Genomic DNA, 57,363 nt, shown 5'->3' with positions numbered 1-57,363 from the left:
CCCGGCCGGCGAACACCGTGATGGCGAACAGGCCGAAGGCGCAGATGATCAGCAGCGCCGAGAGGAGGATGAAGTCCTGAGGCCAGAAGGTCGCGCCGAAGATGTGGAACTTGCTTTCGGCCAGGTCCCAGAGCACCGCCTGGCGGCCGCCCCAGTTCAACCAGACCGTGCCGAAGAACAGCAGGAACAGGAAACCTGCGCCGGTCATGCGCAGGGTACGGAACAAACCGGTGAAGCTGCGGGTGTAAACGTGTTTGTCGGTGGTCTTCGACTTCATCTGTTTAGGGGGTGAAGGTTCGAAGGTCTCTACTAATCGGACGGGGATTCTTTCGCTCATGGTCGTTCGCTCATCAGCCTCCATCAGGCCGCGCAACTATGACCACGGATCTGTTTGCATAACAGACTCAGGTATTTGATAAAAAACCGTATCAGATGAGCCTTTACGGTGCCCCTGCGACAACAACTTGCTGCACCCCCTCAAGAGCCACCAGGGAAGGCCGCAGGGGCCTCTGGCACAGGCCTTCGCGGCGAGCCCTGATCCAGATCAGTCAAATCACCGAATCACCGTCGGTGGCCTTCAGATGGCGCCGACCGTCGGTGGCGCCTGCTACGGTCAAAGCATCGGCTTCTGCTTCGGTGATGTAGAGGCGTTCTCCCGCCAGCTCCACCGCCGACATGGATTTGGCAGCGTCGGTGATGACGGTCAGGGCGCTGGCGGGAAGGCGTTGGTGGAGGGTGTCGGTGTCGATGTAGCAGGTCTGGTTTTCGATGCGCAGGCTCATGATGCGTACCTCTTGGCAATGGGCGTACAGATTGGGCTGCAGGGCCTGGCCAGGGTTCGGTCGCGGCGATCAACGGTGGTCGTTGCAGGTCGGCGGGTGCAGGAGCCAGCTGCCGGCGAACAGGCCCGTCAAGAGGGCGGGCGTTTTGGCCGGCAAGCTGGCTGCTCTGGTGTCAGCGGGTCGACGCTCCATGCGTGACCACCACCGGCGGCATGGTATTGGGAGGATCGCCCTTGGGCGGTGGGGTGGTCTCTGGTGGTTCCTGCTCGGGAACCGGTTGCGGCTCGCTGGGGGGCAGGGTCGGTTGGTCGATGTTCGGATCGGGAGTTTCTGCCGGGATCGGGATATTCATCGCTGTGGCCTCCTTTGTGCTTGTCGATGCACGGGCTCTCTGGGTGGACCCTGGGAGCAGGGAATTGATTCCCGTCGATTTGGCCAGCGATCGCGGTGAACTTTCGCCGATGCCGGTGGCTCGGAAACAAGGTGCATTGATTCATCGGGGCGCTGGGCGCCCTGCGACCAGAGCGTCCATGGCGCGTTAAAGGGGTGATGCTCAATGACTGCAGAAAAACCGACTGAACAGCAATACCAGGCGCAGTTGCCCTTGTCTCAGGCCTTGTTGCTGCCGCGCATTGCCATCGAGAACACCCGCCCGGTCCTCGACGGCGGGCAGTTCGCGGTCAAGGCGGTGGCCGGCCAACAGGTCGAGGTGACGTGCAAGGTGTTCGCCGACGGCCACGACAAACTGGCCGTGCGGGTGCGCTGGCGCGAGGAGCAGCAGGACGCCTGGAGCAGCCAGGCCCTTGAGGACCAGGGCAACGATGGCTGGCTGGGGCGCTTTCCCGTGCCCACCGTGGGCCGCTATCGCTTTTGTATCGAAGCCTGGATCGATCAGTTCGCCAGCTTCTGTTACGAACTGGAGAAAAAACACCGGGCCGGGGTGCCGGTGAGCCTGGAGTTGCAAGAGGGGCGGGCTTCGGTGCAGCAAGCCGCCGAGCGTAGCGAAGGGCCGCTGCGCGAGCGGTTGCTGGCGCTGCTACAAGAGCTTGCCGGCTTGCTGGAGACCGAGCAGGTCGCCCTGTTTCTCAAGGATTCCAGTGCCCGGCTGATGGCCGAGGCCGACCACCGGCCCTACCTGAGCCTGAGCCCCGAATACCCCCTGGATGTGGAGCGGGTACAGGCGCAGTTCGCCAGTTGGTACGAGCTGTTTCCCCGCTCGATCACCGAGCATCCGTCTCGCCATGGCACGTTCAACGACGTCCACTCGCGACTGTCGATGATCCATGACATGGGCTTCGACGTGCTGTATTTCCCACCCATCCATCCCATTGGCTGCAGCCACCGCAAGGGGCGCAACAACGCGTTGACGGCGGCCCCGGACGACCCCGGCAGTCCCTACGCGATTGGCAGCGAGGAGGGCGGCCACGAGGCGATCCATCCGCAGTTGGGCAGCCTGGATGACTTCCGTCGTCTGGTCGCCGCCGCTGCCGACCACGGCCTGGAGATCGCCCTGGATTTCGCCATCCAGTGTTCCCAGGACCATCCCTGGCTCAAGCAGCACCCGGGCTGGTTCAACTGGCGCCCGGACGGCACCATCAAGTACGCCGAGAACCCACCGAAGAAGTATCAGGACATCGTCAACCTCGACTTCTATGCCGCTGATGCCATACCCAGCCTGTGGCTGGAGCTGCGGGACCTCGTCATCGGCTGGGTCGAGGAGGGGGTCAAGACCTTTCGCGTGGACAACCCCCACACTAAGCCGCTGCCGTTCTGGCAATGGCTGATCGGCGACGTGCGCCGCCAGTACCCGGAGGTGATCTTCCTCGCCGAGGCCTTTACCACCCCGGCGATGATGGCGCGCCTGGGCAAGGTCGGTTACACCCAGAGCTACACCTACTTCACCTGGCGCAACACCAAGAGCGAGCTGGCCAGCTATTTCAGCGAGCTCAATCAGTCGCCGTGGCGCGAGTGCTTCCGGCCGAACTTCTTCGTCAACACCCCGGACATCAATCCGGCGTTTCTGCATGACTCGGGGCGCCCGGGGTTTCTGATCCGCGCGGTGCTGGCCAGCATGGGCTCGGGACTGTGGGGCATGTACTCCGGGTTTGAGCTGTGTGAATCGGCACCGGTGCCGGGCAAGGAGGAGTACCTGGATTCGGAGAAGTACGAGATCCGGCCCCGGGATTTCAACGCCGCCGGCAACATCATTGCCGAGATCGCCCAGCTCAACCGCATCCGCCGGCAGAACCCGGCGCTGCACAGTCACCTGGGGCTCAAGCTGTACAACGCCTGGAACGATCAGATCCTGTACTTCGGCAAGCGCAACGCCGAGGGCGACAACTTCGTCCTAGTGGCGGTCAGCCTCGATCCCTTCAATGCCCAGGAGGCCCATTTCGAACTGCCGCTGTGGGAGCTGGGGCTGGCCGACGATGCCGCCACCCAGGGGGAGGACCTGATGAACGGCCATCGCTGGACCTGGTACGGCAAGACCCAATTCATGCGCCTGGAACCGGCGCAGCCCTTCGGCATCTGGCGCATCACCCCCACGTAGACGGCGGCTTGCCGCGTTTTTCCTCATAGGCGCCGGCTTGCCGGCGAATCGGCCCGTGAGCCTTGTGCAGGCCGGGCGACGCCTTCGCTGGCCAGCCAACCCCAACCAAGGGCGTGCTGTGTGGCGGCTGCGAGTTCATTTTTTCAGGAGACCGACATGGCCAAGAAACCCCGCTCAGCGACCTTTATCAAGGACCCGCTCTGGTACAAGGACGCGGTGATCTACCAGGTGCATGTGAAGTCCTATTTCGATTCCAATAACGACGGGACCGGCGACTTTCCCGGGTTGATCGCCAAGCTCGACTACATCAAGGAACTGGGGGTCAACACCCTCTGGCTGTTGCCGTTCTACCCCTCGCCACGCCGTGATGACGGCTACGACATCGCCGAGTACCGCGGGGTCAGCCCCGACTACGGCACCCTGGCCGACGTCCGGCGCTTTATCGCCGAGGCCCACAAGCGCGAGCTGCGGGTGATCACCGAGCTGGTGATCAATCACACCTCGGACCAGCACCCCTGGTTCCAGCGGGCGCGCAAGGCCAAACCGGGCTCGGCGGCGCGCAATTTCTATGTGTGGTCCGACGACGAGCAGAAATACGCCGGCACGCGGATCATCTTCCTGGATACCGAAACGTCCAACTGGACCTGGGACCCGGTGGCCGGGCAGTACTTCTGGCACCGTTTCTATTCCCACCAGCCGGACCTCAATTTCGACAATCCCCAGGTGATGAAGGCGGTGCTCTCGGTGATGCGCTACTGGCTGGACATGGGCATCGACGGCCTGCGCCTGGACGCCATTCCCTACCTGATCGAGCGCGATGGCACCCACAACGAGAACCTGCCCGAGACCCACGAGGTGCTCAAGCAGATCCGCGCCGAGATCGACGCCCACTACCCGGACCGCATGCTCCTGGCCGAGGCCAACCAGTGGCCGGAGGACACCCAGCTGTACTTTGGCCAATCAACCAATGGCGACGACGGCGACGAATGCCACATGGCGTTCCACTTTCCACTCATGCCGCGCATGTACATGGCCCTGGCCCAGGAAGACCGCTTCCCCATTACCGATATCCTGCGCCAGACCCCGGAGATTCCGGCCCACTGCCAGTGGGCGATCTTTCTGCGCAACCACGATGAGCTGACCCTGGAAATGGTCACCGACAAGGAGCGCGACTACCTGTGGAACTACTACGCCGCCGACCGCCGGGCGCGGATCAACCTGGGGATTCGCCGGCGCCTGGCACCGCTGATGGAGCGCGACCGGCGGCGCATCGAACTGCTCAACAGCCTGCTGCTGTCGATGCCCGGCACCCCGACCCTGTATTACGGCGACGAGATCGGCATGGGCGACAACATCTACCTGGGGGACCGCGACGGCGTGCGCACGCCGATGCAGTGGTCCATCGACCGCAATGGCGGCTTTTCCCGCGCCGACCCGGCGAGCCTGGTGCTGCCGCCGATCATGGACCCGCTGTATGGCTATCAGTCGGTCAACGTCGAGACCCAGTCCGGCGATCCCCACTCGTTGCTCAACTGGACCCGACGCATGCTGGCGGTGCGCAAGCAGTCCAAGGCCTTTGGCCGGGGCACGCTGAAGATGCTGTCGCCGAGCAACCGGCGGATTCTGGCCTATACCCGGGAATACACGGGGCCTGACGGCAAGCAGGAAATCATCCTCTGCGTGGCCAACGTCTCGCGCAGTGCCCAGGCGGCGGAACTGGACCTGTCGGCCTTCGCCGGCATGGTGCCGGTGGAGATGCTCGGCGGAAATGCCTTTCCCCCTATCGGCCAGATGCATTTCCTCCTGACCCTGGCGCCTTACGGTTTCTACTGGTTCGTTCTGGCGGCAGAAAACCAGATGCCCAGCTGGCATGTGGAACCGGCCCAGAGCCTGCCGGACTTCACCACCCTGGTGCTGAAAAAACGCCTCGAAGAATTGCTCGAAGCGCCATCGCGCACCACGCTGGAGCACAGCGTCTTGCCCCACTGGCTGCCCAAGCGCCGCTGGTTCGCTGGCAAGGACAGCGCCATCGAGCAGGCACAGATCGCCTACGGTGTAGGTTTTGGCGATCCCCAGCATCCCGTGCTGCTCAGCGAGATCGAGGTCACCAGCGATGGGCAGCGCCAGCGCTATCAACTGCCCTTCGGCCTGCTCGGGGAAGAGCCGCTCGGCAGTGCCTTGCCTCAGCAACTGGCCATGGCCCGGGTGCGGCGCGGACGCCAGGTCGGGCTGATCACCGACGCCTTCGCCCTGGACAGTTTCGTGCGCAACGTGCTGCTGGCCCTGCAGGCGCAGACCCGGCTGGACAGCGCTGCCGGGCAGATCCGCTTCGACGGCACCGGGTTACTGGCCGAGTCGGGGCTCAGCGCTGACTCCGAGGTGCGCTACCTCTCGGCGCAACAGTCCAACAGCTCGGTGGTGGTGGGGGGCAGTCTGGTGCTCAAGCTGATTCGCAGGGTGGAAGCAGGCATTCACCCGGAACTGGAAATGGGCGCCTTCCTCACTGCCGCCGGATTCCGCCATATCTCGCCCTTGCTGGGCTCGGTGGTGCGCCGCGATGAGCAGGGCGAGGATCATCTGCTGATGATCGCCCAGGGCTACCTGAGCAATCAGGGGGATGCCTGGGAATGGACCCAGAACAACCTGGAGCGGGCCATCCGCGATGAGTGGGCGCAGGCCATGTCCGAGCAGGAACAACACTACAACGCCCTGGGGGAGCTTGAGGATTTCGCCGGCCTGCTGGGGCAGCGCCTGGGAGAAATGCACCTGTTGCTGGCGGCCCCCGACAGCCCCCCGGACTTTGCACCGCAAGTGAGCACCCTCAAGGACACCCAGGCCTGGAATCGTCAGGTGGCGGCACAAGTGGAACGGGGGTTGCAGTTGCTCCAGCAGCGTCAGGGCGAGCTGAGTCCCGGCGACCAGAAACGGGTGAGCCGATTGTTGCAGCACAAGACGAAAATCCTCGGTCACATCCAGCAACTGGCCAGGCAGTTGGTGGGTGGGCTGCGGATCCGGGTGCATGGTGACCTGCATCTGGGGCAGGTGCTGGTGGTCAAGGGCGATGCCTACCTGATCGACTTCGAGGGTGAGCCGGCGCGGCCTCTGGCAGAGCGTCGGGGCAAGCACAGCCCATACAAGGATGTCAGCGGGGTGTTGCGCTCCTTCGACTACGCTGCCGCCATGGCCCTGGAGACGCCAGCAGTGGAGGGCGCGCAGATGGCCGAGCAGGCCCGGCAACGGGTGGTCCGTCGTTATCTGCAGGAGGCGCGGCAAGCCTTTGTCCAGGCGTATCGGCTGGCGACGGCTAGTCTTGCCCATGAGTGGCAGGACCCGGCGGCTGCGGATGCCGCACTGGCCCTGTTCAGTCTGGAGAAGGCCGCCTATGAGCTGGCCTATGAAGCGGAAAACCGGCCCACCTGGCTGCCTGTGCCCTTGCACGGCCTGGTGGGGCTGTTGCGTGAACTGGAACCCTTTTCCGATCTTGAGCGTGATGGAGAGCAGTCATGAGTGTCTCGAACAAGGAACAGGGAAAGAACCAACCGGCATTGCTCCCGTCAGCCGAGGTCATCGATGCCCTGGTGCGGGCCGAGCATCCTGATCCGTTCGCTGTGCTCGGGCCTCACGGAGACGGTGCCGGCGGGCAATTCATCCGGGCCTATCTGCCCGGCGCCCTGAGCGTGCAGGTGCTGGACCGGGAGCAGCAGCAAGTGCTCGGCAGCCTCCACGCCGCCGAAGTGCCCGGGCTGTTTGCCGGGCATTTCAGCCAGAGCCGGCCCTATCTGCTGCGGGTGCAGTGGGCCGGTGGCGAGCAGGTCAGTGAAGACCCCTACAGCTTCGGCCCGTTGCTGGGGGAGATGGATCTGTATCTGTTCGCCGAAGGCAATCATCGTGACCTCGGCTCCTGCCTGGGGGCGCAACCGACCACCGTGGACGGCGTCCAGGGCGTGCGCTTTGCGGTCTGGGCGCCCAACGCCCGGCGGGTCTCGGTGGTGGGGGACTTCAATATCTGGGACGGGCGGCGCCACCCCATGCGCCTGCGGCATCCCTCCGGGGTCTGGGAACTGTTCGTTCCGCGCCTGCAACCTGGAGAGGCCTACAAGTACGAGATTCTCGGGCCCCAGGGCATCCTGCCGCTCAAGGCCGACCCCATGGCCCTGGCCACCCAGTTGCCGCCGGACACCGCGTCCAGGGTCGCCGAGCCCTTGCAATTCCACTGGCAGGACCAGGCATGGATGCAGGCCAGGGGCGAACATCAGCGAACCGATGCGCCCTTGTCCATCTACGAGTTGCACGCCGGCTCCTGGCAGTGCGAAGTGGATGACCTGGGGGAGGTGGCCCGCCAGTACCGCTGGGCCGAGCTGGCCGAACGCCTGATCCCCTACGTCAAGGACCTGGGCTTCACCCATATCGAGCTGATGCCGATCATGGAACACCCCTTCGGCGGCTCCTGGGGGTATCAACCGCTGTCACAGTTCGCCCCCAGTGCCCGCTATGGCTCGCCCCAGGATTTCGCCGCTTTTGTCGACGCCTGCCACCAGGCGGATATCGGCGTGATCCTCGACTGGGTGCCGGCGCACTTTCCCACCGATACCCATGGCTTGGCCCAGTTCGACGGCACCGCGCTCTATGAGTACGGCAACCCCCTGGAAGGCTTTCACCAGGACTGGGACACCCTGATCTACAACCTCGGGCGCACGGAAGTGCACGGTTTCATGCTGGCCTCGGCGCTGCACTGGCTCAAGCATTTCCATGTTGACGGTCTGCGGGTGGATGCGGTGGCCTCAATGCTCTATCGCGACTATTCGCGCAAGGCTGGTGAATGGGTGCCGAACCGCCACGGCGGCCGCGAGAACCTGGAAGCCATCGACTTTCTGCGCCACCTCAACGATGTGGTGGCCCTGGAAGCGCCGGGCGCCCTGGTGATCGCCGAGGAATCCACCGCCTGGCCCGGGGTCAGCCAGCGCACCGACCAGGGCGGCCTGGGCTTTGCCTACAAATGGAACATGGGCTGGATGCACGACTCCCTGCATTACATCCAGCAGGACCCGGTATACCGCGCCCATCACCACAACGAACTGAGCTTCGGCCTGGTGTACGCCTGGTCCGAGCGTTTCATCCTGCCGATCTCCCATGATGAGGTGGTGCACGGCAAGCATTCGCTGATCGACAAGATGCCGGGCGATCGTTGGCAGAAGTTCGCCAACCTGCGGGCGTACCTGAGCTTCATGTGGGCTCATCCGGGCAAGAAACTGCTGTTCATGGGCTGCGAGTTCGGCCAGTGGCGTGAGTGGAACCACGACCAGCAACTGGACTGGTACCTGCTGCAGTACCCGGAGCACCGGGGCGTGCAGCAATTGGTGGGCGACCTCAACCGGCTGTATCGCCAGTACCCGGCGTTGCATGACCAGGACGACGTGCCCCAGGGTTTCCAGTGGCTGATCGGCGACGATGCGATCAACAGCGTCTATGCCTGGTTGCGCTGGAGCAAAACCGGCGAGCCCTTGCTGGTGGTGGCCAACTTCACCCCGGTACCGCGCCAGGCCTACCGCGTCGGCGTGCCGCTGGCGGGACGCTGGAGCGAGCTGCTCAACAGCGATTCGCAACTCTATGCCGGTTCCAACTATGGCAATGGCGGCGAAGCCTTCAGTGAAGAACAGGGCAGCCATGGCCAGGCCCTGTCCCTGGTGCTCAACCTGCCGCCCCTGGCGGTGTTGATCCTGCGCCCCGACAGCCTTTAGCCGCGGGTGGCCGGTAATGGTCAACATCAGGCCATTACCGGCACCTTCCTGGGCGCATCACCAACGCATGCGCACGCCCAGGCTGCCGATCAGGCCGTTGAGGTCGTTGTCATCCACATCGCTGCTGTAGTCGGCACTGACGTACAGGCTCACGGCGGGGGTGACCCTGGCCACCAGACCCAGGCCAACCTCTACGGTGGAGGATTTGCGGCTGCTGCTGATCTTGTCCACCTGGTCCAGGCTCAGGGTCTCGCCGCTGTAGACCGTATGCCAGAGGTTGGTGCGCACATAGGGTTCCAGGGGCAGGCCATGGACGTCATAGCGCCCTTGCAGGCGCGCGCCGACCCGGCCGCTCCAGGCGTTGAGGTCGTTACTGCTATTGCCACCGTCCAGGCGAATGCGTTGGTTGATCACCTGGGCCTGGGGTTCGATCACCCAGTTGTCACTCAGGCCTATGGCCACGCCGCCCTGCACGGAAAAGGTCATGGCGTTGCCGTCGGTGGTCATGCCCCGGCCCTGCTCATTGCGACTGAAACCGCTGACCCGGCCGCCGCTGGCGGACATGTCCAGGTGCCAGCCCTCGGCACCCTGCAGGCGCCAGAAGGCGCCCAGGCCTTGTCCCTGGACGCTGAGCCCGGCATTGCGTGGGTCGTTGACGGTGCTCGGGGCGCCGCCTTGGGTGAGGGTGTAGGTGTTGGGGGTACTCAGCAGGCCGATCTGTTGGGTGGTGTCGTTGCTCTGGATGCTGTAGAGCAGGGGGCCTTTGCGCGGTTCGCCGCCAGCGCCGGGCAGCGCTAGGTAGCCGACTTCAAGGTGCGTCGGCAGTCCGGGCCGGTCCAGAACCGCGAAGTCGCTCGGGCGCGGGCTGCCCAGGGGTGAGGCGCTGATCGGCAGGCTGCTCAGGGTTGGGGGGTATCCGGTGTTGTCGGTGTCCTCCCCCGGGGACGCCGCGACCTCCATGGAGCACAACAGCAAGGATGTGTACAGGCTGCACAAGGCGAACGGCAGAGGGCTTGAGGTGAGTGAGGTATTCATGGAGGTCTACCTTGCAAATGCATGCTTTATCTCGTTGGGGCGCCTCTCCCACCCCCGTTCGAGAGGCAGCCGGATTCAATCGGGTAAAGTCCGCCGACCCGCTCTGCAGCAGGTGTTTTCGGCCTTTTCCCGGTTACTTTTTCCAGGGGTGGTCATTGGTAGCTAAGGAGAGAGCAGGGGGCTCGTCAAGAAAATGACTGACAAACGGAAGGGTTATTTTTGGGCGGACAAATCACTGAAAAATGGCACTTTGTCCGAATGCCAGGGATGTGCGGCGGGCGGGGGGATCAGGGGCGACTCCAGCGCGTGGATCTGCTCGTCGCCAGGGTTCAGCAGGTCGACCAGACCTGCTGCCACTGGGCGGCACCGCCCCGCAATCCGTGAGCCGGGACGATCGCGGTTTTAGCGTTCATCGCTCGATGCTCGCGGTGCGGCTACGGGCGGCAGTTGCACCTCCACCGCCAGGGGCAGGTGATCGGAGAGATGGGTCCAGGGCTTGTTGCCGAGGATCTGTGGCCGGTGGCTGCTGGCATTGCGCAGGTAGACCCGGTCCAGGCGCAGCAAGGGCCAGCGCGCGGGGTAGGTCTTGGCCGGGCGGCCGTGATGGCGTTCGAAGGCTTCGTGCAGGTCGTCGCGCCGGCCCAGGGCGACATTGCCGTGCATCTGCCAGTCGTTGAAGTCGCCGGCAATGATCACCGGTGCCTCCTCGGGCAGGGATTCGAGCAGTTGGCAGAGCAGTGCCAGCTGCAGTTGCCGGTGGCTTTCCAACAGGCTGAGGTGCACGCAGATGGCGTGGACCTCGGCATATCCGGGTACATCCAGGACGCAGTGCAGCAAGCCGCGGCGCTCAGGGCCGGTGATGGAGACATCCAGGTTGCGGTACTGGCGGATCGGGTACTTGGACAACAGGGCGTTGCCGTGATGACCGTCGGGGTACACCGCATTGCGTCCGTAGGCGTAATCGCTCCACATGCTGTCGGCGAGAAACTCGTACTGCGATTGCTGCGGCCAGTTGTCCAGGCGCGACGCATGGCGTTCATGCTCGCCCAGCACTTCCTGGAGAAACACCAGGTCGGCCTGGGTGCTGCGTACCGCTTCGCGCAGCTCCGGGAGAATGAAGCGTCGGTTGAGGGCGGTGAAACCCTTGTGGGTGTTGACGGTCAGGATCTGCAGACGCTGGATGCTTCCCGGCTGGGGCTGGCGGGTGGACTCGCTGCTCACGCTCACTCCTGTGAATCAGTGACGGTTTCTCATGGGACTGATGGCCGGCACTCGCGTTCAGGTTATTTTCCGCCCGGGCCCGGCCTACATCAGGATGATTTCGTAGGGCAGGCGCAGGCGCTCCAGCAGAATCGGCGACAGGGACGGTTCCAGGCCGATTTCCGGTTCACCCTGCAGCTGGCTGGCGTAGGCGTGGGCCGCGTGGCGCTTGCGGGCCACGGTCCAGGTGTCCAGGCGCAGCTTGCGTGCCCGCTGCCAGGGAATCTGGTGCTCCTCGCGCGAGGACCAGTGCCAGGCCCAGATCGGAATCTCGTAGAAGCGTGCGCCCACCTGGCCGGCCGCCTTGGCCGCGGCCCGGCCCACGGCTTCGTGATCGAGGTTGCCGTCGCCGCGCCAGGTGCTGAACACCACATCGCTGTCACGCAGGTAACGGCTGATGAATGGCGCCAATTGCTGTTCGCGCTCGCTCAGGGCACTGTCGGCAAAGCCACCACGAATCCACTTCAGGCTGTGCAGGGGCAGCCCCAGGCGGCGCAGGGCCTCGGCGCTTTCCTGGGGCCGGAACACGCTGAGGCGGCGCTTGGGCCACAGCTCGGAGCCTGGGTGACTGGCGCTGCCGTCGCTGATGGAGATCAGTTGCAGGGGGTGGCCATGGTGGGCCAGCACTTGCAGCAGGCCGCCGCTGGCTACCACTTCATCGCCGGGGTGAGGGGCGATGATCACGGCCCGAGAGCCGGGTGGAACCAGATTGCCGAGGTTGATGGGGGGAACGTCGGCCAGGTGGCGGGCGCCGTTCCAGATCTGGCTGGGCCAGCTGTTGTCTATTGCGGTTATGGCTTTCATGAGGTGTCACATCCCTGTTTTCCGGGTCACGGCAATGAGGCCTGAACATCCGTTCAGTGGCGACCCTGGGTTTGCACGTACGCTGATTCTGGCATCCGCCTCAGCGTGAAGTACCGGCGCTCCATCCCTTTGGGGCGCCGCGATGCGGGGCTCATCATACACAGCCTGGAACCGTCCACGTAGGGGCGGCCCAAGCTTTGTTCGAGCATTACGAACCCTGTCACAGGGTAGACGGCAATTGCTCCCCGGGGGAGGCCACAAGACGAAAGTCGTGCGCAACTTCCTCGCCCTTCAAGGTTCGACCAGGCTTTGCAGGTAATCGCCAAAGCCGCCCCGGGCCCGGCTGTCCAGGCGCCCGCTGGTAATCACCTGCGGGTGCCGGCTCCAGGCGATGCTGGCGCCGCTGCGCTGCAGCTGTCGCACCAGTTGCACGTCCTCGTGACACGCCAGGGCTTCGAAACCGCCGGCGCGAACATAGGCCGCGGCGCTGATGCCCAGGTTGGCGCCATGAACATGCCGATGCTCATCGGCGCTCTGGTAGGCATCGTGGTAGCGGGCCTGGGCCTGGGGCGCGAAGCCTTCGCTCCAGCAGTCGACGGTGACCGTGCCGCAGACGGCGTCGGTGCCCTGGGCCAGCTGGGCCACCAGCCAGTCCGCGGGCACCCGGCTGTCGGCGTCGGTGCACGACAGCCAGCGAGCCCCGGCCTGCAGCAGCCATTGCGCGCCGGCGGCGCGCGCCCGTCCGACATTGCGCACCTGCAATTGCAGGTGCTGCACGGCGTACTGGCGGGCGATGCTCAGGGAGCGGTCGGAACAGCTGTCGAGCACCACCAGGATCAGCACGTCCTCCTTCAGGTCGGGGTGGCTGGCGGCTGTCAGGGCGCATTGCAGGCAGTCGGCCAGCAGTTGCTCTTCGTTATGGGCGGGAATCACCACACCGATCATCGCAGGCCCTCCAGGGTCGCGACCGAATCCGCGTCGCGACCCCAGAGGTCGAGGAGAAAATCCGCGTCCTGATGTTCCAGCAGGCGTGGCAGCTGCAACTGCCGGTGGAGCATTGCATGCACTTGCCCGCCCTCCAGGGGACAGCCGGCGATGGGCGGACGCCAATGACAGGCCAGCAACTGACCGTCGGCGGCCAGGGAGCCCAGGGCCCGAGTCACCAGGCGCGCCAGATCGCCGGGGTCCAGGTAGTAGCCAAGCTCGCTGATGACAATCAGCTCGAAGGGGCCGTCGGGCCAGTCCTCGGGCAGGCGCGCGCATTCCACCCGGGCCTGGGGCATCGAGCGCAGGCGTTGCCGGGCCAGGCCGACCGCAGTCTGTGCGGTGTCGCAGCACAGCAGGCTGTCGCAGCGAGTCGCCAGTTCGGCGCTGAGTTCGCCGTTGGCGCATCCGGGTTCGAAAATGCTCCGGTAATGGCGCCGCGGCAGGCTGGCCAGGGTGATGGCGCGCTTGCGCTGTTCGTACCAGCGTCGGCGAAAGGCCCAGGGGTCCTGGTCCCGGGCGAACAGCCCTTCGAAATAGTGACTGTCGACGCTCATAGGAATACCACCTCGAAGGGTTGCAGCAGGCGCTCGATGATGTGTGGCGCCAGCACCGGTGCCAGGCCAATGTCCGGGTCGCCCTCCAGCTGGCTGGTGAAGGCGTGGATGGCGTGACGCTTGCGTGCCACCTGGGCGGGGCTGAGCAGCACCTTGCGGGCGCGCTCCCAGGGCAACTGGCGGCCCTCGGGGTCGGCCCAGTGCCAGCCCCAGATGGGCAACTCCCTGAGGCGCGCACCCGTGGTCCGGGCGGCCAGGGCGCTGGCCCGACCCACGGCCTCGTGGTCGCAGTGGCCGTCCTCGCACCAGGTGCTGAACAGCACATCGTCCGGCCGCAGGCACGCCTGGATGTAGCGCGCCAGGGCCGCTTCGTCCCGGGCCACGCGGCTGTCCTGGAAGCCGCCGCGCAGCCATGTGATCCGCGCCAGTGGCAGGTCCAGGCGGCGCAGGCCTTCGGCGGACTCCTGGGGTCGCACCAGGCTCAGGCGCTCGATGGGCCAGCGCGGTGAGCCGGGATGGCTGGCGCTGCCATCGGTGACTGAAATCAGCAACAGTTCCCGTCCCGCGGCCGCCAGCAATTGCAGGAGGCCGCCGCAGCCGAGGATTTCGTCGTCCGGGTGCGGGGCCACGATCACCGCCCGCGAACCGGGCGCAACCAGGGTCTGGATATCCACGCAGGCCATCGCCCGCAGGTGCGAGGAGGCCTGCCAGGCCTTCAGTGAAGTGCCGCGGCCGACAATCGGATTGGCTTTCACAGGCACCATCCTCCCCGGTCCGCCGCAGCGGCTTCGCCGGCCAGCTGTTGGCCGAGCTGGGCCAGGTCGCGTTCGGCATGGCTCTGGCGGATAAATACCGGCAGGTCGGCCAGCAGCCGGGCGAAGTGCCGGTCCAGGCAGTAGGGGCCCGCGCCCAGGGCCCGACCGACATGCCGCAGCAGGCTGTCGACGCTGGCTTCGGTCACGGCCCGGGTGCGCCGGGCCAGCAGTTGGCAATCGGCGTCGGGGGCCTGGTCCAGCTGCCGGGCACTGTGGCGCAGGACGCAGGCGGCCTGATGCAGGGCGCTGTCCACCGCCCCCAGATGCGCTTGGGCGTGGGGCTCGTCGTGCTTGGCGCAGTGTTCGCGCAGCGGCAGGGCGATGGCCTGGGCCGCGCCCAGCCAGCAGGCGGCGATGCCCATGGCGCCCTGCCAGAAACCCGGACGCTGCAGGTAGTCGTCCGGCCCGCCGACCCAATGGCCCCGTGCCTGGTCGAACCGCACCTGCCGGCTATCGGTATTGGCCATGCCCACCGCCTGCCAGCCGCCGCGCTCGACCTGCACCCCGGGCTGGTCCAGGGCCACCGCCACCAGGCGCTGGCGCCCCGCGCTGTCCCAGGCGGTGAGCAGGGCATGGCTGAGCACCGCGGCTCCCGAGCACCAGGCCTTGGTCCCGCTTAAGCGGCAGTGTGGGCCGTCGGCGTCGGCCTGAACCCGGGCCCGGGGCGGTTCGGCGGCCCAGGTGCCCCAGGTGGTGCCGGGGGCGACGACGCAGTCCAGCTCCTGCATGATCGCCAGGGCATCGGTGTGTCCCTCGTAGAGCTTGCACAGGCCCAGGTCATGTCCGGCGACCCGGGCCAGGGCCTGCCAACGCTGCAGGGTGGCACCGCCCGCCGGCCGCGGCAGGCGATCCAGGCCGGCGGCCACCAGAGCCTCCAGGCACAGGCCCAGCGCCGGGGCATCGGCGTGCCCCAGGTCGGGGTAATGGCGCAGGAAGGCTTGCAGGTCCATTTCAGTCTTCTTCCTCATGCTGCAACTCGAACAGCAGCAGTGAACGCCCGGTCACCGAGTAGCTGTGGCCGAAGGCGAAGCGCTCCTGGCCGCGCACCGCCGGCTGGTTGGTGTCGAGCATGCAGCTCCAGAACTCGCCGGCCGGAACCTCGGGCAGGCGGAAATTGACGATGTCGTGATGGGCATTGACCACCAGCAGCACCGTGGCGTCGGCCCCGGGGCGGCGGATGCCGGTTTCCTGGGCACGGCCGTCCAGCAGCATGCCCAGGCAACGGCCGTGGGGGTCTTGCCATTGTTCGGTGCTCATCTCGTTGCCGTCCGGGGCCAGCCAGGTGACGTCCTTGACCCCGAGGTCTTCGTTGTAGCTGCCCACCAGGAAGCGCCCGCGGCGCAGGATCGGGTAGCTCAGGCGCAGCTTGATCAGGCGCTTGACGAACTTGAGCAGCGCCTTGCCGTCGGCGTCCAGCTCCCAGTTGATCCAGCCGATCTCGCTGTCCTGGCAGTAGGCGTTGTTGTTGCCGTGCTGGGTGCGGGCGAATTCGTCGCCGGCCACCAGCATCGGCGTGCCCTGGGCCAGCAGCAGGGTGGCGAAGAAGTTGCGCATCTGGCGCAGGCGCAGGGCGTTGATCTCGGGGTCGTCGGTGGGGCCTTCGACGCCATGGTTCCAGGACAGGTTGTTGTCGCTGCCGTCCTGGTTGTTCTCGTCGTTGGCCTGGTTGTGCTTGTCGTTGTAGGACACCAGGTCGCGCAGGGTGAAGCCGTCGTGGGCGGTGACGAAATTGACCGACGCGTAGGGCCGCCGGCCGCGCTGGTTGAACATCTCGCCGGAGGCGGTCATGCGCCCGGCGAAGTCCGCCAACTGGCCGTCGTCGCCTTTCCAGAAGGCCCGCACGGTGTCGCGGAAACGGTCGTTCCATTCCACCCAGCCCGGCGGAAAGCGCCCCACCTGGTAGCCGCCGGGGCCGCAGTCCCAGGGTTCGGCGATCAGCTTCACCTGGCGCAGCACCGGGTCCTGGCGGCAGGCCACGAGGAAGCTGTGGCGCTCGTCGAAACCATCGTGGTAGCGGCCGAGGATGGTCGCCAGGTCGAAGCGGAAACCGTCCACGTGCATTTCCGTGGCCCAGTAGCGCAGGGAGTCGGTGACCATCTGCAGCACGCAGGGATGGCTCAGGTCCAGGGTGTTGCCGGTGCCGGAATCGTTGATGTAGAAGCGCTTGTCGTCGGGCATCAGGCGGTAGTAGGAGGCGTTGTCGATGCCGCGCATGGACAGGGTCGGGCCTTGTTCGTTGCCTTCGGCGGTGTGGTTGTAGACCACGTCCAGCAGCACCTCCAGTCCGGCCTCGTGCAGGTGCGCGACCATTTCCTTGAATTCGGCGATCTTGCCGCTGGCCAGGTAGCGCGGGTCGGGGGCGAAGAAGGCGATGCTGTTGTAGCCCCAGTAGTTGGTCATGCCCTTGTGCAGCAGGTGCTGGTCGTTGACGAAGGCATGGATCGGCAGCAGCTCCACCGACGAGACGCCAAGCTTGCGGATGTGCTCCAGCACGTCGTCCACCATCAGCCCGGCAAAGGTCCCCCGCAGGTGTTCCGGCACTGCGGGATGGGTCATGGTGAAGCCGCGCACGTGGGTCTCGTAGAGGATGGTCTTGTCCCAGGGCACGCTGACCCGATGGTCGTGGCCCCAGGTGTGGGCCGGGTCGATGACTTTGCACTTGGGCACGAAGGGCGCGCTGTCCCGTTCATCAAAGCTGAGGTCGGCGTCAGGATGGCCGATGGTGTAGCCGAACAGCGCCTCGGACCATTTCAATTGGCCCACCAGCTGCTTGGCATAGGGGTCGATCAACAGTTTGTTGGGGTTGAAACGGTGGCCGTTGGCCGGCTCATAGGGGCCGTGCACTCGGTAGCCGTAGATCAGCCCGGGGTGAGCGTCGGGCAGGTAGCCGTGGAAGATTTCGTCGGTGTACTCGGGCAGTTCGATACGTTCGAGCTCCACGTCGCCGGCGGCGTCGAACAGGCACAGTTCGACCTTGGTGGCATTGGCCGAGAACAGCGCGAAGTTGACGCCCAGGCCATCCCAGGTGGCGCCCAGAGGGAAGGGCAGGCCTTCACGGATGCGCGAGGGTTCGTTCTCGGGAGTCGGCGGAGTCTGCTTGGATCTGCTCATGGTTGCTCCTGCAAAAAGGATCAGGGGGCCGGCCGTAGGTTTTTCAGGGCGAAGCCATCCAGGGTGGCGTGCGGGCGCGCCACCGGTTCAGGGCGATAGAGAGGCGGGAGTGTCGTCAGTGGGCTGGCGGCTTGCGCGGTGCCCGGGGTTTCTTCGGCGCCGCAGGCTTCTCTCCTGGCGGCACTACCACCGCGGCGGCCGACTTGGCCTTGGGTTTGCTGGCGCTCTTGCTGGGCGCACTGGCGGCGGCAGATTTGCTCTTGGCGCCCTTGGGCGGCTGGCTCGGGGCCAGGGCCTCGGCCTCGGCGAGCTTGCGGGCCATTTCCCAGTGTCGGGCTTCGTGACCCTCCGGTTTCCCTTCCGACTCCCAGATCTGATAGGCGAATTCACGTATGCGTTTGTCGTCGGTACTCATCGCAATGCTCCTGGACTGAACTCAATGTTGAATCAAAAGGTTGAGTGGAAAGTCTTGCAATACGGCGCTGATCAGCAATTCCTTGTGGGGTGTGACTGCTCCGGTTGAAAAAAGTCCATTCAGGTTGCGGCCCGAAGCGGTGAACGGTAGTTGCACCCGTGTATCGCCCCATCGCTGCGCATCCACCTTGGGGATTGCACTGTCATCCAGCAGGCCGGCGACCTGGATCGGCACTATCACCACGGCTCGTTGTTCCTGGTATTCACGCATGAACGCCAGCACCCGGCCGGCTTCCTGCCCCAGCACCGTCAGCGGCTGGTAGCTGCCGCGCTGGAACAGCTCCGGGTATTGACCGCGCAGGCCCAGGACGCGGGCGATCAGGCCCTGCTTGATGCGTCCGTCACGCCACTGGGCCAGCCACTGCCGAGGATCGCGCGGGCTGTCCAGGGCCCGTTGCCGGGCCGGGTAGTCCGGCAGTCGGCGGTTGTCCGGGTCCACCAGGCTGAAGTCCCAGAAGTCGTTGCCCTGATACAGGTCCGGCACCCCTGGTACGGTCATGCGCAGCAAAGTTTGCGCCAGGCTGTTGAGGGCGCCGCCAGGGGCGATGCTGTTGGCTGCCGCCGCAAGCGACTGGCGCAGGGCCAGGCCTTGCGGCGAGACCAGCACGGCGCTGACAAACGCCTGAACGCCCTCTTCGTAATCAGGATTGGGGGCTGCCCAACTGCTGTGCAGCTTGGCTTCACGCAGGGCCTTGAGTTGCCATTGCCAGATGCGCCGGGCATAGCGCTCCAGGCCCGGCTGATCCTCGGCCCGCAAATCCAGGGGCCAACTGCCCAGCAGGGTTTGATAGAGGATCAGTTCATCGCCTGCCGAAGGGACGTCGGGGTGCTGGTGCAAGGGGGCAGCCAACAGCCGCCAGCTGGCCACTTGGCGGGCATACCAGGGGGCCCGCTCACTGAGCAGGGCCAGGCGCGCGCGGCTGTCTTCGCCACGCTTGTGGTCATGGGTGGCGCTGGTCAGCAGGTTGTCGGGGAAGCTGTCCAGGCGCTGCTGGCAAGCGCTGTGGAAGGCCGAGATCGGCGCGCTGAACTGTTCGCTGTTGAAGCCCACGTCATTGCGCGCCAGGAGCACCGCCGAGCGGTAGAAGGCGGTGTCCTCCACGGCCTTGGCCGCGGCCGGCGAGGTCAGTTGCTGGAAGCGCACGCAGGCGTGGCGCAGCAGCTTGCGCGCCCGGCCCGGTGGTTGCCGGCGCCAGCCCTGGCCGCCGAGCCAGCGCTCCAGGCAATCGAGTACCGGCCAGTCGGTCTCGCTCAGGCGGCCTCGGGCGCCGTCCATGGCCTGTTGGAAAAACCGCTGGTCCTGGGGGCCGCGGCCCTGGGCACCGATGTAGGTGCGGTACACCGGAAAGTGCACGATCAGCTCCTGCAGCGCCCGGCGGATGGCCCCCAGGGTCAGGTCGCGGCTCATCAAGTCCAGCCGCGCCACTTGCAGCAGCGCCTGGGCCACGTTTTCAAAGTCACCGGCCAGGGAACCGTTGAGGATCTGCTGGCGTGCCTGCAGGGCTTCCTCGCCGAACTGCGGCGACCGCTGGCTGTGCCGGCTCCACAGCTCTGCCAGCAGCGCCTGGCCGGCGGGGGCCTGTTGCAACAGCGACAGCTGGTTCATGAATTCGTAGCCGGTGCTGCCGTCCACGCCCCAGTCGCGATGCAGGGTCTCGCCCGCGCCGAGGATCTTCTCGACGTAGATCGGCAGGTGCTGGCCCGGACGCAGGCGGTCGACCCGGCGCCGCAGCTTGCGGCAGTAACCCCGGGGATCGGCCAGGCCATCGATGTGGTCGATGCGCAGGCCATCCACCAGGTTTTCTTCGATCAGCTGGAAGACCTTGGCGTGGGTGGCTTCGAACACGGCCGGGCGTTCGACCCGCAGGGCCCCCAGTTCATTGACGTCGAAGAAACGCCGCCAATTGATGTCATCGGCCGCGGTGCGCCAGCTGGCCAGACGGTAGCTCTGTTGTTCCAGCAACTGATGCAAACGCGTGAAGCCGTCGGCCTGGCGCGAGTCGTAGCCTTGCAAGTGGGCGTCGATGGCCTGGCGCACTGACGGCTGGCGCAGTTGCTGTGCCAGTGCTTGTTGCAGGGGCCGGGCCTGGGCATGGGCGGCGCCGTTGAAGCGCAACGCCGCAAAACCGTCGGCCAGGGATTTCAGGGCGCCGCTGGACTCGGCGTCCAGCGGCTCCGCAAGTCGCAGCAGTGGTGCGTAGTCCCAGGGGCAGATGGGAAAGCAATGGTCGTGGTGCTGTACGTGAAAGCCACCCAGGTCGTCGTCCAGGCGCAGCTTCAAGCGGCCTTCCTGCAGCGCCACGCCATAGTCGCTGTCGAGGAACGGCAGGAGCAACTGACCTTCCATCAGCGGGTCCGCGGAGTGCCACTGGATATCGAAGAATTCGCCATAGGGGCTCAGCCGCCCCCATTGCAGCAGGTCCAGCCACCAGGGGTTGTCGCTGCCGCCCACGGCCATGTGGTTGGACACGATGTCGAGGATCAGTCCCATCCCTTGTTGACGCAGGGCCGCCACCAGGCGCCGCAGGGCCGCTTCGCCCCCCAGCTCCGGGTTGATCTGGGTCGGGTCCACCACGTCATAGCCGTGCTGGGAGCCGGCCCGGGCCCGGAGCAGGGGTGAGGCATAGAGATGGCTGATGCCCAGGCGGGCGAAGTAGGGCACCAGGGGGACGGCGTCGTCGAGGGTGAAGCCTTGATGAAACTGCAGGCGCAGGCTGGCCCGCAGCAAGGGCAGGGACGGCAGGTTCATCGGTCACGCTCTAGGGCTTGTTGCCGGGCACAGGCCAGCAGTTCCAGGCGCCGCGCGGCATCGCTATCGTCCAGCAGGCGCCGGCTGGCACTGGCCAGGCGCCGGCGCCAGTTGGGGTGGCTGTCGAGGGTGCCGGGCAGGTTGGCCTGTTCATCGATGCCCAGGGCATCTTCCAGGGGGAGCAGCACCAGGGGTGCACGGGTATGACCAAGAAAGCGCACGCTGGCGTCCAGCACTTGGTCGGCTTCGTGGGCCTCTTGGTGAACGTTCTGTGGGTCCTGGGCCAGGGCCTGGCGCAGGCCGTCACGCTCGCGCTGGCGGTGTTCGCGCCATTGCCGCGCGCCCTGTTCATCCACCATGCCCAGGCGCAGGTTCCAGTCGATGTCGCGGCCCTGCCACCAGCCGTTGAGGGTGGGCAGATCGTGGGTGCTGGTGGTGGCCAGGGCGTTGTCCGGCCAGTCCAGGATCGGCTTGAAGTGGCAGTTGTGGTCCTGTTCGAACAAAAGCACGCGCATGCCGAGCATGGCCCGGGCGGCGAGCTTTTCCCGCAGGCCGTCGGGCACCGTCCCCAGGTCCTCGCCGAGGACAATGGCCTGGTGCCGATGGGATTCGAGGGTCAGCAGGCGCAGCAGATCGTCCACCGGGTAGTACAGGTAGGCACCGTCGCAGGGCGGCGCTCCCGACGGGATCACCCAGAGCCGTTGCAAGCCCATCACATGGTCAATGCGCAAGCCGCCGGCATGGGCGAAGTTGGCCCGGAGCATTTCGATGAAGGCGCGATAACCATGGCGCTGCAAACCTTCGGGAGAGAAGGCGCAGATGCCCCAGCCCTGGCCCTGGCGATTGAGGATGTCCGGTGGCGCACCCACGGTCAGGGACGCCAGCAACTGTTCCTGGCGGCTCCAGGCCTGGCTGCCACCGCCGTCGGCGCCCACCGCCAGGTCGGCGATCAGGCCGATGCCCATGCCGCTGCTGTGGGCCGCGCTCTGGGCCCGTTCCAGGCTGCGGGCGATCAGCCACTGGCAGAAGGCATGGAAGCCGATTTCATGGGCCTGCTCCTCGGCGAACCGGGCCAGGGCCGGGCTCGCCGGGTTACGCCAGTGTTGCGGCCAGTGACGCCAGTCCAGGTCTTCGCCGCGGGCGGCGCGCTCGGCCTGGATGGCCTCGAACCGGCAGTGGTTTTCCAGGGCTTCGCCGGCGCTGCGGCGATAGCTGGCGAAGTCCTCGTGCAGGGGGTGCTGGCCGTGGCAGAAGCCTTCGTACAGGGCGCGCAGTGCTTGTTGCTTGGCCTGGGCCGCCTGGGGCCAGTCGATCAGTGGTTGCTGTTCCAGGGCTTGCAAGGCCTGGCCAAGGCCACAGGATTCGATGGCGCTGCGCCAGGCCCGGTCGCCGAGAGTGGCCCCGGGAGCGGCGTACAGGCTGTTGAGAAACAACCGGCTGGAGGGCGAGTAAGGGCTGTAGCGCTCAGGATCGCTGTTGAACATGGCGTGCAGCGGGCTGATGGCCAGGGCATCGGCGCCGCGCTCGGCGGCTTGCCGGGCCAGCTCTTCCAGTGCCTGGGTATCGCCGAATCCACCGTCACCGGGGCGGCGCAGGGCATACAGCTGTACGCTCAGGCCCCAGGCTCGTGGGGTCGGCTGGCCCACGGCGTCGGCCACGCTGTAGCAGCGTGCGGGGGCCACCGCGAGGGTGAAGTGTTCCTCCTCGATGCGCACCGAGTGGTAACCCACCGGGATCTGTCCTGGCAGCACGCTCCTTTCATCGAGCTGCAACGACAGCGGTGCGCCGTTTTCCAGCTCGATGGCACAGCGGGTCCCGGGCGCGAAGTACCGGGCCAGGTCCAGGCCCTGGCCGACGTCGGCGGTCAGCAGCGGTGGCAGGTGCCGGCTTTGCTGCAGATGATGCAACTGCTGCAGGCTGTCGGCGATTTCCTGGTCGCTGTCGGCAGGGTGGCCCAGGCCCGCCAGCACGGCCCGTAACACCCGGGCCTCAACCTTTTGCGGTCGGCCGTTGGCGTCGATCCAGTCCACTGCCAGGCCGGCGCGGCTGGCGAGTATTTCCAGTTGCGCATCGCTCATCGGCGTTCTCCAAGGGGGGCGGTGGGGCAAGGCCCGCTGTGCAGTTGCACCACTGCGCTGAAGGCGGGTAACCAGCCCTGCTGCCAGTGTTCAAGGGCCCGCGGTGGGTGTTCAAACCACAGTTGTGCTGTTGCTTCGGGCTCCAGTTCGACCCGGTGTGGGCTGAGGTTGAGGTCGATGCGCAGCAGGCTGCCGTCACCCAGGTGCCAGCGTGCGCTCAGGGCGCCTTCGGCCAGTACCCGGGTATCCAGGGCCTGGGCGCCGGGCAGGCGCGGGATCAGTTCGCGGTGGCGGATACGCAGCAGGCTGCGGTACAGCTGGCGGGTCGTCTCGGCCTGTTGCGACTGGGGGCGGGGCCGTGATGCCTGGAAGGTCGAGGGGGCGTTGGGATCGGGGATGCGCTGGCGCTGGGCGGCGTCGGCAAAGGCGCTGAAGGCAGCGAACTCGTTGCGCCGGCCCTGGCGCACGGCTTCGGCCAGTTCCCCCTGATGGCTGGTGAAGAACAGGAACGGCTCCTGGGCCGCCACTTCATCGCCCATGAACAGCAGCGGGATCATCGGTGACAACAGCAGCAACACCGTGGCCGCCTGCAGCGCCTGGGTCGGCGCCAGCTGGTTGAGGCGCTCGCCAAAGGCCCGGTTGCCGATCTGGTCGTGGTTTTGCAGGAACAGCACAAAGGCGCTGGGGGGCAGGTGGCCGCTGGGTTCGCCCCGGGGTTGGCCGTGGCGGTTGGCATGGCCCTGGAAGGCGAAGCCCTGGCTCAGGCAGCGGGCCAGTTGCGCGGTGGGGTCGTCGGCGAAGTCGGCGTAGTAAGCGTCGGTCTCCCCGGTGAGCAGCACGTGCAGGGCGTTGTGCCCGTCGTCGTTCCACTGGGCGTCGAAACCCTGCTGCAGCAGGCTGGCCTGGTTGAACTCGTTTTCCAGGTTGAGCCACACCTGGCGCGACGCCGGCACCGCCTGGCGTACCCGCTGGGCCAGTTCATGGAGAAAGTCCGGGTCGTCGATGGCGTGCACGGCGTCCAGGCGCAGGCCGTCGAAACGGTACTCCAGCAGCCACATCAGGGCGTTGTCGATGAAGAAGTCGCGTACTTGCCGCCGGCGGAAGTCGATGGCCGCGCCCCAGGGGGTGTGCAGATCCTCGCGGAAGAAGCCCTTGGCGTAGCGCTGCAGGTGGTTGCCGTCGGGGCCGAAGTGGTTGTAGACCACGTCGAGGATCACCGCCAGGCCCAGGCCGTGGGCGGCGTCAATCAGGGCCTTGAGGTCGTCGGGAGCACCGTAGGAGGCTTCCGGGGCGTAGGGCAGGACGCCGTCGTAGCCCCAGTTGCGCTCGCCGGGGAACTCCGCCAGGGGCATCAGCTCGATGGCGGTCACCCCCAGGTCCACCAGGGCCGGCAGGGCCTGCTGCACCGCCAGGTAGCCGCCCATGACCCCGACATGCAGTTCGTAGATCACCGCCTCGTGCCAGGGCCGGCCACGCCACTGGGGCTGCTGCCAGGCGTAGGCGTTGTGGTCGACCACCAGGCTGGGGCCATGCACATCACCGTCCTGGGCTCGGGAGGCCGGGTCCGGCACCTGGATCTGTCGATCGATGGTGTAGCGGTAGCGGCTGCCCGCCGGGCAGCGGGCCTGAATCACGAACCAGCCGTCGGCCTCGGGCCGCATCGGCAATGACCGGCCGTCCGCCAGTGCAACGCTGACCTCACGGGCATCCGGTGCCCACAGGGCGAACCGGGTGTGCTCGTTATCCAGCATCACTGCGCCGTGGCTCCAGCTGTGCAGGGTGCTTGATGGCATGGGTCCAGGCCCCTTTATTGTCGGGTGGCCTGCCCCAGGGCCTTGGCCACCAGTTGTTCGTAGAGTTCGGCGTAGGGTTCCACCGCCTTGCACCAGTTGAACGGGGCGGCCATGGCCCGGCAGCGCATGGCGTTGAGCAGCGCTGGATAGGCGAAGACCTTGAACGCCCGGGTCAGCGCCTCCTGGTAGCTGGCCACCGTGGATTCGTCGAACAGAAAGCCGGTGACGCCATTCTCGATGGTGTCCGCCAGGCCGCCGGTGTTGCGTGCCACCGGCAGCGAACCGAAGCGCTGGGCGTACATCTGGCTCAGCCCGCAGGGCTCGTAGCGTGACGGCATGAGCAGAAAGTCGCTGCCGGCGAACATGCGCCGGGCATCGGTTTCATTGAAGCCGATGTTGACCCCGATGCGCCCGGGAAAACGCCGGGCCAGGGCGCGCATGGATTGTTCCTCTTCCGGTTCGCCGCGGCCGATGATGGCGATCTGGCCGCCGTTGGCGACGATGAATTCGGCCACGCCTTCGGTGAGGTCCAGGCCCTTCTGGTAGACCAGCCGCGAGACCACGGCGAACAGCGGGCCGTTGCTGGGATCGAGATCGAACATCTGCCGCACATGGGCGGCGTTGGCCGCCTTGCCGTCCCAATCACCCATGCTGAAGGGGCAGAACAGGTGCGCATCGGTGGCGGCGTCCCAGCTTTCGTCGATGCCGTTGGGGATGCCACTGAGCAAGCCTTGCTGGGTCTTGCTGGCGAGAAAACCGTCGAGGCCGCACCCGAAGGCCGGGGTAGTGATTTCCTGGGCGTAGGTGGCGCTCACCGTGGTGATGTGGCTGGCGTAGGCCATGCCGGCCTTGAGGAACGACAGCTTGCCGTAGAACTCCATGCCTTCCTGTTGCAGGGCGTGTTCGGGGATGCCCAGCTCCGGGCACGAGGCCAGGCTGACCACGCCCTGATAGGCCAGGTTATGGATGGTGAACAGGGTCGGGGTGCGCTGCCCGCGCCAGTGCATGTAGGCCGGGGCCAGCCCGGCGGGCCAGTCGTGGGCGTGCACCAGGTCGGGGCACCAGTGGATCTGAGCCAGGTTGGCGGCGATGTCGGCGGCGGCCAGCCCCAGGCGGGCAAAGCGAATGTGGTTGTCGGGCCAGTCGCGGCCATTGTTGGCGCCGTAGGGCGTGCCTTCGCGCTCGTACAGCTCTGGGCAGATCAGCACATAGATCACCAGGCCGTCGGGCATGTCCATGCGCCCGATCTTGCAGGCCGGCAGCGCCGCGTGGCCCCCCAGCTCGCCGATGATATGGATGGGGTTCTCGCTGTGCAGCACCTGGGGATAGCCGGGAATCAGTACCCGCACATCGTGCAGGTGGGCCATGGCCCGGGGCAGGGCGGCGGAGACGTCGCCCAGGCCGCCGGTTTTCACCAGATCGGCGATTTCCGAAGTGACGAACAGCACCCGCTTGCGGTTGGGATTCTGACGAGCCAGCGGCAGTAGGGTCTTGCCTCCAGGGATGGAAATCGCCTGGGGGGCACGTTCACCGGCCTGCTGTTGAGGATGCTCTCCCTGAGTGTCCAATGCGGCGCTGATCATAGGTCTCTCCCGTTTTATTGATCTGTTCTGCTGTCTCAAACGCTACTGTCGGGCCATTCCTGTGGCCGGGCGCAATTGCGCCACACATCGATCAGCCTGAGCTGCTCGAGCGCTGCAGCAGAAAGGGTGGAGGAGCCGTTGCAAGGAATGCACCAGTGGCAGCGACCCTACCTTTAACCTGACCTTGGGCCGACGCGAAAAGTTTCGACTTTTTCAATGCCAAAGTGACCGCTCGGTCACAATGCGAAAATCAGTCTAGGACAGAACCTAGAGCGGCGTCGGGCAGGGCGGGGCGTTGATTTGGCGTGGGCGCAGGGCGACGGATCCATCCCGACGAAAGGTCGGCCGTGCACCGCAGCAGAGCGCGGCTGAAATGGCCTCGGCGCGAAAACGGTGAGGGCGCGCCAGGGGTTGGTGCAGATCGCTGGTGGCCTTGCCCAAAAATGGGCAGGGCCCCGGGGATCTGTTGGCGACCCAAGGCCCGGTTGAGCACGCAGCGGCTCAGCCGAGCCAGCCCAGGGTCAGCCACACCAGCACGGCGTAGCGGGCGCCCTTGGCCAGGCTGACGACCAGCAGGAAACGCTTGAGGGGTTCGCCCATGACGCCTGCCACCAGGGTCAGCGGATCGCCGATCACCGGCATCCAGCTCAGCAGCAGCGTCCAGTGGCCGTAACGCTGGTAGTGCACCCGGGCCCGCTCCAGGTGCTTCGGACTAACGGGAAACCAGCGACGCTCCTTGTAGGTGTCAAGGCGCTGCCCCAGCCACCAGTTGACCAGGGAGCCCAGGACGTTGCCCAGGGTTGCTACCAGCCAGAGCCCGAGTACCGTCAGTTGGCTGTTGTGCAGCAGGCCCACCAACAGCGCTTCCGACTGCAGGGGCAGCAGGGTGGCGGCGGCGAAGGCGGCGAGAAACAGGCCGAGGTAGGCGCTGGCGATCAACGGGCCGGGTAGTCCGCTAGCACGACATCCTGGCCGTCACGGGTCAGGCCGATGACTTGGAAGGCGTCGGCGCCCATGCCGTCCATTTCCATGCCGGGGGAGCCCATGGGCATGCCCGGGGCGGCGATGCCCAGCAGGTCGTCGCGCTTGCGCAAGGCCAGGACCTGTTCAGCGGGCACGTGGCCTTCGACGAACTTGCCGTCGATCACCGCGGTGTGACAGGAGCCCAGGCGCGGGGCCACGCCCAAGCGCTGTTTGACCGCGCTCATGTTGCTTTCCACGTGGTCGGTGACGGCAAAGCCGTTGTCCTGCAGGTGCTCGATCCACTTTTTGCAGCAGCCGCAGTTGGCGTCGCGGTGCACGTCGATGGGGATCAGTTCGCCCGCCTGAGCCAGGGAGCCGATCAGCAGGGCGGACAGGGCCGCCAGACGCAGTGAAGTTTTCATCGAAAGTCTCGTTGTCGCTGTTGAATAAGGGGCGTTGGCAGGGCCGGCCCTTGTGGGGACACGTTGGTGGTGCATTTTGCGGCTTTTTTTGCCAGCTGCCGACGGCTTTTGTTTCAAGTTGATACCAAGCCCCGGGCGCGCAGCAAGGGTTCTAGAACCACATTCGCAGCCCCAGAACCAGGCGGGCGCCGTTGTCCGGTTCGCCGTCGTTGCGGGCGTAGTCGGCGGTCCGCCCGTGGCTGCGGTTCCAGGTCACACCTATATAAGGTGCGAATTCCCGGCGCAGTTCATAGCGCAGCCGCAGGCCGATTTCGCTATCGGCCAGGCCGGCGCCCTGGCCCCGTTGCGGATCGTTGCGGCCATACAGGTTGAGTTGCGCCGACGGCTGCAGGATCAGGCGCTGGGTCAGCAGCAGGTCGTAGTCGGCCTCGACCCGCAAGGCGCTCTGGCCGCCTTCTCCAAGATAGGCGGTGACCTGGCTTTCGACGTTGTACAGCGCCATGCCTTGCAGGCCCAGGGCTGCCCAGGTCTGGGCCGTGCCGGGTTTGAAGTCCTGACGCAGGCCGCTGACCAGATCCCACCAGGGGCCGATGGCATGGCCCCAGAGGGCTTGCAGCTCGGCATGCTCAGTGACGCCCCGGGTGCGTTCACCTTCGCTGCGCAGCCACAGCCGGTCACGGTCGCCACCTATCCAGCCATTGACCTCCCAGCCCAGGCTCGTGCCGCGCTCGGCGTCCTGCCATTCGAGCCGCTCCACCAGGAAAAAACTGTTCAGCGACTTGCCGTGGAGGACGTGACCGGCCGCGCTTGGATAGACCGCCCGGCGATCGGCATCGGTCAACGGCGCAATCGGCGTACGGCTTTGCAAGGGGGCTGCGACTGGCAGGTCCGGCATCGCTGAGTGATCCATGCCGCGCATGTCATGCCCGGGCATCTGTTGTGGTGACCGGGTGTCGTGGTCCATGCCGGGCATGGACTGACCATGGGCCGGGATACCGGGCCAGGCCAGCAGGACGATGCCCAGGCCGAGACCGGTCAGCCCGCCCGGCAGCAGTGGCAGCAGGGGCGTCTCAATCGGCATGGGGCACCTCCCGTTCTTCGACCCGGACTTCGCGGAACATGCCGCTCTCCATGTGGTACAGCAGATGGCAGTGGAAGGCCCAGCGCCCGAGGGCATCGGCCGTGACCCGGTAGCAGCGGCGGGTGCCCGGCGGCATGTCGATGGTGTGCTTGCGCACCTGGAAACGGCCGTGTTCGTCCTCAAGGTCGCTCCACATGCCATGCAGGTGGATGGGGTGGCTCATCATGCTGTCGTTCACCAGTTCAATCCGCACCCGCTCGCCATACTCCAGGCGCAGGGGCTCGGCCTCGGCAAAGGCGATGCCGTCGAAAGACCAGGCGAACTTTTCCATATGGCCGGTCAGGTGCAGGGTCAGGGTACGGCTCGGTTCGCGGCCGTCGGGGTCGGCGAAGGTGCTTTTCAGATCGGCGTAGGTCAGCACCCGACGGCCGTTGTGGCGCAGGCCGAGGCCGGGGTCGTTCAGGCGCGGCGTGGGGTTCAGCGTCTGCATGTCCACCAGCGGGTTGTTGGTTTCCGAGTCCGGGTGGCGGATCGCGGCGTTCACCGCGTTGTGCTCCATCGCGGCCATGGTTCCGTGGTTCATGCCCGGCATGGCACCATGATCCATGGCGCCCATGGCCATGTCCGCCATGCTCAGCAACGGGCGCGGGTCCATGGGCGGCACCGTGGCCTTGAGCCCGGGGGCGCTGGCCAGGGTGCCCAGGGCATAGCCGCTGCGGTCCATGGCCTGAGCGAACAGGCTATGGGCACCAGCGCTGGGCTGCACCAGCACGTCGAAGGTTTCCGCCACGGCGATCCGCAGCTCATCCACCGATACCGGCTCCACGTGCTGGCCATCGGCGGCCACCACGGTCATTTTCACGCCGGGAATGCGCAGGTCGAAGTAGGTCATGGCCGAGGCATTGATCAGCCGCAGGCGCAGGCGTTCGCCGGGGCGGAACAGCCCGGTCCAGTGGTTGTCCGGTGCCTGGCCGTTGAGCAGGTAGGTGTAGGTGGCGCCGCTGACGTCGGCAAGGTCGGTGGGGGTCATGTTCATCTGCGCCCACATTGTGCGTTCGGCCACAGTGGCGGCCCAGCCGTCGCGGCCGACGTCTTCGATGAAGTCAGCGAGGGTGCGTTTGTGCCGGTTGTAGTAGTCGGACTGCTTTTTCAGGGTGCGCAGGATCTGTTCCGGCGCCTCGTCGCTCCAGTCCGATAGCAGCACCACGTAGTCGCGGTCGTAGGTGAAGGGCTCCGGCTCCCGGGCGTCGATCACCAGTGCCCCGTACACCCCCAGTTGTTCCTGGAGCCCGGAATGGCTGTGGTACCAGTAGGTGCCGTGCTGCTTGACCGGGAATGAATAGCGATACAGACCGCCGGGCTCGATGCCTTCGAAGCTCAGGCCGGGTACGCCGTCCATGTCGGCGGGCAGGATGATCCCGTGCCAGTGGATCGACGTCATCTGGTGCAGCCGGTTGCGCACCCGCAGGGTGACCCGGTCGCCCTCGCGCCAGCGCAGCAGGGGGCCGGGCAGGCTGCCGTTGACCGTCATGGCCTGGCGCGGCTGGCCGCTGAAGTTCACCGGCAACTGGCCAATGGACAGGTCGAAATCGGTGCCTGCCGCGACCTCGGGCTGACCCGGACTGCTGATGGCCCAGACCGGATTGCGCCACAGCCCCAGACCGGCGAGAGCGCCTCCGGCCGCCAGGGCCTTGACGAAGGTGCGGCGGGACGGGCTGTGTCTTGATGGGGGGAACGGCATGGCAGGCTTCCAGTCGGTCAGCGGATTGGAGGGGACTCTAATCAGCGCTGGCTGTCAGGAAACTGAGGCGGGCATTACAGATTTGTCAGTCGCCCGGATGCTCCAGATGTTGCTTGAGATTGTCCAGGGCCTGGGCCGACAGCTGTTCCATGCGCGCCCGCAGGCCGCTCAGTTGCAGGTCGGTGCAATAGTCCAGCGTGTGCCGCAACAGCGTGCCGTCGCTGTGCTTGCTCAGTTGGTAATGGACAGTGCCGTCCAGCGCCGCGGAGCTGAAGACGGCCTTGAACTCCTTGGGAAATACCGCGTTCAGCACGCGATAGCTCATGGGGATCTGTATTCCGAGGAGATTCATGACTTCGCTGAAGCGGTGACCTGCCGGCAGCGAGCCACAAAAGCCGGTGTCGGCCCGCAGGCAGGAGGGCTGCCACTCCGGCCAGCGGTCCGGCTGGGTCACGTAGTAATAGACAGTGTCGATATCGGCCTGGATATACAGCTCGTGGCTGAGCCGCTCTTGCAGCAGATGTGATTGGCGCTGACCCATGATGCACCCCACTTCCTTGTGACCGGAGCCTCCAATATAGTCCCGCCGCCTGGGGGTGCCAGCGGCGGCGGCAGACCGTTCAGCGGACTTTGAAGCGACTCATCAGGTGGCTGACCTGGGCATTGGCCTGCAACAGGCTCTGGGTATTGCTTTCACCGGCCCGGGCACTCTCCACCAGTTCCTCGACCATGTGTCGGATGCTGACCATGCTGCGGTTGATCTCCTCGGTCACCGCGCTCTGCTGTTCGGCGGCGGTGGCGATCTGGGTGCTCAGGCTGTTGATCTGGTTCACCGAGTCGGCCATTTCATCCAGGCCGCTGTTGACCCGGGCCGTGGCGTCCGCCGCGGACTGGCAACTGGCCTGGGTGTTTTCCATGGCGCTGACCGAGGAGCTCACGCCCTGGGTCAGGCGGCTGAGCATTTCGTTGATTTGCGAGGTGCTGTCCTGGGTCCGCGCGGCCAGGGCCCGGACCTCATCGGCGACCACGGCAAAGCCGCGTCCCTGTTCCCCGGCCCGGGCTGCTTCGATGGCGGCGTTGAGGGCCAGCAGGTTGGTCTGCCCGGCGATCGCGCCGATCACCCCGAGGATCTCGGTGATGCGCTGGGCGTCGGCTTGCATGGCCTCGACCTTGTGGGTGGCATCGGCCACTTCGTCGATCAGCGCAATCACGCTGCCGGAGGCTTCGCCCACCACCACCCGCGAGTGTTCGGCATGCTCGTTGGCGCGCCGGGTGAAGTCCGCGGTCTGGGCGGCGTTGGCTGCGACGCTGTCGGCCGTGCTGCTCATCTGGGTGATGGCGGTCACGGTCTGGTCGGTTTCCGAGGCGTGGCGCATCAGGATCTGCTGGCTGTGGGCCGAGGTCTGCTGCAACTGCGCCAGGCTGCCGGCCATGGCTTCGGTGGCCTGGGTGACTTTGCCGATCATGTTCTGCAGGTACTGGATGAAGTGGTTGACCGAGTGCCCGATGGCCCCCAGTTCGTCCTCGGCGCGGATCACGATGCGCCGGGTCAGGTCGGCGTCACCGGTGGCCAGGGCATCGATATTGCCCTTGAGGATCTTCATCCGCTGCACCAGTTGGCGGATCGCATAGACCTGCAGCAGCACCAGCAGGATCACCATGGGGATCTGCAACAGGCTCAGGGTGCTCAGCACATCGTCGCGCTGTGCGGTGATCAGCTGGGTGGGCAGGGCGCTGGCGAGGAACCAGGGGGTGCCTTCGATGGCGCGCATGAAGAAGGTGCTGGGCACCCCGGCGTTATCGAACTCGATACGTTGGGCGCTGTTGTCGCGACGTTCCAGGGCGCTCTGCACCTGGGCCGCGAAGGGCGAGCCGGCGGCCAGTTCCCGGATGTTCTTCAGCACGATCGGGCCATTGATCCGCGAGCTGTTGCTGATGACCTTGCCGTCGGCCTCGACGATCAGCATCTGGGCGTCGAGCTCTTTCTCCTGGCGGGCCACCAGGTCGTTGAAGAAACCCAGGGTGACGTCGATGGTGGCCACGCCCCAGGGTTGGCCGTCGCGGCGGATGGCCATGGCGCAGTTGGTGCGTGGCTCGGCGCTGGCGTCGTCCTTGTAGGCCGCGGCCCAGGCGCACTGGCCGGGAGCACTCTGCAGGCCGCCTTTGTACCAGGACTGGTCGTAGTAGTTGGGGGCCGGGTCGCTGTTCCAGAAGGTGTTGACTACCAGCTTGCCCGACGCATCACGGTGCCAGAAGGTGCTGTGCTTGTTGCGCCCCGGAGTGCGCTGGCCGGGCAGGGGCCAGATTCCGCCGCCGAAGACCTTCTGCTCGCCGTACTGGTCCACCAGGCCGGGCAGGACCTTGTCGATGCTGTCGCTGTCGAGCAGGGGCACGGTCTGGGTGATGCTGCGTTGCTGGGCCTGGACCTTGTTCAACTCGCCCTGGATGCGCTGCGCCACTTCGGCGATGCGATTGAGGACCACCTGTTCCTCGGTATGGCGCAGCTTGGGCGCCACCATTTGGCTGATGCCCACGACCGTGAGTACCAGCATCAGGACAATGAACAGGACCAGAAAGAGCGTGTAGCGGGCTTGAATCGTGCGCAAAGCGGGCATGGGACCTGTCCTTACCGAGCGTTTTTTATTATTTGGAGAGGGGGAGCCTTGTCGGGGCATCCTCAGGATGTCGGCGCGGTTTTTCTGCTCTTTAGTACGATCGTCCAAAAAAACTTCGATGTCGTTGAAAAGTGTCTCAGGTGACACAGAGGAGGGTCAGGCAGCCGCTGAACGGTTCGATCGCCAGCAGGAAAAGATCACGGTTTGCGGGTGCTGCAAACAGCCGGCGCCGCTTAAATCGGGCCTTCCGGCTAATTGTGTCGAGTTTGTACAGAAATTGTAATTTGTGGAAATAAAGCGTTGTTGGGAGGTCGTCCTGGCGTTGATACTTGCGCCCATTCAGATGATTCAACACGGCTTGCACCCAGTTTCAGACGCCAGATAAGACTTTTTCGGTCCTCTCTGGGCCAGGCTGAACAGGAGGATTGGCAAGCCGGACTACAGGAGTGTCAGCATGGCAATCGGATACGTTGGAGGCTGGACCAGCAAGGCGGGTCTGTTGGTGCAGGACGGCGGTGGCAGCGGTTCCTCCAAGCCGGTCTCGCAAAGTGCCAAGGTACGGCAGATGTTGAGCCTGGTGGGAAGCAACCCCACCGTGCTGGATATCCGCAAGATGGACCAGTTGAAGCTTCACAAGCAGATCAAGGGTTTCGACCCGACCAACGTGACCACCAAATCCCTGGGTGGCATGAGTACCTTCCTCAAGAACAACGGCCTGATTTCCGACATCACCGCGTTGAACCTGATCAACGCCGGCGACAAGTTCGACCGTTTCGGCATTCCGAAGAACCCGGATGAGCCGTTCAATGCCCTGGAATACTTCGCGATGAAGCTCGATGACATCCAGAACAACAACATCAAGGGCAACAAGTACGCCAACTACCTGGTTCCCGAGTACAAGAAGGCCATCTACGTTCTGCAGAGCCTGCAGAACTATGGCAAGGGCAACGGCACTACGGTGACCGACAAGAACGTCTCCGCCAAAGCCTGATCCAGCCGCGGCGCGCGCTCTTGCCGAGCCCGCGCCGCGTTTTTTGCGTCAGCGATCCAGCAGCGCCATCACCTCCTCGGTGTACCGGAGACCGGCGGTGGCCTGCGGGCTGAAAATGCCCTCCAGCGAAGCCAGCTCCGCAGCACTCAGGCGGATCTGCAGCGCTGCCACGTTTTCCTCCAGATAGCGCCGTTGCTTGGTTCCGGGAATCGGGATCAGGTAGTCGCCCTGTGCCAGCACCCAGGCCAGGGCCAGTTGCCCGGCGCTGACCTGTTTGTCCGCCGCCAGTTGCTGCACCTGCTTCACCAGTTGCAGGTTGCGCTGGAAATTCTCGCCCTGGAAACGCGGGTTGGAACGCCGGAAATCGTCGGCGGCAAAGTCCTCCGGGCTGTTCAGGGCGCCGGTCAGAAAGCCACGGCCCAGTGGACTGTAGGGGACAAAGGCGATTCCCAGGCGCTGGCAGGCGGCCAGGCAGCCGTTGTCTTCCTGATCCCGGCTCCACAGCGAGTATTCACTTTGCAGGGCGCTGATGGGATGCACCTGATGAGCGCGCTCAAGCGTGCTGGCCGAGGCTTCGCTCAAGCCCAAATAGCGCACCTTGCCGGCCTGGACCAGCTCCGCCATGGCGCCGACGGTTTCTTCGATGGCCACGTCCGGGTCAACCCGATGCAGGTAATACAGGTCCAGGGTGTCCACGCCCAGGCGCCGCAGGCTGCCGTCGATGGAGGCACGCACGTATTCGGGACGGCCGTTGACGCCGCGAGCCTGCGCATCGCCCGGATCGCGGACGATGCCGAACTTGCTGGCCAGGAACACTTGCTGGCGCTTGCCGCGAATCGCCTGGCCGATCAGTTCCTCGTTGCTGTGGGGGCCGTACATATCGGCGGTGTCCAGCAGGTTGATCCCCAGTTCCAGGGCGCGGTGCAGGGTGGCGACGGCCTCCTTGGGGTCGTTGCCGGTGGTGTAGAAATCGCTCATGCCCATGCAGCCCAGGCCAATGGCGGAAACCTGCGGACCCTGATGGCCCAGTTGTCGAGTGTGCATCGCTCAATACTCCGATGAGGGGGAAAGAGCGCTCAGTGTGCTACTCGACAAAAGCTGTATAAACAGGCTAAAAGCGCTATCACTATTATCATTTTCTAAATAATCGTGAGCCTGTTTCATGGACCGTTTCAATGCCATGCGTGTCTTCACCCGGATTGTCGAGCTGGGCGGCTTTGCCAGGGCCGCCGAGGATCTGCACATGCCGGCGGCCTCGGTCACCATCCTGATCAAGCAACTGGAAGCTCATCTGGGCGTGCAGCTTCTGCACCGCACCACCCGTCAGGTGAGCCCGACCCTGGACGGCGCCGCCTATTACCAGCGCTGCGTGCGCCTGCTGGCGGACCTGGAGGAGGCCGAAGCGGCATTTTCCGTGACCCGGCACAACCCTCGGGGGCTCTTGCGCATCGATATGCCGGTGGGCATCGGTCGGCTGATCGTGATTCCCGCGTTACCGGAGTTTTCTGCCCGCTACCCGCTGATCGAGTTGGAGATCGGCCTCAATGACCGCCCCGTGGACTTGATCCGTGAGGGCGTGGATTGCGCCTTGCGGGGCGGCCCGACCCTGGATGACAGCCTGGTGGCCCGGCCGCTGGTGCAGTTGCAGCAAGTGACGTGCGCCAGCCCGGGCTACCTGCAGCAACAGGGAACGCCCCAATCGCTGGCCGACCTGCAAGGGCATCGGATGGTGGAGTATTTCTCCAGTGTCAGCGGCAAGCGTTATGGACTGGAGTTCTACATCGATGGTCAGTTGCGCCCGATGGAGTTGCCCAAGCAGGTGGCGGTCAACAGCGCCGACGGCTACCTGGCGGCCTGCGAAGCCGGTTACGGACTGGTGCAGACGCCCTATTACAACGTAGCCCGACAGTTGCGGGCCGGGGTCTTGCGCGAGGTCCTGGAGGACTTTCCGGTGCCGTCGCTACCGCTGACCGCGATGTATCCGCCCCAGCGTCATCTGTCGACCCGGGTGCGGGTCTTCGTCGACTGGTTGCTGGAGCTGTTCGCCCGCCCTGGCAATGGCACCTCGCGCCCCTGAAGGCGGGCCACAGACAGCAGAACGCCCGCGGCAGGGCGGGCGTTGGTTGGGGCACAGGGAACTCGACAGGACGATGAAGGAGAAAAATCTCTTTCGCGCCTGTACCATGTGACCCCGATTTCCCCGGCGCATCCCCGAATCCGGGTAGGTGCTTGGCATCGTTCTTGATACACGGCGGATACATTTTCAGCTTCAGGACCCCGCAATGACCCAGTCACAACGCTTGAAATACTCGATCCTGATTTCCCTGGTGGTACTGGGGATCATGCTTGGCCTTTCCTACCTGCAGAACCACGGCGTCATCAGTGAAAAACTGTTCCAGTACATCGCCATTGGTGTGGCGGTGGTCGTGGTGGTGATCAATGGCGTGATGCGCCGCAAGGTCAAGCCCTGAGCCGTGGCTCGACCGTCTCAGGAGAGACCGTCGAGCACCGCCGCAGCCTGCTGGTGCAGGCTGTAGCTCTTGTCGGCGTTGAGGGTCAGCACGCCCTCGCTGCACAGGCGCTTCAAGACTTCCCGCACGCTTAGAAACGACAGCGGAATATCCAGTTCCAGCAGTTGACTGTGGACCCCCCGCACACCCAGGGAGCGCTCGCTCTGGGCGGCGGTGAGCAGGGCGTCGATGACTTTCAGGCGAATCAGGCTGGTGCGCAGGCCAAAGCTTTTCAGCAGCTGCTTGATCCGTTCGTTACTGTTGCGCTCGGCGTTCTTGCCGAAGACACCGGCGCCGGCATTCAGGGAAGGCGTGTTGTTCACGGTGATGCCGTCCATTGGCAGTTGCGGGTTGTACATGCAAAAACTCCTTAGCAGAGCCGTATCAGGAAAAGAATGATGGGTGCTCTAGGTTCTGTCCGAAAACTACCTGCGCTTCGATCATGCTGCGCACTTCGCGCCTTCGGCGCGACGTAGAAACAGGCTCGGAATGCTCATGTAGGTCCCTACACTCCGCTTCCTCGCCTGTTTTTGCCTTGCCTGATCTTTGCTCGGTGAGCTTTCGTACAGATCCTAGTAACTAGACGAACGAGCACGGCGAATCATGAAGCCCGGGATGTAGAAAAATTGTCGGTATCAAGTCACTGACCTGTCATCGCCAGGTCGGTGTTGTCCTGCGGGGGGTAATTTTTTCGGCGGCCATTCGTCCATAGGGGCAGGCAGGCGTCGGTTGATCCGTGCGCGGCCGGATTCCCAGACTGGCGGCGTTGCCAAACCCTTCCTGCACACCAGTCCTGGTTCTGTATTTTTGCATCAGGAGTCGGCGTGATCATTTCCAGGCAGTTACCGCATTTTTGCCTTGCAGCCCTGTTTCTAAGTCTCAGTTGCGGTGCCCATGCACAGGCGCAGCCCGAACCGACCCGTGCCGAGATTCGCCGCACCAGCTTTGGTGTCCCGCATATCCGTGCCAGCGACGAGCGCGGCCTGGGTTATGGCATCGGTTATGCCTATGCCCAGGACAATCTGTGCCTGATGGCCAATGAAGTGCTGACGGTGAACGCCGAGCGGGCCAGGTACTTCGGTGCCGAAGGTCAGACTCTGGAGCAGCGGGACAACCTGAGCAGCGATGTGTTTTTCAGTTGGCTGAACACGCCCCAGGCGGTGGCCGGCTTTTGGCAGGCACAGACCCCGGCGGTGCGTGAGCGCATGCAGGGTTATGTCGAGGGCTACAACCGCCAGTTGGCGGAGCGCCGGGTTCAGGGGCTGCCCGAGCAGTGCCAGGGCGACTGGGTACGGCCGCTGGCCACCTCGGACCTGGTGAAGCTGACCCGGCGCCTGCTGGTGGAAGGCGGCGCCGGGCAGTTCGCCGAGGCCCTGGCGGGAGCCACGCCCCCGGGCGTCGCGGCCCAGGCGGCGCTGAGTGAGCGTCATTGGCAACTGGCGGCAGCCCGCCAGCAAGGTTTCGCCCTGGACCGTGGCAGCAATGCGGTGGCCATCGGCAGCGAGCGTTCGTTCAACGGTCGCGGTCTGCTGCTGGCCAACCCGCATTTCCCCTGGGTCGGCGCCATGCGTTTCTATCAGATGCACCTGACCATCCCCGGCCAGCTGGATGTGATGGGGGCCGCCTTGCCCGGCCTGCCGCTGATCAATATCGGCTTCAACCAGCACCTGGCCTGGACCCACACGGTGGATGCGTCCAAGCATTTCACCCTGTACCGCCTGCAATTGGACCCCCAGGACCCGACCCGCTATCTGCTCGATGGCCGCTCGCAACCCCTGGAGCGCCAGACCGTGACGGTGCAGGTCAAAGGCGCGGATGGCCAGTTGCATAGCGAGTCGCGGACCCTCTACAGCTCGGTCTTCGGCCCGGTGGTGCAGTGGCCGGGGGAGCTGGACTGGGACCGCGAACATGCCTACAGCCTGCGTGATGCCAACCTCGACAACACCCGGGTGCTGGCCCAGTGGTACGCGATGAACCAGGCCGACAGCGTGACGGGCCTGCAAGACAGCGTGCATCAGCTGCAGGGCATTCCCTGGGTCAACACCCTGGCGGCAGATGACCAGGGCCGTGCGCTGTACATGAACCAGTCGGTGGTGCCCAACGTCACCCAGGCCAAGCTCGCCCAGTGCAGCGATCCGCGGGTCGGCACCCAGGTCATCGTCCTTGATGGTTCCCGCAGCACCTGCGCCTGGGACATCGACCCGGCGGCGGCCCAGCCGGGGATCTTTGCCGCTGGCCAATTGCCGCAACTGGCGCGCAACGATTACCTGCAGCACTCCAATGACTCGGCCTGGATGGTCAACCCGGCGGCGCCGCTGCAGGGCTTCTCGCCGGTGATCAGCCAGCAGGACGTACCCCTGAAGATGCGTGCGCGTTTCGCCCTGGATCGCTTGAGCCGGATGCCCAAGGCCCAGGTCAGCGATCTGCAGCATATGGTCACCGATGATCAGGTGTACCTGGCCGGTCAGGTGATGCCGGACCTGCTGCAATTCTGCGCGCAGGACCTGGGCCCCGACGCCCAGCGACTGGCCGCGCTGTGCGCCAGCCTCAAGTCCTGGGACCGCAGCGCCGGGTTGCAGACGGGCCTGGGCTTCGTGCATTTCCAGGGCATCATGCAGCCGCTGTTGCAGCGTCCGGATATCTGGCGGGTCGCCTTCGACCCCAAGGACCCGCAGCACACGCCACGGGGCCTGGCCATCAGCCGTCCAGCAGTGGCCCAGGCCCTGCGTGAGGCGATGCTGGCCTCGGCGCAGCAAGTGGCGCAGGCCGGGTTGGGCGCCGATGTGCGCTGGGGCGATATCCAGCAGGTGAGCCAGGGCGGGCGGCCGACCCCGGTGCCTGGCGGCCCGGAAAGCCTGGGGGTGTACAACGCTATCCAGAGCGTGCCGGGTGCCGATGGCAAGCGCGAGGTGGTGAGCGGCACCAGCTACCTGAATGTGGTCAGTTTCGATGAGCAGGGGCCGCGGGCCCTGGGCCTGCTGGCGTTTTCCCTGTCCAGCGATCCGGCGTCGCCGCACTTTCGCGACCAGACCGAGGCCTTTGCCCGGAATCAGTGGAGTGTGCTGCCCTTTACCGAGGCGCAGATCCGCGCCGATGGCCAGTATCAGTCGCAACTGATCCAGGAGCCGCGCCGGGATTCGCAGCCATTGGCCAAGTAGTGGGTGTCAGAGGTTGACTGGAATCGAGGCCGCCCCCGTAACGGGGCGGCCTTCAGCTTTTTGGCGGGGACTGGGGCAACGAATTGATCACCGGGTTGCCGTCGCGATTGCGCGTCAGGTAGACCGGCAGCACCTTGGGCAACGAAGTCAGCAGGCTCCTGATTTCCCGGGTGTTGTAGATGCCGCCCACGCGGATCTTGCCGGTCGAGCTGTCGGCCAGCTGCACCGGGGTGTCCAGGTAGCGATTGATCAGTGGCAGGGCATCGCTGAGGGCCAGGTTGTCCAGCACCAGTTTGCCGTTGCGCCAGGCCAGTGAACTGTCGTTGCTGTAGGTCTGGCTGATCTGCGGCGCGTAATCGCCATCCTTGTAGTGAGCCTGCATGCCCGGTTCCAGACGGAAACCTTCGCCGGGCAGCGCGGTATTGCTGGTGACCAGCACCGAGCCCTGCAGCAGGGTGACCCGTACCTGATCCTCATACATCCACACGTTGAACTGGGTGCCGGTGACCTTGATCTGGCCTTGGGCGGCCTTGACCACGAACGGATGGCTGCTGTCGTGGCTGACCTTGAAGAACGCCTCGCCCTTCTTCAGGGTGACCCGGCGCTGATCCTTGTAGTTGCTGTAGGTCAGGCTGCTGCCCAGGTTCAGTTCCACCTGGCTGCCGTCGGCCAGGGTCACGTTGCGCAGGCTGTCGCCGGCTTCGAAATGCTCGTAGGACGATGGCAGCCAGCCCAGTTCCCAACCGCTGTAGGCGGCCAGGGGCAGGGCGCACAGGGCGACGGCCGCGGCCGCGCCGTAATGCTGCCAGGTGCGCCGGGGGGCAGGCTTGACCGGAGCCGGCGCCAGAGTGGAGGGTGGCAGTTGATCGGCCACTTCCCATATCTCCCGCATCGCCTCGTATTCGAAAGCGTGCAGGGGGTCGGCATCATGCCATTGCTGAAAGGCCAGACGCTCCGCATCGCTGCAGTCGGCTTCATGCAAACGCATGCACCATTGCGCGGCAGCTTGGGTAATGGCGTCGTATTCGGCTTCTGAGAGGATCTGTTCGCTCATTGACTCTTCCTGATTTCCCGCATTCTACCCTCCGGCGCAAGGCTTGTAGAACAGCCGTCATGGCTAATGCGCATCAAAGTGAACTTATTTTCATCGGCCATGCCCTGAAAACCCGCTATGTATCCAAAGTGTCTACAAATGGGCATGCCTGACGGCCGTGTCGGTTGGCCAGCAACGCTGGCACCTTCCTTGCGAGCCATGGGATCGGGTTGACAGGGCCAACAGTCAGCGTTGTTTAATCGCCGGGTCACACGCTGTCGCCCCCTCCAATAATTACTCTGGAGCTTCAGATGTCTGCATCGTCCCTGGATGTTGAAACGCCTTGCGAATACCTCTCTCTGCCGGCCCTGGTGCAGTTGCTGGAGACGATTTTCCTGCGTCATGGCTGTCGCGCCGAAGTGGCCCGTTGCCTGGCCGAGAACTGCGCCGCCGCCGAGCGCGACGGTGCCCAGAGTCATGGTGTGTTTCGTATCCCCGGCTATGTCTCGACCCTGGCCAGTGGCTGGGTCGATGGTCGGGCGGTGCCTGTGGTGGAAGACGTTGCGGCGGCCTTTGTCCGGGTCGACGCTGGCAACGGCTTTGCCCAACCGGCCCTGGCGGCCGCTCGCGAGCGGCTGGTCAGCAAGGCCCGCAACGCCGGGATTGCGGTGCTGGCGATCCGTAACTCGCACCATTTCGCCGCACTCTGGCCAGATGTCGAGCCCTTTGCCGAAGAGGGGCTGGTGGCCCTGAGCGTGGTCAACAGCATGACCTGTGTCGTGCCTCACGGCGCCGACCGGCCGTTGTTCGGCACCAATCCGATTGCCTTCGCCGCGCCCCAGGCCCAGGGCCAGCCGATCGTCTTCGACCTGGCCACCAGTGCCATCGCTCACGGCGATGTGCAGATCGCCGCGCGCAAGGGCGAGCGCTTGCCCCTTGGCATCGGCGTCGACAGCCTGGGGCAGCCGACCCAGGACCCCAAGGCGATTCTCGAAGGCGGCGCCTTGCTGCCGTTTGGCGGCCACAAAGGTTCGGCCCTGTCGATGATGGTGGAGTTGCTGGCCGCGGCCCTGACCGGAGGTCACTTCTCCTTCGAGTTCGACTGGTCCAACCATCCCGGTGCCAAGACGCCCTGGACCGGGCAGTTGCTGATCGTCATCGACCCGAGCAAGGCCGCCGGACAGAGCTTCGCCGAGCGCAGCCAGGAATTGGTGCGGCAGATGCACGCGGTGGGACTCAAGCGCCTACCGGGGGATCGTCGGCATCAGCAGCGCGAGCGTTCGCTGCAAAAGGGAATCGCCATGGGCGTGGAGCAACTGCAACAGCTGCGGGCGCTGGCGCAGGCCTGAAACGAAAAAAGGCCAGGCCGCCACTGGCGCGCCTGGCCCTGGAGCGAGCGGGGCGGTTACGAGCGCCGGCCCAGCAACAGGCCGACCACCAGGCCAACGCCGGCGGAGATGGCCACGGTCTGCCACGGGTGGCCACCGATGTATTGCTCGGTGGCGTCCACCACCGGCTTGCTGCGTTCGCGCACGTTGTTCACCGAGTCCAGCGCCTGCTTGAGTTTGAGGCTCACTTGCCGGCGCAAGCTCTCACCTTCTTCGCCTACCAGGCTGGCGCTGCCCTTGAGCAGCTTTTCCGATTCTTCGATCAGCGCCTGCAGTTCGCTGAAGGCCTGGTCCTTGATTTGATCGTTTTCCGCTTGCGCGGCAGATTTGCGAGCCATGAAGTTTTTCCTTGGAAATGTGGTCGGTGGTGCAAGGGCACGCCTGCGGTATCAGGCGTATTGCCCAAGTCGATAGCAGCCTGCGGCAGCGGCTGCAGTTATCGGGTACAAGCAATGGAGTCTGGCGCTGGGGCAAAAGTTGCAGCCATTTTGCGCCTTGCTCGCCACCCTTGAGTAAAACCGTCAGCCCCTACAGTGTAAGATGGCGCCTATTTTACGCAGCAGGAATTTCCCCATGAGTTTCAATCTGGCTAACAAGACCCTGGCCGAACGCGCCGCCATCGAGGACGAGAAGTCCCGTCTGTTCGACTTGTGGCAGAGCAACCTGGGCAAGGCCAAGGGCGAGGCGGCACGGTTGTTCGGCGAGCGCGGCAAGCGCAAGGGCAAGTGGGCCGAGTGGGTGCGCGCGGAACTGGACGGCATGTCGCCGCCGGAGTACTCCAACATGGTGCGCAGTGAAGTCAATCGACTGATGGCGGCGAACAAGTAATCGCGAAACACTCGACAATCGCTTCACGTACCTTCACCAGCAGCGGGTCGATCTGCGGGCTGGTGCGCCAGCCCAGTTCGATCGGATAGCGCGGCAGCGCCAGGGGGCAGGGCAGCAGCTGCAGGCCGGTGAACTCGGCGATGCGCCGCGCGGCATGGGCAGGAATGGTCGCCACCGCCTGGCTGCCCTTGAGCAGAAAGGGCAGCGCGGCAAAATGCGTGGTCGAGGCGCAGACCTGGCGACTGAGCCCCAGATTCGCCAATCCTTCATCGGTGATGCCGATAAACCCCTGTGATGACACCAGCAGGTGTTCGCGTCGAACGAACTCCTCAAGGTCGATCTGTCGTTGCCCGGGCTCCAGGCTGGCCGGGTCCGCCAGGCACAGGTAGTCGCCTTCCCCCAGCACCTGCCGACTGAGCAGGCGCTCGGCAAAGCCACCGGCGCTGATGGCCAGGTCGACGCTGCGCTGCAACAGCGCCTCGGCGACGATCTGGCTGTGGGTCTGGCGGAAGATCAGCCGCAACTTGGGTGCGCTGCGGGCCACGGCCTCGATCAGGCGCCGGCCGTAGGCAATCTCGAAATCATCCGACAGGCCGACCGTCACCGAGCGTCCCTGATAATCGGCGCTGTCCGGGGCAACCATGGCCAGGCTCTGGCGACATTTGTTCAGGGCCTCAGTGACCACCGGTTTCAATTGATTGGCCTTGAGGGTCGGCGCCAGGCCGCGGCCAGTGCGAACGAACAATTGATCGCCATACAACTCGCGCAGGCGGCGCAAGGCTGCGCTCATGGCCGATTGGGTCACTCCCAGGCGCAGGGCTGCGCGGCTGGCGCTGGACTCGTCATGCAGGGCTTCAAAAGCCTTGAGCAGGTTGAGGTCGACGCTGGCGATATTCATCTGGTTCATATCATTAAGCACTGGGTTGGGGTTTATCGATGATCAGCGGCGGCAGGACAATGCGCAACACCTGATCGTTCGAGGAGTCATGTCATGCCCAAGTCCATCGTCGCCGCGCTGCAAATCGGGGCCTTGCCAGAAGGCAAGGCCGCCACCCTGGAGCAGATCCTCTCCTATGAGGTCGCCATCATCGAAGCGGGTGCGCAGTTGGTGGTGATGCCCGAAGCGCTGCTGGGGGGCTATCCCAAGGGCGAAGGCTTCGGCACCCAACTGGGTTACCGCCTGCCGGAGGGACGCGAAGCCTTTGCCCGTTACTTTGCCAATGCCATCGATGTGCCGGGTGCGGAGACCGAGGCGCTGGCCGGGCTGTCGACCCGTACCGGAGCCCATCTGGTGCTGGGGGTGATCGAGCGCAGTGGCAGCACCCTGTATTGCACGGCGCTGTATTTCGATCCACAGCAGGGGCTCTTGGGCAAGCACCGCAAACTGATGCCCACCGGCACCGAGCGCCTGATCTGGGGCCAGGGCGACGGCTCGACCCTGCCGGTGCTGGACACCCAGGTGGGCCGGGTCGGCGCGGTGATCTGCTGGGAAAACATGATGCCGTTGCTGCGCACCGCGATGTACGCCCAGGGCATCGAAGTCTGGTGCGCGCCCACGGTGGACGAGCGCGAGATGTGGCAGGTGAGCATGCGTCACATCGCCCATGAAGGTCGTTGTTTCGTGGTCAGCGCCTGTCAGGTCCAGGCCTCGCCCCAGGAGCTGGGGCTGAAGATCGCCAATTGGCCGGCAGAGCGCCCGCTGATTGCCGGTGGCAGCGTCATCGTGGGGCCCATGGGTGATGTATTGGCCGGGCCGCTGGTGGGCAGTGCCGGGCTGATCAGTGCCGAGATCGATACGGCTGACCTGGTGAAGGCCCGCTATGACTACGACGTCGTCGGCCACTATGCGCGTCCGGATGTGTTTGAACTGAGCGTGGACCAGCGCCCCCGATCCGGGGTGCGCTTTATCTGAGTCGCCGGTGTTGTTCAGCGTCGGCGGCGCCACTGCTCGCGGGTGATTTCCCAGATGTCCAGGGGGAAATGCCCGCCGACAAAGTCGCCGCTCTCGGAGCGCACCAGGTGCATGCCGCCACGCTCGGAGATGCGCCGCGAGCCCTGGTTCGGCGCAGCCTTGGGCACCCGCATCAGCGGTCGTTGCAGCACTTCGAACCAGAACTCGTCGACCACGGTGCAGGCTTCGCTCATGTAGCCCCGGCCTTGCCAGGGCGGGGCCAGCCAGAAGCCGCGGTTGTTGTCGGCTTCGTCCATCAGGCTGATGCTGCCGATCATTTGCTTGGGCTCGCTGCGCAAACGGATTGTCCAGTGCCATTCTGTGCCCCGGGCCATGGCCGGCAGGGCCATGTCCCGCAGGTAGCTCAGGGCGCCGTCGGCCGGGTAGGGCCAAGGCACCACGGCATTGAGGTAGCGCACCACTTCCCACTGCGGAAAAAGCTGCTGGATGGCCTCGGCATCCGCCAGTTCCAGGGGGCGCAGCAGCAGGCGTTCGGTGTGCAGGGTGGGAACAGGGTCGATCATGAGCGGGACTCCTTGTGGGCGTTGCCTAGCCTCAGTCGCTGGCTGAGAAAGTCGACGAATACCCGCAATTTTGGCAGCAAGTGCCGGCTGCTGGGCCAGAGAATGGAGAACTTGCCGCGCTCTTGCTGATAGTCGTCCAGCACCGAGATCAGACTGCCGTCGGCCAGGGCGCCGCAAACCACGAATTCGGGCACGTAGGCGATGCCCAGGCCCTGGCTTGCGGCGTGGATCAACGATTCCAGGTTGTTGCTGGTCAGGGCGCGGCCCATTACCAGCGGTGGCGCGCCGTCGGGCAGGCGCAGATTCCATGGCTGCAGCACGTTGCCGCCGGGGAACTTGTAGTGCAGGCAGGCGTGCCGCTCCAGGTCCTGGGGGGTGTGCGGGATGCCGCGCTGGGCAAAGTAGCCGGGGGCGCCGATCAGCACGAAGCCGAAGGGACCGAGGCTCCTGGACTTGAGTTGGGAGTCTGGCAGCTCGCCGCTGCGGATCACCGCGTCGACGCCTTCGGCGATCACGTCGATCAGCCGGTCGTTGAAGTCCAGGTCCAGCTCGATGTCCGGATAGCGCGCGGCGAATTCCGGCAGGATCGGCAGCAGCATGCGATAGCCGATGGCGGGCAGGCTGACCCGCAGCCGGCCTCGGGGCTTGTCGCTGATCCGCGCCAGCTCGGCCTCGGCCTCCAGCACCTCGTCGACGATACGCTGGCCGCGCTCGTAGAACAGCGCGCCTTCGTCCGTCAGGCTCAGGCGCCGGGTGCTGCGATTGAGCAAGCGCACACCGAGTCGTTGTTCCAGGCGCGCCAGGGCCTTGCCCACCGCTGAGGCGGACAGTCCAAGACGCTCGCCGGCCCCCACCAGGCTGCCGCTGCGGACCACGCAGACAAACACCTGCAGGCCGTTAAGGTTGTCCATCGATCACCTCGATTACAGCGTTTTTGTCCGTAAAGAGCGGAAGAATGCCTGGTTTTTCGCCTATTGCGGCACCCCTATCATGGATTTTTCTGCAAATCGCCCGGGTTACCAGGGCTGAGAGGTGTGTGTGAATCCTGAACTCGAATTGTCCCTGGGGCAGCCGGCCCGTGCCCGCGAGCGGGCTTCCTATGGCGTACTGGCCGCGGTCTGTCTGGCGGCCTTGATGTTGCCCCTGACCTTTGTCGGCGTGGCGGTGGCGACGCCGGCCATTGGCCGCGAACTGGGGGGCAGCCCGCTGGCCCTGAGCTGGACCACCAACGCCTTCATGCTGACCTTCGGCAGTGTGCTGATGGCGGCCGGCACCCTGGCCGACGAGTACGGTCGCAAGCGTTTGTTCAGCCTGGGGGTGGCGCTGTTCGGCCTGAGCTCCCTGGCCCTGGTGTTCGTGCCGTCGCTGCTGTGGCTCAACCTGTTGCGCGCAGTCCAGGGCCTGGCAGGCGCCGCTGCCCTGGCCGGTGGCTCGGCCGCCCTGGCCCAGGCCTTCGAAGGGCCTGCGCGAACCCGCGCCTTCAGCCTGCTGGGCACCACCTTCGGCGTCGGTCTGGCCTTTGGGCCGATCCTTGCCGGGGTGCTGATCGAGCACAGCGGCTGGCGCGGGATCTTTGTCTCCGGAGCGCTGATCGGTGGTCTGGCCCTGGGCTTTGGCGTGCCGCGCATGGAGGAATCCCGGGACCCCGAGGCCCAAGGCGTGGACTGGCCCGGCACCTTGAGTTTCACCCTGGCCCTGGTGTTGCTCACCTGGGGCATTCTGCTGGCGCCCCAGAGTGGTTGGGACAGCCCCTGGGTCCTGTTGTTGCTGGCGGGAGCGCTGCTGGCGCTGGGGCTGTTCATTGGTGTGGAGCGCCGGGCCTCGCGGCCAATGCTTGACCTGTCGCTGTTTCGCTACCCGCGCTTTGTCGGGGTGCAAGTGCTGCCCATCGCCACCTGCTACTGCTACGTGGTGCTGCTGATCCTGCTGCCGATCCGCTTTATCGGCGTCGAAGGCTACAGCGAGATCGACGCCGGCATCCTGATGATGGCCCTGTCGGCGCCGATGCTGGTGGTGCCCTTTGCCGCGGGCTGGCTCAACCGCTGGTTCAGCGCCGGCAACCTGTCGAGCCTGGGGTTGCTGGTGGCCGCTGGCGGGCTGTTCTGGCTCAGTCGAATCGAGCCGGGGCAGGCCGCGGTCGAGCGGGCCTGGCCATTGCTGCTGATCGGCCTGGGCAGCGGATTGCCCTGGGGCTTGATGGATGGGCTGTCGGTGAGCGTGGTGCCCAAGGAGCGGGCCGGCATGGCCAGTGGCATCTTCAGTACCACCCGGGTGGCGGGTGAGGGCATTGCCCTGGCCTTGGTGGTGGCGCTGCTGGCGGGGCTGTTGCAGCACGGCCTTGCAAGCCTGGCACTGCCGGGGGAGTCGCTGCTGGCCGCGCGGCAGTTGGCCGGTGGCGATCTGGCGGCCAGTGCCGGGTCCTTGCCGACGTTGTCCCGGGAAGGGTTGCTGCACATCTACTCCCAGGCATTCAGCCAGCTGTTGCAGGTGTTGATGGTTATCACCCTGCTGGCTGCCCTGGTGGTGAGGGTGGCGTTGCATGAGCCGCGCCACCCGTGTCAGGCCCGTGACTGATCAGCGGAACTCGAAGAACTCGTAGTGCAGGTTGCCTTCGGGAATCCGGTATTCGTTCATCAACTCCCGCACCTGGGCCAGCAGGCCCTTGGGTCCGCAGAAGCTGATCTGGATCTGCTGCGGGTCGGTTTCCGTGGCCGTGCGCTTGAGGGTCTGGGCCAGGGATTCGGTGCCGCCGCTGTTGGCGACGAAGTCCACGCCACGGGCCTGGGCCATGCCTTGCAGGGTGTCGACGCTGGGAAAGGCCCGGGACGGGTTGTAGCAGTACACCAGGGTCGCCTTGTCGAACTGCCCGGCGGCCGAATCCTGCAGCCAGGCAATGAACGGCGAGATGCCCACGCCGCCGCCGATCCAGATTTCCCGCGCCGCTTCCCGAGGCCGCTTGAAGCGACCATAAGGCGCGTAGAGGTCAGCGCGCATGCCGGTTTGCACCTGCTTGCGCAGCCGTTGGGTGTAGTCGCCGAGGGCGCGGATCACGAATTCGATGCGCCCGTCTTCGCTCTGGGCGCTGGCGATGGTGAAGGGGTGCGGCTCGCGCAGGCCCTTTTCCTGCATCGACAAAAAGGCGAACTGGCCGGCCTTGAACGGAAAGCCCCGACCCAGGGGCGTCAGTTCCAGGTGCAGGGAGTTCTTCTCCACCTTGACCGCGCTCACCTGGTACTCGCCGACCTTGGCCACGAAAGGGTAGAGCAGCAGCTTGTACAGGGCCCCGAGCACTCCGAGGATGCACAGCGCGCCGAGCCAGAGACCGGAGGGCGAGTCCAGGGTGATGGGCGACTTGAAGCTCAGTCCGTGCAGGATGACGATCAGAAACAGCGGGCCGGACAGCTTGTGCCACCAGCGCCACTGGCTGTAGGGAATGTTGCGGTTCAGCGCCAGGAGCACGATCAGGCCCAGGGCCACGTAGCTCAGTTGGCGCACCAGGCGTGTCCAGTACTTCGACAGTTCGAGGATCGGCACGCTGTTCCATTCTTCCAGGTTGGCCTTGAACACCAGGTGATAGCTGGCAAACGCCAGGGCCCAGATGCCCAGCCATTTATGCACCTCGTAGACCCGGTCGAGGCCGCCGCACAGGCGCTCGACCAAGCCCCAGCGGGCGGCCAGCAGGCAGGACAGGGCCATGTAGGCCAAGGCCGTGCTGCCCAGGATCATGCTCAGGGTGGCGGAGGTCAGCCAGGTGGCGGAAGGAATCTCCAGCAGGAGGGTGAAGGTGGTGATCAGCAGGACACCGACGATCGTGTGCCAGGTTTTCAAGGGTGCATGACTCCGCTCAGGAAATGCCGTCATGGCATGAACATCGACTGCCGCAAAGGGCCCCTTTGCAACGGGTGGGCGCTGCCAAAGGGAGCGATGCATGGAATGGTGTGGCGCTGGGGTAAAGCTGGATATGACAGGTTTTTGTGCGCGTGACCGGGTGCCATTCTAGCGCTTTAACCTTAATTCAAGCTGATGTTGGTCATCGATACGGTGTTTTATGACTGCTGAAAATGATCGAATCTCAATTACATTTCGATTTCATGTGCTGGGCATTGCGGCAACGGGCGAGGAGCAGTTGGCTGGCCGGCTAAGGGGCCTTCGAGACCTGTGCAGGGCTAGGGCGTGTTTGGGTTGGCAAACCGGCTCCGCGATGGCGTTGGCCCGGCTGGCGCCTGCGAGGTGGCGGAGGATTTGCACACGGGTGTGCTGCGCAGGCGCTGGCGCGCGTCTAGCAGCCATAGCCCCGCAGCCGTATCGGGGCCCGTGACGATGAGCCCGACCATGCAAGCCCTGTTGAACCAGATCCTCGATGAAGTCCGCCCCCTGATCGGCCAAGGCCAGGTCGCCAACTACATTCCCGCCCTGGCCGATGTGCCAGCCAACCAGCTGGGGATTGCCGTGTATGGCAACGACGGCCAGGTGTTCAGCGCCGGTGACGCCGACACGCCGTTTTCGGTACAGAGTATTTCCAAGGTCTTCAGTCTGGTGCAGGCCATCGGTCATTCCGGCGAGGCGATTTGGGAGCGCCTGGGTCACGAGCCTTCGGGGCAGCCGTTCAACTCCCTGGTGCAGCTGGAGTTCGAGCGGGGTCGGCCGCGCAACCCCTTTATCAACGCCGGGGCCCTGGTGATCTGCGACATCAACCAGTCGCGCTTTGCCGCGCCGGCCTTGTCCATGCGTGACTTTGTCCGGCGCCTGTCGGGCAACAGTCAGGTGATGGTGGATGGCCGGGTGGCCGATTCGGAATACCAGCACCGTGCCCGCAACGCGGCCATGGCTTATCTGATGCAGTCCTTCGGCAACTTCCATAACGATGTGGAGGCGGTGCTGCGCAGTTATTTCAGCCACTGCGCCTTGCGCATGAGCTGCGTCGATCTGGCCCGGGCGTTCTGCTTTCTGGCCAACGACGGTTTCTGCAAGCACAGCGGTGAACAGATCCTCACCCGGCGCCAGACCCAGCAGGTCAACTCGATCATGGCCACCAGTGGCCTGTACGACGAAGCCGGCAACTTTGCCTATCGGGTCGGCTTGCCGGGCAAGAGCGGGGTGGGAGGGGGGATTGTCGCGGTGGTGCCGGGGCAGTTCACGGTGTGCGTGTGGTCACCTGAACTCAACAGCGCTGGCAACTCCCTGGTGGGCATGGCGGCCCTGGAGCTGCTCAGCCAACGCATCGGCTGGTCGGTGTTCTAGGACTTACCAGGCGCCCGGGTTGCTCAGGCTGATCTGCCCGCGATCGATGAAACGCTGGGTGCCGAACAGGCCGCCGGCCAGCTTGCCTCGCAGTACATAAGGCAGGTTGTCCAAGGTCTGGGTCTGACTCAACCCCAGGGTCTGGCGCAGGACGGAAAACGCCGAGACGCTGACCGGAATCACCAGGATGTCCTCCGAGTAACGGCCGATATGCCCTTGCTGGTCGCTGACCCCGGACGCCAGCGGGCGGCCGTTGACTTCCAGGTCCAGGGCGACGCCGTTGTAGTCGATGGCATTTTCGTTGGGGTTCTGCAGGCGCAGCTTCACCGCGAAGCGCATTTCCAGCTCCTGGCTGGGCAGTGGCTCGATGCCCACCACGTTGATCGCCAGCGGGTCGCGGTTGGGCAACAGCGCACAGGCGCTGAGACTGAGCAGTACCAGGGTCAAGGCGATCAATCTACGCATGCAATACCTGTCAACAATGGAAATGAATGACGGACCGGCACCTTGTAGCCGCTGCCGAGCCTGCGAGGCTGCGACAAGGCTCCCAGGGCCTTGCCTGGAAAACCCCCGACCAACCTCCAAAGCCGAGAGCCCAACACCCGCGCACGCAGCATAGACGCCCGCCAGCCTCAGGAGTTCGCTTTGCCGCTCATGTCCGGGTCTTGCATCACCTTGAGGGTCGCGGCTTCCGGGTCGAACTCATCCTCTTCCAGCTCAAGGAATTCCTCCGGCAGGAAAATGTTGAGCAAGATCGCGCAGAAAGCGCCCACGGTAATCGGCGACTCGAAGATGTTGTGCAGCGCCTTGGGCAGCTCACGCAGCACTTCCGGCACCGCCGCCACCCCCAGGCCCATGCCCAAGGAAATGGCCACGATCAGCACGTTGCGCCGATGCAGGCCGGCTTCGGCGAGGATCTTGATCCCGGCCACGGCCACGGTGCCGAACATGATCAGGGTGGCGCCGCCCAGCACCGGCTTGGGCATCAGTTGCAGCACCGCGCCGATCACCGGGAACAGCCCCAGCAACACCAGCAGCCCGGCAATGAAGTAGGCCACGTAGCGGCTGGCGACGCCGGTCAACTGGATCACCCCGTTGTTCTGGGCAAAGGTCACCATCGGCAGGCTGTTGAACACCGCCGCCACCGCCGAGTTGAAACCATCCGCCAGCAGCCCGGACTTGATGCGCTTGATGTACAGCGGGCCTTTCACCGGCTGCTGGGAAATCATCGAGTTGGCGGTCAGGTCGCCGGCCGCTTCCAGGGGCGAAATCAGGAAGATCACCGCCAGGGGAATAAAGGCAATCAGGTCGAAGGAAAAACCGTACTTGAACGGCACCGGCACGCTCACCAGCGGCACGTCGGGCAGGGCCGCTATGTCCACCCGGCCCAGCATCCAGGCCACCACGAAGCCCAGGGTCAGGCCGATGACGATCGAGCCCAGGCGCAGCATCGGGTGGTTGAAACGGTTGAGCACGACGATGGTCAGCAGCACCAGGGCCGCCAGCCCCAGGTTGCTCGCCGCGCCCAGGTCGCTGGCGCCGTAGCCGCCGGCCATGTCGGTGACCGCCACCTTGATCAGTGACAGGCCCATCAGGGTGATGATGGTGCCGGTGACCACCGGGGTGATCAGCTTGCGCAGCTTGCCGATGAACTGGCTGAGGAACATCTCGATAAAGGCCGCGACAAAGCAGATGCCGAAGATGGTGGAGAGGATGTCGTCGGTGCTGCCGCCACGACCCTTGACCATGAAGCCGGCGCTGAGCAGCACGCTGATAAAGGAGAAGCTGGTGCCCTGCACGCACAGCAGGCCCGAGCCGATGGGCCCCAGGCGCCGGGCCTGGACGAAGGTGCCCAGGCCGGAGACGAACAGCGCCATGCTGATCAGGTAGGGCAGTTCGCTCTCAAGGCCCAGCACGCCGCCGAAGATCAGGGTCGGGCTGATGATGCCGACAAAACTGGCCAGCACATGTTGCAGGGCGGCGAAGATCGCCGCGCTGAAATGCGGACGGTCATTGAGGCCGTAGATCAGGTCGGACTTGTAGCGGGGAGGGGAACGATCAGGTGCGGTCATGGGAGAAGGCCTGCCAGTGGCGTGCGAAAACGCCAGGGCGCACGCCGGAAAGTGGACGGGACTTGGGCCGCAATGTCATGGCATCGGACAAGACTTGCGCACCCGGTCAGAAAAAGGAGGCGCAGGATGCCAGAAAGGTCCTGTTGTCAGAAGGGCAAACAGGCGCAAAGGGTCAATTTTGCAGGGATACGAAAGATACTGTTTCTCATTTACCGTTGTGGAATAATCCGCCTCCCCGATTTGCGGACCTTCCCTCGATGCTGCCCATACCCAGCCTGCTGCGCAGCTTTCAAGAGCACTACGACGATCTGCTGAAGTTTCTCACCCGGCGCATGAGTGATCGCCAACGGGCGGCGGACGTGGCCCAGGACACCTATCTCAAGCTGCTCAAGGTCGACCAGCAGACGGTGGAGGTGCACAACGATCGCCGTTTCATTTTTCGCGTTGCCGGCAACCTGGCCATCGATACCCTGCGCCGCGAGCAGCGCCTGGCGGCCAATCTCAGCGACACCGAGCCACACCGTGAAGTGGTGGACCCGGCACCGGCGCCGGAAGCGGTGCTGCTGGCCAAGGAACGCCTGGCGGTGCTCGACGAGGCCCTGGCGCAACTCTCGGATAACGCCCGCCAGGCCTTGCTGCTCAATCGCCTGGAAGGCCTGACTCAGGCGCAGATTGCGTTACGCCTGGGCGTTTCCGAAAGCATGGTGGCAAAATACATCGGCCAGGCCCTGCGCCATTGCCGCGACTGGCTGCAACAGCATCATGAGTGATTCCCCCTTGCCCGCCGCCGACATCCCCATGACCGAACACTCCGAAAGCCTTGAAGACGCTGCACTCCAATGGCAGGTGTTGCTGCATTCCGGCAACGCCACGGCGGCCCAGCGCATGGCCTATCAGCAATGGCGCCAGACCAGTCCGGCCCACGCGGCAGCAGCGCAAGAGGCGCAGCAGCTGTGGGGCGACCTGGGCCAGACCCGGGCCGCCGAACAGCACCGGGCGGCGACAGCCACCGGTTCCTGGCGTGGTTGGCCGGCGCTGGTGGCGTCCCTGGTACTGGCCGTGGCCAGCGGCGTCGGCTGGTGGCAGTGGCCGGCCCTGACCTCGGACTACCACACCGCGGTCGGCCAGCAACAGCACATCACCCTGGCGGACGGTTCCAGGGTCACGCTCAACAGCGGTAGCGCATTGTCGGTGGCGTACTCGGCGGGCGAGCGCCGGGTGATCCTGCAATCTGGCGAGGCGCTGTTCGAGCCGGTTGCCGACCCGCAACGGCCGTTTGTGGTGCAGGCCGACGGCCAATACCTGCACAGTGCTGCCAGCGCCTTCAGCCTGCGCCGCGACGGCAGTCGGCTGACGGTGGTGGTGCGTGAAGGCCAGGTGCAGTTCACTGGTGATCATGCGCCGGTGCTGCTCCAGGCCGATCAGCGTCTGCAGTATCAATCCGGCCAGCCGCTGTTGGCCCAGCAAGCCGTGGACGCTGCCAGTCTCACCGCCTGGCAGCGGGGCAAGCTGATCTTCAACGGTCGCCCCCTGGGCGAGGTGATTGGCGAGCTGGAGCGTTATCAGCATGGTCGCATTCTGATCTCCGATAGCCAGTTGGCGGCCCTGGCCATCAGCGGTGTGTTCGATCTGCACGACCCGCAGGGTTCGCTGCAGGCCTTGCAGCAGCGTTATCCGCTGCAGGTGACCTACCTGCCGTGGCTGGCGGTTTTGCACTGAGTGGATTTTTTTTGCTTGGGGCACTGCAAGTTCTTTCCCGGCCAATCGTCGTAGTGAGACTGAGAAGACAATCATTCTCATTGACGTCATTTCAACGGGCTGGGAAGGAACACGTGAAAGCTATGTTCAAGCTGTCGATACTGGGGCGCGGTCAACACCTCATGCGCCGCACATTACTGGCCCAGGCGCTGTTCGCCGGTGCCGTGAGCCCACTGCTGGCCCAGGCGCAGGACGCCAGCTCCACCAGCCAGGGCAGCAGCACCCAGGAGCGCCGGGTGGTGCTCAAGCTGGTGGCCCAGCCCCTGGATCAGGCACTGACCCGTTTTGCCGATCAGGCCGACCTGCGCCTGCTGTACACCACCGCTGATGTGGACGGCCTGCAAGCACCGGCCCTGAATGGCGAGGTTACGCTGGCCCAGGCCCTGCAGACACTGCTGGCCGGCAGCGGCGTGAGCTGGTCCTTCAGCGATTCGCGCACGGTGATCCTGCGTCGCGCCGCGCCGGCCGCCAGCCTCAACCTCAAGCCGACCCAGGTCAGCGTGGCGTCGCGCACCAGCACCGCCATCAGTGAGATCCCCGGCACGGTGTGGGTGGTGGAGCAGAGCCAGCTGCGCGAGCAACTGAGTACCGGAGTCAGCCTCAAGGAAGCCATTGGCAAGCTGGTGCCGGGCCTCGACCTGGCCCCTGAAGGGCGCACCAACTATGGCCAGAACATGCGCGGGCGCAACGTCCTGGTGATGATCGACGGGGTCAGCCAGAACAGTTCCCGGGGCCTGTCCCGGCAGTTCGACAGCATTTCGCCGTTCAACGTCGAGCGCGTCGAAGTGCTGTCCGGGGCCAGCGCCATCTACGGCGGCGGCGCCACCGGCGGCATCATCAATATCGTCACCAAGAAAGGCGAACCGGGCCCGGCGCGGTTCGAGACCCAACTGGGGGCCAGCAGTGGCTTCAACAACAGCGATGACCTGAGCACCCGCGTCGCCCAGTCGGTGAGCGGCGGCAACGAGGCCATCAGCGGCCGGCTGGCGGTGGCGGGGGAGCAGAACCAGGCGTTCTATGACGGCGCCGGCAAACAGATCTTCATCGACAACACCCAGACCGACCTGCAGTACAACCGCACCCTGGACCTGATGGGCAGCCTGGCCCTGCAGTTCAATGACGAGCAGAGCCTGGACCTGCTGGCCCAGTACTACGACTCGGGCAACCACGGCAGCACCGGGATCTATTTCCCCAACCTCAAGTACCGGGCACCGTCCAACCTGGAAAACGCCGAGCTGCGGGGCGGCTATTCCACCGACCTGGAGCCGCGGACCAAGCGCCTGCTGCTCAACGCCAACTATCACCACAGCGATGTGCTGGGTCAGGACTTCTACCTGCAGGCCTCGTACCGCAAGGAAGACAACAATTTCTTCCCGTTCCCCTACTACAACAGCGGCAGTCCCGCAGGCTCCAAGGGCGTGTACTTTGCTGCCTCGCAGCAGAATTTCGAGGTCACCAGCCTCAAGGCGCTGTTGGCCAAGGAGCTCGATGCCTTCAAGCTCACCTACGGCGTGGACCTGGACCGGGAGCGCTTCAATGCCGAGCAGAGCACCTTCGATCAGCAGATTTCCTCGGACAGTGGCGGTGTGGATCTGGTGACCCTGAGCAAGGCGCCGCGCTATCCCAGCTATCGGGTCGACGGCCTGTCCGGCTACGTCCAACTGGACTGGCATGCCACCGACAACCTGACGGTTTCCGGTGGCTACCGGCGTCAGCAGATGGACGTGGATGTCGGCCGCTTCAAGAACGTCCCCGGTGGCAGCAACCAATATGCGGTCAACCTGTACAACCTGGGCAGCATCTACGACTTCAAGAACGGTCATCAGGTCTGGGTCAACTACGGCGAGGGCTTCGATCTGCCGGACCCGGCCAAGTTCTACGGCAAGCCGGGCCTGAGCGTCGACGACAACCCCCTGGCCGGGATCAAGAGCCGCCAGGTGGAGACCGGCTGGCGCTTCTCCGATAGCGACTGGGAGGCCCAGGCGGCGCTGTACTACATCTGGTCGGACAAGGTGATCAGCACCGACCAGGCCACCCTGACCATTGACGTCAAGGATCAGAAAAGCCGCGACTACGGCTTTGAGAGCGCCCTGACCCGGCACTTCCAGAACGGCTGGGAAGTGGGTGGCACCCTGCATGCCGTGCGTTCCGAGGAGGAGAACAAGAACGGCGGCTGGAGCAAGCGCGACGCCCGTTATGCCTCGCTGTCGAAACTCACCGCCTTCGTCGGCTGGAAGGGTGACAGCAGCAACGTTCGCCTGCAGGGCAACCACGCCTTCACCCTCAAGGACGATGCGGTCAAGGTCATCGACGCCACTCACAGCGTCGACGCCCCCAACACCATCGACGGCTACACCACCTTCGACCTGCTGGGCAGCCACGACACCGACTTCGGCACCTTCAGCGGCGGTATCCAGAACCTGTTGGACAAGCAATACAGCACGGTCTGGGGCCAGCGCGCCAAGCTGTTCTACTCACCGACCTATGGGCCGGACTACTTGTATGACTACCAGGGTCGTGGCCGCACCTACACCCTGAGCTGGAGCATGGCCTACTGAGGGGCCATGCCCCGGGATCGGTACGGCCCAGGCAAAGGCCCGCAGCAAGTCTTCCTCGGTGGCGTGCCCTTCGACACCGCCACCACCAGCCGTTGCGGAGCACGCTCCGGCCCCGTGGCATCCGTGGACATTGCCTGTCTCGCCTCACAAGCCTCCTGACACTGACTGTCAGGAGGCTCTGATATTCTGCGCCGGTGTTTTTTTCTCCGGAGTCC

General features: G+C 65.1%; 48 protein-coding genes (1 of these 48 cut by a window edge). 15 read left to right on the top strand and 33 right to left on the bottom strand.

Translation table 11 applies throughout. From position 1 onward, the window contains the following. From ccoG to DWF74_RS01620, 3 genes are all read right to left on the bottom strand, one after another. Positions 1 to 337 carry the 5' end (the start) of a cytochrome c oxidase accessory protein CcoG gene (ccoG, locus tag DWF74_RS01630; protein WP_102863435.1) on the bottom strand. 1,079 nt of this gene lie to the left of the window's left edge, so only the first 337 of its 1,416 coding nucleotides appear in the window; its start codon is at positions 335 to 337; the stop codon falls past the left edge of the window. Positions 338 to 548: 211 nt separating this feature from the next. Next, the gene (locus DWF74_RS01625) at positions 549 to 782 is read right to left on the bottom strand and encodes a DUF3203 family protein (RefSeq protein ID WP_102863436.1); all 234 of its coding nucleotides are present in this window, start codon (positions 780 to 782) and stop codon (positions 549 to 551) included. Between the two features lie 172 nt (positions 783 to 954). Further along, positions 955 to 1,134, bottom strand: a complete 180-nt coding sequence (locus tag DWF74_RS01620) for a hypothetical protein (protein WP_102863437.1) — start codon at positions 1,132 to 1,134, stop codon at positions 955 to 957. 204 nt (positions 1,135 to 1,338) lie between these two features. Between DWF74_RS01620 and DWF74_RS01615 the strand changes: the two genes are divergently transcribed. The 3 genes from DWF74_RS01615 to glgB all read left to right on the top strand — a co-directional run bounded on the left by DWF74_RS01615 (position 1,339) and on the right by glgB (position 9,071). After that, the gene (locus tag DWF74_RS01615; RefSeq protein ID WP_115580136.1) at positions 1,339 to 3,333 is read left to right on the top strand and encodes an alpha-1,4-glucan--maltose-1-phosphate maltosyltransferase; all 1,995 of its coding nucleotides are present in this window, start codon (positions 1,339 to 1,341) and stop codon (positions 3,331 to 3,333) included. A 156-nt stretch (positions 3,334 to 3,489) separates the two neighbouring features. Next, positions 3,490 to 6,840 (top strand): maltose alpha-D-glucosyltransferase, encoded by a 3,351-nt coding sequence (gene treS / locus DWF74_RS01610; RefSeq protein ID WP_115580135.1) that lies wholly within the window; start codon positions 3,490 to 3,492, stop codon positions 6,838 to 6,840. Next, entirely contained in the window at positions 6,837 to 9,071 is a 2,235-nt protein-coding gene (gene glgB / locus DWF74_RS01605; RefSeq protein WP_102863440.1) for a 1,4-alpha-glucan branching protein GlgB, read from the top strand. Before treS ends, glgB begins: the two co-directional genes overlap by 4 nt. Before the next feature lie 57 nt (positions 9,072 to 9,128). Here glgB and DWF74_RS01600 read toward each other — a convergent pair whose 3' ends face one another. From DWF74_RS01600 to DWF74_RS30310, 20 genes are all read right to left on the bottom strand, one after another. After that, on the bottom strand, positions 9,129 to 10,106 hold the full coding sequence (locus tag DWF74_RS01600; protein WP_115580134.1) for an autotransporter domain-containing protein: 978 nt from the start codon (positions 10,104 to 10,106) through the stop codon (positions 9,129 to 9,131). A 402-nt stretch (positions 10,107 to 10,508) separates the two neighbouring features. Further along, a complete protein-coding gene (locus DWF74_RS01595) occupies positions 10,509 to 11,327 on the bottom strand; it encodes an endonuclease/exonuclease/phosphatase family protein (RefSeq protein ID WP_102863442.1) in 819 nt (272 codons plus the stop codon). 84 nt (positions 11,328 to 11,411) lie between these two features. Next, positions 11,412 to 12,170, bottom strand: coding sequence for a PIG-L deacetylase family protein (locus DWF74_RS01590; RefSeq protein ID WP_102863443.1), 759 nt, complete (start codon positions 12,168 to 12,170; stop codon positions 11,412 to 11,414). A 291-nt stretch (positions 12,171 to 12,461) separates the two neighbouring features. Further along, positions 12,462 to 13,115, bottom strand: coding sequence for a glycosyltransferase (locus tag DWF74_RS01585; protein ID WP_102863444.1), 654 nt, complete (start codon positions 13,113 to 13,115; stop codon positions 12,462 to 12,464). Continuing rightward, positions 13,112 to 13,711 carry a class I SAM-dependent methyltransferase gene (locus DWF74_RS01580; protein WP_115580133.1) on the bottom strand — a complete coding sequence of 200 codons (600 nt, stop codon included), beginning with the start codon at positions 13,709 to 13,711 and terminating at the stop codon, positions 13,112 to 13,114. Before DWF74_RS01580 ends, DWF74_RS01585 begins: the two co-directional genes overlap by 4 nt. Beyond that, entirely contained in the window at positions 13,708 to 14,466 is a 759-nt protein-coding gene (locus DWF74_RS01575) for a PIG-L deacetylase family protein (protein WP_115580132.1), read from the bottom strand. The genes DWF74_RS01580 and DWF74_RS01575 overlap by 4 nt, the downstream gene beginning before the upstream one ends. After that, positions 14,463 to 15,476 (bottom strand): acyl-CoA dehydrogenase family protein, encoded by a 1,014-nt coding sequence (locus tag DWF74_RS01570; protein WP_115580131.1) that lies wholly within the window; start codon positions 15,474 to 15,476, stop codon positions 14,463 to 14,465. Before DWF74_RS01570 ends, DWF74_RS01575 begins: the two co-directional genes overlap by 4 nt. A gap of 1 nt (position 15,477) precedes the next feature. Further along, positions 15,478 to 17,637 (bottom strand): glycogen debranching protein GlgX, encoded by a 2,160-nt coding sequence (gene glgX, locus DWF74_RS01565; protein WP_102863448.1) that lies wholly within the window; start codon positions 17,635 to 17,637, stop codon positions 15,478 to 15,480. 115 nt (positions 17,638 to 17,752) lie between these two features. Next, a complete protein-coding gene (locus DWF74_RS01560) occupies positions 17,753 to 18,052 on the bottom strand; it encodes a DUF2934 domain-containing protein (RefSeq protein WP_102863449.1) in 300 nt (99 codons plus the stop codon). 21 nt (positions 18,053 to 18,073) lie between these two features. Continuing rightward, complete coding sequence (locus DWF74_RS01555; RefSeq protein WP_115580130.1) at positions 18,074 to 20,860, bottom strand: malto-oligosyltrehalose synthase; 2,787 nt, start codon at positions 20,858 to 20,860, stop codon at positions 18,074 to 18,076. Next, positions 20,857 to 22,938 (bottom strand): 4-alpha-glucanotransferase, encoded by a 2,082-nt coding sequence (gene malQ, locus DWF74_RS01550; RefSeq protein WP_115580129.1) that lies wholly within the window; start codon positions 22,936 to 22,938, stop codon positions 20,857 to 20,859. Before malQ ends, DWF74_RS01555 begins: the two co-directional genes overlap by 4 nt. Then, positions 22,935 to 24,731 carry a malto-oligosyltrehalose trehalohydrolase gene (gene treZ / locus DWF74_RS01545; protein ID WP_115580128.1) on the bottom strand — a complete coding sequence of 599 codons (1,797 nt, stop codon included), beginning with the start codon at positions 24,729 to 24,731 and terminating at the stop codon, positions 22,935 to 22,937. Before treZ ends, malQ begins: the two co-directional genes overlap by 4 nt. A gap of 14 nt (positions 24,732 to 24,745) precedes the next feature. After that, positions 24,746 to 26,314 carry a glycogen synthase GlgA gene (glgA, locus tag DWF74_RS01540; protein ID WP_115580127.1) on the bottom strand — a complete coding sequence of 523 codons (1,569 nt, stop codon included), beginning with the start codon at positions 26,312 to 26,314 and terminating at the stop codon, positions 24,746 to 24,748. Positions 26,315 to 26,815: 501 nt separating this feature from the next. After that, positions 26,816 to 27,253: a YqaA family protein gene (locus tag DWF74_RS01535; RefSeq protein WP_115580126.1), complete on the bottom strand. Its 438-nt coding sequence runs from the start codon at positions 27,251 to 27,253 to the stop codon at positions 26,816 to 26,818. Beyond that, entirely contained in the window at positions 27,250 to 27,699 is a 450-nt protein-coding gene (locus DWF74_RS01530; protein ID WP_115580125.1) for a DUF411 domain-containing protein, read from the bottom strand. Before DWF74_RS01530 ends, DWF74_RS01535 begins: the two co-directional genes overlap by 4 nt. A 151-nt stretch (positions 27,700 to 27,850) precedes the next feature. After that, positions 27,851 to 28,780: a copper resistance protein B gene (locus DWF74_RS01525; protein ID WP_115580124.1), complete on the bottom strand. Its 930-nt coding sequence runs from the start codon at positions 28,778 to 28,780 to the stop codon at positions 27,851 to 27,853. Next, a complete protein-coding gene (locus DWF74_RS01520; protein ID WP_115580123.1) occupies positions 28,770 to 30,521 on the bottom strand; it encodes a copper resistance system multicopper oxidase in 1,752 nt (583 codons plus the stop codon). The genes DWF74_RS01525 and DWF74_RS01520 overlap by 11 nt, the downstream gene beginning before the upstream one ends. A gap of 85 nt (positions 30,522 to 30,606) precedes the next feature. Continuing rightward, entirely contained in the window at positions 30,607 to 31,062 is a 456-nt protein-coding gene (locus DWF74_RS01515; protein WP_115580122.1) for an SRPBCC family protein, read from the bottom strand. A gap of 79 nt (positions 31,063 to 31,141) precedes the next feature. Further along, positions 31,142 to 33,136, bottom strand: coding sequence for a methyl-accepting chemotaxis protein (locus tag DWF74_RS01510; protein WP_115580121.1), 1,995 nt, complete (start codon positions 33,134 to 33,136; stop codon positions 31,142 to 31,144). Between the two features lie 136 nt (positions 33,137 to 33,272). Then, positions 33,273 to 33,491: a hypothetical protein gene (locus DWF74_RS30310; protein WP_146036414.1), complete on the bottom strand. Its 219-nt coding sequence runs from the start codon at positions 33,489 to 33,491 to the stop codon at positions 33,273 to 33,275. A 99-nt stretch (positions 33,492 to 33,590) separates the two neighbouring features. Between DWF74_RS30310 and DWF74_RS01505 the strand changes: the two genes are divergently transcribed. After that, a complete protein-coding gene (locus DWF74_RS01505) occupies positions 33,591 to 34,127 on the top strand; it encodes a hypothetical protein (protein ID WP_102863460.1) in 537 nt (178 codons plus the stop codon). 48 nt (positions 34,128 to 34,175) lie between these two features. Here DWF74_RS01505 and DWF74_RS01500 read toward each other — a convergent pair whose 3' ends face one another. Beyond that, a complete protein-coding gene (locus tag DWF74_RS01500) occupies positions 34,176 to 35,171 on the bottom strand; it encodes an aldo/keto reductase (protein ID WP_115580120.1) in 996 nt (331 codons plus the stop codon). Between the two features lie 118 nt (positions 35,172 to 35,289). Between DWF74_RS01500 and DWF74_RS01495 the strand changes: the two genes are divergently transcribed. Further along, positions 35,290 to 36,204, top strand: coding sequence for a LysR family transcriptional regulator (locus DWF74_RS01495; RefSeq protein ID WP_102863462.1), 915 nt, complete (start codon positions 35,290 to 35,292; stop codon positions 36,202 to 36,204). Positions 36,205 to 36,409: 205 nt separating this feature from the next. Beyond that, positions 36,410 to 36,598, top strand: coding sequence for a hypothetical protein (locus DWF74_RS01490; RefSeq protein ID WP_042941707.1), 189 nt, complete (start codon positions 36,410 to 36,412; stop codon positions 36,596 to 36,598). Between the two features lie 17 nt (positions 36,599 to 36,615). Here DWF74_RS01490 and DWF74_RS01485 read toward each other — a convergent pair whose 3' ends face one another. Then, positions 36,616 to 36,996, bottom strand: a complete 381-nt coding sequence (locus DWF74_RS01485) for a fe2+ zn2+ uptake regulation protein (protein WP_102863463.1) — start codon at positions 36,994 to 36,996, stop codon at positions 36,616 to 36,618. 465 nt (positions 36,997 to 37,461) lie between these two features. Between DWF74_RS01485 and DWF74_RS01480 the strand changes: the two genes are divergently transcribed. Continuing rightward, entirely contained in the window at positions 37,462 to 39,795 is a 2,334-nt protein-coding gene (locus tag DWF74_RS01480) for an acylase (RefSeq protein ID WP_115580119.1), read from the top strand. Positions 39,796 to 39,847: 52 nt separating this feature from the next. Here DWF74_RS01480 and DWF74_RS01475 read toward each other — a convergent pair whose 3' ends face one another. Further along, the gene (locus DWF74_RS01475) at positions 39,848 to 40,849 is read right to left on the bottom strand and encodes a FecR family protein (RefSeq protein WP_102863465.1); all 1,002 of its coding nucleotides are present in this window, start codon (positions 40,847 to 40,849) and stop codon (positions 39,848 to 39,850) included. A gap of 290 nt (positions 40,850 to 41,139) precedes the next feature. On the opposite strand from DWF74_RS01475, the gene DWF74_RS01470 reads away from it, so the two are divergent. Then, complete coding sequence (locus DWF74_RS01470; RefSeq protein ID WP_115580118.1) at positions 41,140 to 42,177, top strand: Ldh family oxidoreductase; 1,038 nt, start codon at positions 41,140 to 41,142, stop codon at positions 42,175 to 42,177. A gap of 56 nt (positions 42,178 to 42,233) precedes the next feature. On the opposite strand, the gene DWF74_RS01465 is transcribed toward DWF74_RS01470, so the two are convergent. Further along, complete coding sequence (locus DWF74_RS01465) at positions 42,234 to 42,554, bottom strand: DUF883 family protein (protein ID WP_115580117.1); 321 nt, start codon at positions 42,552 to 42,554, stop codon at positions 42,234 to 42,236. A gap of 235 nt (positions 42,555 to 42,789) precedes the next feature. On the opposite strand from DWF74_RS01465, the gene DWF74_RS01460 reads away from it, so the two are divergent. Continuing rightward, on the top strand, positions 42,790 to 43,044 hold the full coding sequence (locus tag DWF74_RS01460; protein ID WP_011061196.1) for a hypothetical protein: 255 nt from the start codon (positions 42,790 to 42,792) through the stop codon (positions 43,042 to 43,044). Here DWF74_RS01460 and DWF74_RS01455 read toward each other — a convergent pair. Next, positions 43,016 to 43,951, bottom strand: a complete 936-nt coding sequence (locus DWF74_RS01455) for a LysR family transcriptional regulator (protein ID WP_102863468.1) — start codon at positions 43,949 to 43,951, stop codon at positions 43,016 to 43,018. The two genes, DWF74_RS01460 and DWF74_RS01455, sit on opposite strands and share 29 nt — an antisense overlap. A gap of 84 nt (positions 43,952 to 44,035) precedes the next feature. Here DWF74_RS01455 and DWF74_RS01450 point away from each other — a divergent pair, with 84 nt between their 5' ends. Continuing rightward, the gene (locus DWF74_RS01450; RefSeq protein ID WP_115580116.1) at positions 44,036 to 44,956 is read left to right on the top strand and encodes a carbon-nitrogen hydrolase family protein; all 921 of its coding nucleotides are present in this window, start codon (positions 44,036 to 44,038) and stop codon (positions 44,954 to 44,956) included. Between the two features lie 14 nt (positions 44,957 to 44,970). On the opposite strand, the gene DWF74_RS01445 is transcribed toward DWF74_RS01450, so the two are convergent. Further along, positions 44,971 to 45,519, bottom strand: coding sequence for a GNAT family N-acetyltransferase (locus DWF74_RS01445; RefSeq protein ID WP_115580115.1), 549 nt, complete (start codon positions 45,517 to 45,519; stop codon positions 44,971 to 44,973). Continuing rightward, the gene (locus DWF74_RS01440) at positions 45,516 to 46,430 is read right to left on the bottom strand and encodes a LysR family transcriptional regulator (protein ID WP_115580114.1); all 915 of its coding nucleotides are present in this window, start codon (positions 46,428 to 46,430) and stop codon (positions 45,516 to 45,518) included. The genes DWF74_RS01445 and DWF74_RS01440 overlap by 4 nt, the downstream gene beginning before the upstream one ends. A gap of 127 nt (positions 46,431 to 46,557) precedes the next feature. Between DWF74_RS01440 and DWF74_RS01435 the strand changes: the two genes are divergently transcribed. Further along, complete coding sequence (locus DWF74_RS01435) at positions 46,558 to 48,093, top strand: MFS transporter (protein WP_115580113.1); 1,536 nt, start codon at positions 46,558 to 46,560, stop codon at positions 48,091 to 48,093. On the opposite strand, the gene DWF74_RS01430 is transcribed toward DWF74_RS01435, so the two are convergent. Further along, positions 48,094 to 49,347 carry a ferredoxin reductase family protein gene (locus DWF74_RS01430; protein WP_102863473.1) on the bottom strand — a complete coding sequence of 418 codons (1,254 nt, stop codon included), beginning with the start codon at positions 49,345 to 49,347 and terminating at the stop codon, positions 48,094 to 48,096. Positions 49,348 to 49,851: 504 nt separating this feature from the next. Here DWF74_RS01430 and glsB point away from each other — a divergent pair. After that, positions 49,852 to 50,760: a glutaminase B gene (gene glsB / locus DWF74_RS01425; protein WP_102863474.1), complete on the top strand. Its 909-nt coding sequence runs from the start codon at positions 49,852 to 49,854 to the stop codon at positions 50,758 to 50,760. Between the two features lie 3 nt (positions 50,761 to 50,763). Here glsB and DWF74_RS01420 read toward each other — a convergent pair whose 3' ends face one another. Together DWF74_RS01420 and DWF74_RS01415 are read right to left on the bottom strand one after the other, a co-directional pair. Further along, positions 50,764 to 51,225 (bottom strand): LEA type 2 family protein, encoded by a 462-nt coding sequence (locus DWF74_RS01420; RefSeq protein ID WP_102863475.1) that lies wholly within the window; start codon positions 51,223 to 51,225, stop codon positions 50,764 to 50,766. A 167-nt stretch (positions 51,226 to 51,392) separates the two neighbouring features. Next, positions 51,393 to 52,832 (bottom strand): nucleobase:cation symporter-2 family protein, encoded by a 1,440-nt coding sequence (locus tag DWF74_RS01415; protein WP_115580112.1) that lies wholly within the window; start codon positions 52,830 to 52,832, stop codon positions 51,393 to 51,395. Positions 52,833 to 53,089: 257 nt separating this feature from the next. Here DWF74_RS01415 and DWF74_RS01410 point away from each other — a divergent pair, with 257 nt between their 5' ends. The 3 genes from DWF74_RS01410 (at position 53,090) to DWF74_RS01400 (ending at position 57,148) form a co-directional block, all read left to right on the top strand. Then, positions 53,090 to 53,602 carry an RNA polymerase sigma factor gene (locus DWF74_RS01410; RefSeq protein ID WP_102863477.1) on the top strand — a complete coding sequence of 171 codons (513 nt, stop codon included), beginning with the start codon at positions 53,090 to 53,092 and terminating at the stop codon, positions 53,600 to 53,602. Next, on the top strand, positions 53,595 to 54,551 hold the full coding sequence (locus DWF74_RS01405; RefSeq protein WP_115580111.1) for a FecR family protein: 957 nt from the start codon (positions 53,595 to 53,597) through the stop codon (positions 54,549 to 54,551). The genes DWF74_RS01410 and DWF74_RS01405 overlap by 8 nt, the downstream gene beginning before the upstream one ends. A gap of 161 nt (positions 54,552 to 54,712) precedes the next feature. After that, a complete protein-coding gene (locus DWF74_RS01400) occupies positions 54,713 to 57,148 on the top strand; it encodes a TonB-dependent siderophore receptor (protein ID WP_240322004.1) in 2,436 nt (811 codons plus the stop codon). The last annotated feature ends 215 nt before the right edge of the window (positions 57,149 to 57,363 follow it).

This window comes from Pseudomonas protegens (assembly GCF_003363755.1).
Classification (GTDB): Bacteria; Pseudomonadota; Gammaproteobacteria; order Pseudomonadales; family Pseudomonadaceae; genus Aquipseudomonas; species Aquipseudomonas danubii.
Note: the sequence above shows the minus strand (reverse complement) of the source record. Positions and strands in the feature narration are given on the sequence as shown.

Coding starts and splice junctions, on each gene's coding strand:
- DWF74_RS01570 (WP_115580131.1), bottom strand. CDS start 15,476: ATGGACCTGCAAGCCTTCCTGCGCCATTACCCCGACCTGGGGCACGCC.
- DWF74_RS01460 (WP_011061196.1), top strand. CDS start 42,790: ATGAGTTTCAATCTGGCTAACAAGACCCTGGCCGAACGCGCCGCCATC.
- DWF74_RS01465 (WP_115580117.1), bottom strand. CDS start 42,554: ATGGCTCGCAAATCTGCCGCGCAAGCGGAAAACGATCAAATCAAGGAC.
- DWF74_RS01615 (WP_115580136.1), top strand. CDS start 1,339: ATGACTGCAGAAAAACCGACTGAACAGCAATACCAGGCGCAGTTGCCC.
- DWF74_RS01555 (WP_115580130.1), bottom strand. CDS start 20,860: ATGAACCTGCCGTCCCTGCCCTTGCTGCGGGCCAGCCTGCGCCTGCAG.
- DWF74_RS01495 (WP_102863462.1), top strand. CDS start 35,290: ATGGACCGTTTCAATGCCATGCGTGTCTTCACCCGGATTGTCGAGCTG.
- DWF74_RS01530 (WP_115580125.1), bottom strand. CDS start 27,699: ATGAAAACTTCACTGCGTCTGGCGGCCCTGTCCGCCCTGCTGATCGGC.
- DWF74_RS01405 (WP_115580111.1), top strand. CDS start 53,595: ATGAGTGATTCCCCCTTGCCCGCCGCCGACATCCCCATGACCGAACAC.
- DWF74_RS01415 (WP_115580112.1), bottom strand. CDS start 52,832: ATGACCGCACCTGATCGTTCCCCTCCCCGCTACAAGTCCGACCTGATC.
- DWF74_RS01420 (WP_102863475.1), bottom strand. CDS start 51,225: ATGCGTAGATTGATCGCCTTGACCCTGGTACTGCTCAGTCTCAGCGCC.
- glgB (WP_102863440.1), top strand. CDS start 6,837: ATGAGTGTCTCGAACAAGGAACAGGGAAAGAACCAACCGGCATTGCTC.
- treZ (WP_115580128.1), bottom strand. CDS start 24,731: ATGCCATCAAGCACCCTGCACAGCTGGAGCCACGGCGCAGTGATGCTG.
- DWF74_RS01450 (WP_115580116.1), top strand. CDS start 44,036: ATGCCCAAGTCCATCGTCGCCGCGCTGCAAATCGGGGCCTTGCCAGAA.
- glsB (WP_102863474.1), top strand. CDS start 49,852: ATGCAAGCCCTGTTGAACCAGATCCTCGATGAAGTCCGCCCCCTGATC.
- DWF74_RS01510 (WP_115580121.1), bottom strand. CDS start 33,136: ATGCCCGCTTTGCGCACGATTCAAGCCCGCTACACGCTCTTTCTGGTC.
- malQ (WP_115580129.1), bottom strand. CDS start 22,938: ATGAGCGATGCGCAACTGGAAATACTCGCCAGCCGCGCCGGCCTGGCA.
- DWF74_RS01500 (WP_115580120.1), bottom strand. CDS start 35,171: ATGCACACTCGACAACTGGGCCATCAGGGTCCGCAGGTTTCCGCCATT.
- DWF74_RS01620 (WP_102863437.1), bottom strand. CDS start 1,134: ATGAATATCCCGATCCCGGCAGAAACTCCCGATCCGAACATCGACCAA.
- DWF74_RS01470 (WP_115580118.1), top strand. CDS start 41,140: ATGTCTGCATCGTCCCTGGATGTTGAAACGCCTTGCGAATACCTCTCT.
- DWF74_RS01440 (WP_115580114.1), bottom strand. CDS start 46,430: ATGGACAACCTTAACGGCCTGCAGGTGTTTGTCTGCGTGGTCCGCAGC.
- DWF74_RS01400 (WP_240322004.1), top strand. CDS start 54,713: ATGCGCCGCACATTACTGGCCCAGGCGCTGTTCGCCGGTGCCGTGAGC.
- glgX (WP_102863448.1), bottom strand. CDS start 17,637: ATGAGCAGATCCAAGCAGACTCCGCCGACTCCCGAGAACGAACCCTCG.
- DWF74_RS01475 (WP_102863465.1), bottom strand. CDS start 40,849: ATGAGCGAACAGATCCTCTCAGAAGCCGAATACGACGCCATTACCCAA.
- DWF74_RS01410 (WP_102863477.1), top strand. CDS start 53,090: ATGCTGCCCATACCCAGCCTGCTGCGCAGCTTTCAAGAGCACTACGAC.
- DWF74_RS01455 (WP_102863468.1), bottom strand. CDS start 43,951: ATGAACCAGATGAATATCGCCAGCGTCGACCTCAACCTGCTCAAGGCT.
- DWF74_RS01625 (WP_102863436.1), bottom strand. CDS start 782: ATGAGCCTGCGCATCGAAAACCAGACCTGCTACATCGACACCGACACC.
- DWF74_RS01490 (WP_042941707.1), top strand. CDS start 36,410: ATGACCCAGTCACAACGCTTGAAATACTCGATCCTGATTTCCCTGGTG.
- DWF74_RS01485 (WP_102863463.1), bottom strand. CDS start 36,996: ATGTACAACCCGCAACTGCCAATGGACGGCATCACCGTGAACAACACG.
- DWF74_RS01505 (WP_102863460.1), top strand. CDS start 33,591: ATGGCAATCGGATACGTTGGAGGCTGGACCAGCAAGGCGGGTCTGTTG.
- DWF74_RS01580 (WP_115580133.1), bottom strand. CDS start 13,711: ATGAGCGTCGACAGTCACTATTTCGAAGGGCTGTTCGCCCGGGACCAG.
- DWF74_RS01560 (WP_102863449.1), bottom strand. CDS start 18,052: ATGAGTACCGACGACAAACGCATACGTGAATTCGCCTATCAGATCTGG.
- DWF74_RS01515 (WP_115580122.1), bottom strand. CDS start 31,062: ATGGGTCAGCGCCAATCACATCTGCTGCAAGAGCGGCTCAGCCACGAG.
- DWF74_RS01520 (WP_115580123.1), bottom strand. CDS start 30,521: ATGCCGTTCCCCCCATCAAGACACAGCCCGTCCCGCCGCACCTTCGTC.
- glgA (WP_115580127.1), bottom strand. CDS start 26,314: ATGATCAGCGCCGCATTGGACACTCAGGGAGAGCATCCTCAACAGCAG.
- treS (WP_115580135.1), top strand. CDS start 3,490: ATGGCCAAGAAACCCCGCTCAGCGACCTTTATCAAGGACCCGCTCTGG.
- DWF74_RS01590 (WP_102863443.1), bottom strand. CDS start 12,170: ATGAAAGCCATAACCGCAATAGACAACAGCTGGCCCAGCCAGATCTGG.
- DWF74_RS01525 (WP_115580124.1), bottom strand. CDS start 28,780: ATGCCGATTGAGACGCCCCTGCTGCCACTGCTGCCGGGCGGGCTGACC.
- DWF74_RS01600 (WP_115580134.1), bottom strand. CDS start 10,106: ATGAATACCTCACTCACCTCAAGCCCTCTGCCGTTCGCCTTGTGCAGC.
- DWF74_RS01445 (WP_115580115.1), bottom strand. CDS start 45,519: ATGATCGACCCTGTTCCCACCCTGCACACCGAACGCCTGCTGCTGCGC.
- DWF74_RS01585 (WP_102863444.1), bottom strand. CDS start 13,115: ATGATCGGTGTGGTGATTCCCGCCCATAACGAAGAGCAACTGCTGGCC.